Raw genomic sequence first — 57671 nt, forward strand, 5'->3', positions numbered from 1 at the left:
CTGGCGCGCTATTTCCCGCGTGCGGCGAGCAGCCTGTCGCTCAATCTGCTGGCGTCCACGCTAGCCATGAAGGAACCACCGACGCATACGCGTCTGCGCCGGCTGATTTCGCGCGATTTCACCGTGGGCCATATCGACAACCTGCGGCCGAGCATCGCGCGCATCGTCGCAGCCCGCCTGGATGGCATGGCGCCCGCACTGGAGCGAGGAGAGGCGGTGGACCTGCATCGGGAATTCGCACTGGCCTTGCCCATGCTTGTCTTCGCTGAATTGTTCGGCATGCCCCAAGACGACATTTTCGAGCTCTCAGCGATCGTCAGCGCCATTCTAGAAGGCCTGAGCCCGCACGCCAGCGATCCACAGCTCGCCGCGGCGGACGTGGCCAGCGCCAGGGTGAAGGCCTATTTCGGCGACCTCATATTGCGCAAGCGCGCCGATCCCTGCCGCGACATCGTGTCGACACTGGTCGGCGCACACAGCGACGATGCCGACACGCTTTCGGACGCGGAGTTGATCAGCATGCTGTGGGGCATGTTGCTGGGCGGCTTCGCCACCACTGCTGCGACTATCGACCATGCGGTGCTGGCGATGCTGGCCTACCCCGAGGAGCGGCACTGGCTGCAGGGAGACGCCGCAGGGGTGGAGGCATTCGTGGAAGAAGTACTGCGCTGCGAGGCGCCCGCCATGTTCAGCTCCATTCCGCGTATCGCCCAGCGCGACATCGAATTGCGTGGCGTGGTGATCCCGAAGGACGCGGACGTGCGCGTGCTGATCGCGGCCGGCAATCGCGACCCGGACGCTTTCGCTGATCCCGACCGATTCGATCCGGTGCGGTTCTACGGCACCAGGCCTGGCATGTCGAACGACGGAAAGATTATGCTGAGCTTCGGCCATGGCATCCACTTCTGCCTAGGTGCGCAACTCGCCAGGGTGCAGCTGGCCGAGAGCCTGCCGCAGATCCAGGCGCGCTTCCCCACGTTGGCCTTGGCCGAGCAGCCGACCCGGGAGCCCTCAGCGTTCCTTAGGACGTTCCGCGCGCTGCCGGTGCGGCTGCACGCGCAGGCGGCGGCTGAGGTTCGCGTCGTGGTCGACCAGGACCTGTGCGGAACCACTGGTCAGTGCGTGTTGACGCTGCCGGGCGCCTTTCGTCAGCGCGAACCGGACGGCGTGGCCGAAGTGTGCATGGCGACGGTCCCGCAGGCGCTGCACGCCGCCGTGCGGCAAGCAGAAAGCCAGTGCCCGGTCGCGGCCATTCGGGTGATCGAAAGCGAAGCCGGCGATAACCACTGCACCAACCCCGGCCCTACGCCCTCTCAGGCAGACGCTGAGCGACATGCAGCGAAGACCTACGCAATCCAGGAGAACATGATGGAACGATTTAAAGGCAAGGTGGCCGTGGTGACCGGCGCCGGCGCCGGGATCGGCAAGGCATGCGCCCTCGCCATCGCACGCGAGGGCGGAAGAGTGGTGGTGGCCGACATTGATGGCCCCGCTGCCATCGCCTGCACCGCACAGATCGCAGCCGAAGCGGGCCAAGCGCTGGCCGTGGCCATGGACATCGCAGATGCGCAGGCGGTGGCAGAGCTTTTCCAAACGGCGAAGCGGCGCTTCGGTGGGGTAGACGTGCTTGTGAACAATGCGAGCGCCATGCATTTGACCCCGCACGACCGCGCGATCCTCGACCTGGACGTGGCGGTCTGGGACAAGACCATGGCGACCAATTTGCGCGGCACGCTCCTCTGCTGCCGGCAGGCCATCCCACAAATGATCACCCGCGGTGGTGGCGCGATCGTGAACATGTCATCGTGCCAAGGGCTCAGCGGCGACACCGCACTGACGTCCTACGCCGCGTCGAAGGCCGCAATGAACATGCTGTCGGCCTCGCTTGCCACGCAGTATGGACACGCGAAGATCCGCTGCAACGCGGTTGCGCCAGGTCTTATCATGACGGAACGCCTCTTCGCCAAGCTGGACGAGTGCATGCAACGGCATCTACACCGGCACCAGCTCCTGCCGCACGTCGGCCGCCCCGAGGACGTAGCCGCGCTGGTCGCATTCCTGCTCTCCGACGAGGCTGCGTTCATCACCGGCCAGGTGTTGTGTATCGACGGCGGCATGTTGTCGCATGTTCCAACCTACGCCGACGGTGGCAACAGCGCGGCTCTGCCGGCCGGTGACGCCGCCGAAGCAGCCGCAACGTCGCACTGGTGATGGACATGCTGCTCAACCCGCTGAACCGCTGGCACCGGCTACGGGACGACATCCCGGTCATGCCTGGCGCTTTCCCCCTGGTCGGGCATCTTCCCGCCATCGTCTGCGATCTGCCGCGCCTGCTGCGGCGCGCCGAAAGGACGCTAGGCAGCCACTTCTGGCTGGATTTCGGCCCGGCCGGACACCTGATGACATGCCTGGATCCGGATGCGCTCGCATTGCTCCGGCACAAGGAAGTGTCCTCGGCACTGATCGAAGAGATGGCGCCCGACATCCTTGGCGGAACGTTGGTCACTTTGGACGGTAGCGCGCACCGGCAGGCGCGCGATGGGATAAATGCGGCGTTTCTGCCCAGGGGTCTGACCGAGGCCGGCATTGGCGAGCTGTTCGAACCAATTATTCGGGCTCAGGTCAGGGCGTGGCGCGACCGCGGTGAAGTCGCTATCCTGCCAGACACCCGCAACCTGATGCTTAAACTCACCTTCAGTCTCATGGGCATCCCCGCCCAAGACCTGTCGGAGTGGCATCGCAAGTACCGGCAACTGCTACAATTGATGGTCGCGCCCCCGATCGACCTGCCGGGGATGCCATTGCGGCGCGGCCGCGCCGCCCGCGATTGGATCGACGCGCAGTCGCGCCAGTTCATCCGGGACGCGCGCGCGCGCGCCGCGCGCACCGGGTTGATCAACGACATGGTGAGCGCCTTCGATCGCAGCGACGGCGCACTCTCCGATGACGTCCTGGTCGCCAATATCCGCTTGCTGCTGCTTGCCGGCCACGAGACCTCCGCCTCAACGATGGCCTGGATGGTGATTGAGCTGGCGCAGCAGCCAGAGCTGTGGGACGCCCTGGTCGAAGAGGCGCAACGCGTGGGCGCGGTGCCGACCGGGCACGAGGACCTGGCGCAATGTCCGGTCGCAGAGGCACTGTTTCGGGAGACGCTACGAATGCATCCGGCTTCCTCGCTCGTACCGCGTCGCGCGATGCAGGAATTACAACTCGGCCAGCGGCACATTCCTGCGGGCACTCATTTGTGCATCCCACTGCTGCATTTCTCGACCTCGGCGCTGCTGCACGAAGCGCCTGATCAGTTCCGTCTGGGACGATGGCTGCAACGCACGGAGCCGATCCGGCCGGTGGACATGCTGCAGTTCGGTGCCGGCCCACACGTCTGCATGGGCTATCATCTAGTATGGCTGGAGCTGGTGCAGTTCAGCATCGCCTTGGCATTGACCATGCAGGAGGCCGGGGTGCGGCCGCGGTTGATGAGCGGCGTCGAAAATGGCCGGCGCTATTACCCGACCGCACATCCGTCCATGACAATCCGCATCGGATTCTCATGAGCTGGGATCGTCTGCCCCGTGTCAGGAGGCAGCGGCGCCGGCGATGGGCGGCATTGCTGCACTCGGCGCGCGCGCCCGGTGCGACGCCGGCAACACCGCGGCTCGCCGCTCGCCGCGGCATTCTCTGTCACGTACAAGGAGATGAACAACATGCAGACGGGTTCCATGCTAAACGACGACCGAACTGGCGTTTCCCCGTTCGGCGGATTGGGCGCGCAGGCGTGCGGCGGAGTGCCGGTGCGCGCGTCCGTACGCATGGTCGCGCTATGCGCCGTCGCGGAGGATGCCGCGCGTTACGCTGTTCCGCGCGCTGGATCGCTATCGCGCCTGTTTCGGATCGTAGGTGGTCGAGGATGACACGCCAGCGGATGACACGACGCTGGGCAAGCCCCCGGCAAGCATGTGGCGGAGAAGAATGCAACCGGCGTGCCGATCACGGAGCTGCATGCAGCGCGCCAGTCAATGCCGGGCCTATGGCCCGAGGCCGAGGAAGCCATCACCCCACTGCGGCCGCGTGCGGAGCGGTTGGCGCAGGCCGTGCAGCGGGCCAAAAGGGTATCTGTTCAAGCACGCGCCGTGCGCATGGGCGCCGGTCGGCACGGAGGCGCCGCCGTACCGCTGCGATCCGCCGGCGGCAGCGCTAGATGCTACATTGTGTCCGATTCCACGGCGCAGATCGCAGCGGTTGCCCACCGCGGTCCGCCGCGCTGTCCGGCGGACCGCCGCCAGCATAGGTGCGCTTCGCCGCGACGGGCCCGCGGCGGTGCCCGGCGTCCGCCCCATCCTGCTTCTCGTCAACTGCCTGCAGAGGGAACATCCCGCATGAATGCGCTGTCCGAACAGATCCTTTCTGAATTGCGCCACCTGCTGAACGAGACGCGCGATGGCGGCAGCGTCAGTCCCTCCGTTTACGACACGGCGCGCGTTTTGCACTTCCGCGGCAACGTCACCGGTCGGCAGAACGCATACGCGTGGCTCATGGCGCAGCAACAGGCTGATGGCGGGTGGGGAAGTGCTGACTTCCCACTGTTCCGCCATGCACCCACGTGGGCGGCGTTGCTTGCATTGCAGCGTGCCGATCCTCTTCCCGGCGCTGCGGACGCAGTTCAGGCTGCAACGCGGTTCCTCGAGCGCCAGCCGGATCCCTACGCAGATGCGGTGCCGGAAGACGCGCCGGTAGGCGCGGAGCTGATCCTGCCGCAGATCTCCGGCGAGGCCGCATCCTTGGTGGACGACGTGGTGTTTCCGCGCTACCCGGCGCTGTTGCCGTTGCGGCAGGCGTGCCTGGCCAAGTTGGGGACGGTGGGACCGCTGCCGAGCGGCCATCCGTTGTTGCACTCCTGGGAAGCCTGGGGCACGTCGCCGACCACGGCATGCCTGGACGACGACGGCAGCATCGGCATCAGCCCGGCGGCAACCGCCGCCTGGCGTGCGCACGCCCTCACACAGGCGAGCGCGCCACAGGTCGGGCGTGCCGACAGGTATCTTCAGGCCGCATCGCGCGCGGCGCGTAGCGGCATCGAAGGTGTCGTTCCTAGCGTCTGGCCGATCAACGTATTCGAGCCATGCTGGTCGCTGTACACCCTGCATCTGGCCGGGTTGTTTTCGCATCCCGCGCTCGCCGAGGCGGTAGGCGTGATCGTCGCGCAGCTCGATGCCTGTCTGGGCGTGCGCGGTCTGGGTCCGGCCTTGCACTTCGCGGCCGATGCGGACGACACCGCCGTTGCGTTGTGCATCCTGCGCCTAGCAGGACGCAACCCGGCTGCCGACGCGTTGCGCCATTTCGAAATCGGCGGGCTGTTCGTTACCTTCCCCGGCGAGCGCAATGCCTCGGTGTCGACCAACATCCACGCCCTGCATGCGTTCAGACTGTTGGGAAAGCCCACCGCCGGCACCAGCGCTTACCTTGAGGCCAATCGCAACCCGGACGGTCTATGGGACAATGAAAAATGGCACGTTTCGTGGCTGTATCCCACCGCGCATGCAATTGCTGCGCTCGCGCAAGGCGTGCCCCAGTGGCGCGACGAGCGCGCGCTGGCGGCGCTGTTGCAGGCGCAGTGCGACGACGGCGGCTGGGGCGCCGGTCGCGCGTCAACATTTGAGGAAACCGCCTATGCGCTGTTCGCCTTGCACGTGATGGATGGGCGCGAAGAGCCGACAGGGCGCGCCCGCATCGCGCTGGCGGTCGCGCACGCGTTGGAGTGGATGCTCGCTCGCCATGAGGCGCATGAATTGCCGCAGACGCCGCTGTGGATCGGCAAGGAATTGTATTGCCCGACCCGGGTCGTGCGCGTGATCGAACTCGCCGGCTTGTGGCTGGCTCTTCGTTGGGGGCGGCGCATCCCGGCCGAGGGAGCAGGAGGAATAGCGCAATGATCCCGACCGAAAGCGCGCTGCAGCAAGTACTGGAGTGGGGGCGTTCTCTAACCGGATTCGCCGACGAGCATGCCGTGGAAGCAGTTAGGGGCGGACAGTACATCCTGCAGCGTATCCAACCGAGCCTGCACGATACCAGCGCCCGCACCGGCCGGGATCCGCAGGACGAAAAGCTGATCGTGGCGTTTTATCGCGAGTTGGCGCTACTGTTTTGGCTCGACGATTGCAACGACCTTGGCCTGATCGCGCCAGAGCAGCTGGCCGCGGTGGAGCAGGCGCTGGGGCAGGGCGGCCCATGCGCGATCCCCGGGTTCGAGGGCTGCGCTGTGCTGCGCGCTTCCCTGGCCGCGCTCGCCTACGATAGGCGCGACTATACTCAGCTTCTTAACGATACCCAGTGCTACTGCGCGGCGCTTCGCGCCGGACACGCGCAGGCGGCGGGGGCGCAACGCTGGTCTTACGCCGAATACTTGCACAATTCCATCGATTCGATCGCCTACGCGAACGTGTTCTGTTGCCTGTCGTTGCTTTGGGGGCTGGACATGGCGACCCTGCGCGCGCGTCCGGCGTTTCGCCAGGTACTGCGGCTCATCTCCACGATAGGGCGCCTGCAGAACGATCTGCATGGACGCGCCAAGGATAGGTCGGCGGGAGAGGCCGACAACGCTGCCATCCTGCTCCTGCAGCGTTATCCGGCTATGCCTGTGGAGGATTTCCTCAACGACGAGCTGGCCGGCCATGAGCGCATGCTGCACCGAGTGATGGTGGAGGAACGCTTTCCTGCGCCATGGGGACCGTTAATCGAGGCCATGGCGGCCATTCGCGCGAAGTACTACGAGACCTCGATCAGCCGCTACGGCAACGATGCTGCGGGGAGAGGCCAGCGTGCGCCGGCGTGAACGCGCGGGAGGCGGCGGCGTGCGCGCAGCGCCCTCGGTCCGATCCGACGCAACGCCAACGCCCAATACGGCGGATCGAGCGAGCATGTGCGACGACGCCCTGACCCGGCGCAAGGACGACCATCTGGACCTCGTGCTTAATCGGCGAACGGCGCCAGCCACGGTCGCCGCCGGCTGGGAGCAAATCCGGTTCGAACACTGCGCACTACCCGAGCTGGACCTGACGCAGATCGGACTGCGCACCTCGCTGTTAGGCAAGCCCATGCGTGCGCCGCTGCTGATCAGTTCCATGACCGGCGGAATGCCACGCGCCGAGGCCATCAATCGGCATCTGAGCGAGGCGGCGCAAGCCTTGGGGATCGCCATGTGCGTCGGTTCGCAGCGCGTGAGCCTGCAATCGCGCAATTCCCAGGGACTGACGCGCGCGCTTCGCCGCCTGGCGCCTGACATTCCCTTGCTGGCCAATATCGGCGCCGCGCAACTGCGTGAGGCCGACGGCCTTGATCTGGCGCGCCGGGCTGTCGATGCGCTGGAGGCTGATGGGCTGATCGTCCATCTCAATCCGCTGCAGGAAGCGCTACAGCCGGATGGCGACCGCGACTGGCGCGGCGTCCTGGAGCAGATGGCTCGCGCCGCGCGTAGCGTGGGCGTGCCGATCGTGGCCAAAGAAGTGGGGTCGGGCCTGTCCGCCTCGGTGGCCTGCGCGCTCGTCGAGGCGGGTGTTGCGGTGATTGATGTCGCCGGAGCCGGCGGCACCAGTTGGGCCGCGGTGGAGGGCGAGCGCGCCCGCGATGCCGCCGGCCGTGCAGTGGCGATGGCGTTCGCCGATTGGGGGATCCCGACACCGGCCAGTTTGCAGGCGGTACGTCGGGCGCTGCCAACGGTGAAGCTTATCGCTTCCGGCGGGATCCGCGATGGCGTCGACGTGGCCAAGGCCATTCGCCTGGGCGCGGACATCGCCGGGCAGGCAGCCGGCGTGCTGCCAGCGGCTACGGTATCGACCGAAGCGGTCGTCGCGCATTTCGAGGTCGTCATCCGCCAGTTGGCCGTCGCCTGCTTTTGCACCGGCTCACCTAATCTGGCGACGTTGCGCCAGGCGCGCTTGTTGCCCTCCGCGCATCCGCCAGCTGGATGATGCCGGCGTCGCTCGCTCGTGTCGGCCGGCGCCTAGCTGGTTGCAAAAACCGTTAACGCTAAAGCTAGACCTCTAATCCACCTGGCCCACGGGTTCGATACAGGGAACGAAGTGTTCATGAGGCAGCTGTTGACGATGAAGCGGTAATGATGCCGCCGGTTAGCTAGGTTATGCGTAACGGAATTCGGAGCTCATAAAGGTGCGCAATCCAGCGCCGCTTGTTGAATTAGCCCGGCTTTTCCCGGTCCCGCCACGCCTTTGCAAAGTGCATGATTCAGCCAGTTAACGAAGGACCGTTTGTGAGGGCTGGCAGGAACGGTGTCACCTATCTGTTCGAGATACGCGTAAAATCTGGCGGCTGCGCTGTCCAATCCTTCGCCGCGAACGATACTGGGCCGCTTCAGCTGCGTGTCCACGGCAGGCAATTTGCCAAGCACTTCGGCGCGACCGACTGTATCTGCGATGTCGTCGGCGATCTGATACGCATGCCCGAGCAATTCCCCCACCTTAGACCATGGGGCCGGATCAACATCACTTGCCAGGGCACCGCACGTGGCCGCTGCGACAAAGAGGGAGCCGGTCTTGTAATGGTGATAGCGGTCGATTGGGACGTGCGTCATTGCCTCCATCGACTGTCCGGCGATCAGTCCGTGACTGGGGCCGACCGCCTCCGCAACCACCTCGATCATGCGCGCGCCCAACTCAGGTGTTAGCGCAGCCTGCAGGCTGAGGTATTTGAAAGCCATCACAATCAAGGCATCGCCAGCCAAAACGGCGATAGGCTCTCCGAAAAGCCGGTGCACCGTCGGTCTGCCGCGGCGTAGCGCGGCGTTATCGAAGCAAGGCAAGTCGTCATGCACCAACGAGGCACAGTGTAGCAATTCAATTGCTGCCGCGGCTCTTGTCGCCAGCTCAGGATGTCTTTCGCCGCACACATAGGAGACTTTCAAGCAGAGCTTGGGGCGCATCCGGGAGCCACCTGGAAACACTGCCGCGTCTAGCGCTCCACGCAGGTGAGCCGGCGCAGCCGGACTTAGAGCACTATCCATGGCAGCTCGCAGCGCATGCTCGATGAGCTTGTCGCTATCGCCAACGACGTCGGCTTGGTGATTCGAAATCATATCGCATCTCCACTTTTGAGACGAAAACGAACATCGGGCCTAGTCCAACCGGTGCCAAACAAAAGGCCAATTTCGCTGTGTCTCTTCAGGTTCCAGGGCGCCGTTAAGTTTAGCGGGGTGCGGCGGCCAACATGCGGCACCGGCGTCACCAATGAACCCGCGTGCCAGTGGGAGCCCTAACTCGGCAAGGCGATCTCCCGCTGGAATCCCTCGAAGCAGTCCCATTCGCGGCGACATGACATCTGGACGAATTCGGTTATTTCGATCGCGTGCGAAAAACATTGGCTCTGGCGGCGCTGTCGGCCAGAATGGCATTGCTCTCGACGTCTTGATCCAAAGCCGAAGAGGCTCCCGCGCTGAGCAGTGGCTCGTGACAAAGCTCTTTGGATCGGCTGCACGCCGCCGCGCGTGATGATCGCTGACGAGCTCCGTTCGTAGGGTACGACATGGGCGAAGATGGGCCTTACATCTAAAAGTGTTGGTCATCGTCGATAGTAACCACTGGAGCTTGGACCGGAACCATTGCCGGCAGAGATCTGGGCTCTTACAAGCAATTGATGTGCCACCAGAGCATTGTTAGTGAATGGTTCAATGGCGGCAGAAGGCGCCTTCCGGTGCTCACCGTGTGTCGGGAGTCGTAGATTGTGCCACTCCGCCTAGTATGTGAACGCCGTCAACCTTGCGAGCGATCCGTCCGAAGGCCGACCCAGCATTGGGAGTGAATTGGGTCGAGCTCACAATGCACGTCGGCACTTGCATCATGCCAACCTGTCAATGTGCGCGATCGCACGCGACTGTTATCTTTGCGTCAATTGCGATCGAACCAATGCTTTTGACGCTTCACGAGGTTACGCTGCCGATAGACCCAGCGGAGAAGAGGACTGAGCCCTTCCTGTTGCTCTTCGGCGCGATGTTGCCGAAGCCTTAGACTCGACCGGCTTGGCGAGGATTTCGGCGCTGCCGTAGCCCTAGTCGGCCGGCAGGAAACCGCTTCGAGAAGTCGGTCCCCGACCGCCTTTTGCTAGCGGACTAAAAGGTCGGAGCAGGTGGATATGCAGCGCTCTCCTTCGATAGCTTGGTTGAAGGAGGCGGAATTTCGAACCTACACGCTTGCGGGAGCGGTAACCGATATGGGTTCTTGGCTGGGTGATCTCCAGCACGGCGGAGCTTTCCCAGCTAGCCAAATGGGATATCCTGGGACGGGGAAATGGATCGGTTTTCGAGATTATTTTTTATCGTCCTCAACGATGACGGCTTAGAAGATGTTGAGCATTGAATGTGAATTTTCGCTCAAATTCGACGCTAACCTAGATGATTCAGTGGCGGGTGCGGCCATAGCAACAGATCTTTCACGGAACTGGGCGACCGGTCTCAGCGCCTGTTTTGCATGCATTCCTGAAGCAATTTGGCTAAACCCTCAAATATTTGCTATAACGCAAAAAATGCCCAAAATGGGTATTTAAAACGGTTGTAGTGTGGCGATGACAAGTGGTTCAAATCCGCTCAGTTGGCGCACGCCTACAACGAGTGGCAGGAAAACAGGGACGTGCGGTGACGGAAGATCTAACAAGCTACAGAAGTTCGAGAGGCCTCGTCAGCACCGCCGATCCGGAGGTTGACAAGCCGATCTGTCGAAAGCCAGGTTTCGACGGCAAAATTACATCCCTGGGACACATGGAGGAATTGATCAGCGCGTTCCTGAAAAAGACACGCGAAGCGCAAGGCCTGTCTCGTGCGGACGTTGCTCCAATGCTTGGTCTGTCCATCCCTGTATACGGACGCTACGAGCGGGCATTTTCCAAAATGACTGTTACCCGGATGATCCATCTGTGTGAGATTCTTGGCTTTATGCCTATCGATATGATCTTTGAAGCTGCGCCACATCTTTGGGGCCGTACATCGGAGGAGGCCGAGGATTGTCTCACACTGGCTCGGGTTCTCAGGAGACTTCCGAACGGCACGACGCGCGATCTTATTCGGCTCCTGCAGCGAATGATCCCCGATGACGACGATAGCGACAGGGGTCAGTGATGTAGCGGAGACCGTGAAGTGAGCTGGGTTTGTCTATGACGCCCCCGACCAGTTGCAGTATTGGTGATAGCCGGGTGTCGCAGCCGACGCGCTGTCGTCGGTGTGCAGACACCCACAATCTCACAACTTAGCTTTTCACTCGCATTTCCGTCTGAACACAATACGTGCCGATTGCGCAATATTCGATCGTTGGTTGGCGTCGATCTTGCTCGATGCTCGAGCGGTTCGTCGACGAGCGACGCCAAGTCTATTTGCATGCGCTTTGCTTGTATCCATTCGGTGGAGACCCCGCCGGATGGATACCTTTGCTTCGACAGTAGGGTCTGTGATTAACTCCCACATTGGGTTCTCCTGCTCAATGCCATGTGGGTATTCGAGCTGCCGGCGCGCATGCTTTTTTCAATTACTAAATCGAAGCCTGTCCTCTCCGCGCCTCTGTTTCATCGCGCGATCCCTTTGTGCCATTCGGCTCGGAAATAGCCTTTCGACATCACGGATCAGGTTCCGCGAAAAGGGGTCGAGTCGCCGAGACGGGAAACGCAGCTAGACAAACCTCGCTGTTCATGGCTGCCGCCCTTCAGAGGTACTATGAGGGCATCGCCTAGGGCAGCCAACACGCGCAGCCGTGATTGGTTGGCCGTGAGCCGAGAGTCTCCACGTGCAGGACAAAAGACCACCATGCCCGCACACGACGTCCCGGAAGGTGTTCATAGCCAATTTGGCGCAATTGTATAATCCTTGCGTGAAGCGATTTCGGTGTTGGCTAGATCTATGTACTTGCGCTCACTGATATATTTGAGTGAACGATAGCAAGCGGGTGAGGTTCGCGTGGACAAAATTGCGCCAAATGAGACCGAAATTCAAACATTGGTGGTTCCAAGCACATCACTTTCCGGGTAAAGAGCTCTGGCGCATTTACCTCAGTCGGAGCAATGTCAGGACCATCATTGAAGCAATGGATTAATGAACTCGGTTTGCAACAAGTCGATGATCCAGGCATAGACAAGCCGGTCTATCGAAAACCTTTTGACGGACGGATTGCACTTAGCGCCGAACTCGAAAACTTGATCAGCATCAGCCTTCGCGAAGCCCGCGATAAGCGAAAACTCCCGCGCTCGAAACTGGCGCCCTTGCTTGGCATCACTAAGCAGGTCTACGGCCGGTACGAAAATGGAGTATCCCGCTTGACCGTGAGCCGACTGATTCATCTGTGTGAGGTTTTGGATGCGACTCCGGAAGAGATTATCGCCCCGGCGGCACCTTATCTTTGGGGCGAAACTGAAACCAAAGCGGTTCTGCTGTTGGCTACTATCGTGAAGTTGCGGACTTTCGATGAAGAGATTTTGCAAGATATTTACAGCTTACTAAGCCGCATAGACGAGACCGGTAGCGATAGCGGCGATGGTGCTGTGAAAGTCGCGTCTACCAGCGCCACTGCAGACGATCGCGAATAAGGTGTAGATCGCTCGCGTCAAGAAACAGAACGTGCGTCCGTCCCTGATGAAGTTCTATCAGAAGCCGCGACCAAACGCTCGCGCCGTTGCTGGTTGCCGAAGCGAGCTTTGCGCAGGCGGTTAGGACTAGCTGCCGACCAATTATCGCCACAGCTCTGCGGGGCATAGGTGGGTAAACGGGGAGGCGCATGTTGGGTCAACTGGTCCAACTCATCCCTGCTCTCGGCCGCTGAAGGGGTTGCGCGGTCGTCTTACGCGGCAAGGAGGAAGGTCACGTCAAAGCCTAAGAAACCCGTATATTCATCATCCAAAGCATCGATGATTTCATTGACACAATTAATTTTACCAATCTCCCATGATGATGCATTAGGAATCTTGATCTCAGACGCGAGTGACGGCGAAACCTTCGACGGTCCGGACTGGCTATAGCGCGAAGAGCCGACATGCAGCGGGGTGACCGCTGCTTCAATCAAACAATGCGTGCTTCAAAATAGCAGCAAGAAATACCAAAGGAGGTCTTTGCATGCGTTCTGAGCTGCGGTGGAAGCTGTGCTGGGAAAACGAGCTGGACATCATCGACCATGTCGATCCTCCCGAGTTCTTTCGCAAAGCTTATGGGCCGACCGGGGTCTTCAATACAAAGCTTTTCAGCGGTAGCCAAAGCTGGGCAAGGCGCGCCGACAACGTGCATTGGCAGGCGACGGGCGTTGACAAAGGCGCACGCGCGGCGATGAAGAGCCAGCGGCCAGCCGTCCTGTGGTTCACCGGACTTTCCGGCTCCGGCAAGTCCACAATCGCCAATGCGCTCGACCGGTTGCTGCATGCCCGCGGTAAGCACACCTACATCCTCGACGGCGACAACGTGCGCCACGGGCTCAATCGCGACCTAGGCTTCAACCAGTCTGATCGCGTCGAGAACATCCGCCGCGTCGCCGAGGTCGCTAAGCTGATGGCCGATGCCGGGCTGATCGTGCTCGTATCCTTGATCTCGCCGTTCCGCGGCGAACGCCGGATGGCTCGCGAACTGATGGAGGAGGGGGAGTTCATCGAAATCTTCGTCGACACGCCGCTCGAAGAATGCGCGCGGCGCGATCCGAAGGGGCTTTATCGGAAGGCGTTCGCTGGCAAGATAGCCAATTTCACCGGCGTTTCCTCACCGTACGAGATCCCTGAGAGCCCTGAGAGCCCTGAGTTGCATCTCGAAACGGTTGGCCACGACCCTGCGGCGTTGGCGTTTGAGATCGAACAGTTCCTCGAAAGGCGAATGGAGCAAAGTGACGCATGATTGTGAGAGTGCGGAGGCTTAAGCATTGGCGGCTTGAGGCGGCCGCGGCGGTCCTTGGCTATTAACTACGCGGTGGTCGTTGCAGCCCCAGGCGGGCCGCGCCAACGTCCGATGCTATTGTTGGCTTCAGCATGAGACAGCCGATCACGCGCTCACGGCCGGCTTACTGAAACGGAGAAAAGATATGTCTGATGCAAAGCTGCAGGGCGTGCTTTCGGCTCTTTCGCCGGTGGCGAGACAGCTAAATGCGCTACCCTCCAATCAACCGGGGCGAGATGCAAACTGCGTTAAACTAAACACGAATGAGAATCCATTTCCGTTGCCGATGATGGTGATGCAAAGTGCGCTGGCGGCCCTCGAACGGCATTATCTGTATCCCGAAGATGACAATCTGAGTTTGCGCGACGCAGCCGCCAATGCGTATGGCCTCTCCCAGGATCAGGTGATCGCCGGGAATGGCTCGTCTGAGCTGCTCGGGCTCATCTACAGAGCATTCCTAGACCCGGGAGATAGCGTGGCGATGATATCGCCAGGTTTTTCCTTTAACCGCAAACTTGCCATGTTGCAGGGTGCTCGACTTCTCGAAATCGAATGGGGCGAGTCTTATTCTCTGCCGATCGAGCAGCTGCTTCTTGGTCCAGCAAGAGATGCAAAATTCATACTGCTGGCCAATCCGAACAATCCGACCGGAACATTCGTTCCCGTGGACGAAATCGACCGCCTCGTCGCGCAATCTGACCAATTGATAGTGGTGGACGAAGCGTATGTCGACTTTGCGCCCGATGATGCCCTGCGCCTCGTCGATCGCCATTCAAACCTTCTGATATTGAGAACATTTTCGAAAGGCTTTGCAGCCGCTGGAATACGTGTTGGTTTTGGCTTTGGTCATCCTGAGCTTATTGAGAGGCTCCGCAACCTCCAAAATGTCTTCAATATGAACGTAATCGGCCATGCGGTGGGCATTAGTATCCTTTCGCACCGCGCCGACTACCACGAGAACCACAAATATATTAAACATGAAAGACACAGAACGACGACTGCCTTGTCTCAATTGGGCTTTTCTGTGATCCCGTCCCACACAAACTTTTTGCTTGCTCGGGTGCCCCCCGCACAAGATGGCAAATGGTGGCAAGCGTCTTTGGCTAGGCAGAACGTACTTGTAGCCGTCTTTCCCGATTCCGGATTGGAAAATTATATTCGCGTCAGCATCGGCACCAGAACCCAAATGGATGCGTTCCTTTCAGCTGCCAGGGACATCATTTCTGGAAGCATGAAGACGCAGAGCTAGCCGGTTCGAACTATTGCTCACTGCTTGTCACGTGGCAATAAGATCACAAATAGGCGCAACACAGTAAGGCATGCGCAGTCTCGATTCCCTTGATTACGCGTGTTGTTAGCGCACGAGTGGAGCACCCGGTCACAGACGACATGGCCAATTGGACGGCTCTATGTAGATAAGACCACGGCTCCATTGTTTGGATGGGGCGCGGCAGGACGAAAATAGCTATCTCTGGGGCTGCGACCGCGGCTGGAACGGATCTTTGCCGTCCGGCGGGGTGCTCGGCCTGGGCGTAACGGCGAATATGCTGCAGAAATTAAGACGGATTCAACGGCGCGATCCAAGTCGATGCCTACGGGGGCTACTCTCACCTGGTTACGCCAGACCGCATGCGCGGTAATCCGCTGAGGCTCGCTTTCTGGTGGGTTCATGGCGCCAGAAAGCTGATCAAGGCAAAGCCGAAGAAGGGCTCGCCTATCGTCGACGAGGCGTTGCTGCGTATCGCGGCTCTTTACAGGATCGAAGATGGCATCCGCGGTTCTGATCCCAAAATCGTAAGCGTACTCGGAAATGAGCACGTGGGGATACGCCACCACCATCCCCTTGCGTGGATGACTGGAGAGGCGATGGGTCAAACATGGTTGTTAGTGATGGGCCGCTCAATGGCTATTTTTGTCGGGTTTCATCGACTTACGACAAAACTTGGTATGTCCAGCCGTGCACCCAAGCGGTCGAATCGTTGATTAACATCGGCAATTGCTCCGGGATCTAAATTGGCACAGCTCTTGATACTCCTCGAATCAAGTCCAAGAGCAACACACGTGGTCAGAGCAAGTTGTGTAGCCCTTCCGGCAGTAACGCCGGAGTTTCTGCATCGAAAACTCTGTAACGACGGTGACGATGTTTGGAGGCAAAGGATGCGGCGGCAGAGCTACAGAACTTGGGTGAATGCATTCTGTCGAGGCCGCGGAGCCGACAGGTACCTATCCTTTCAGCTTTCTTTTGGTTCCGCTCATGCAATTCCCTAAATCAATCGAAGAAGCGCATGCAGCTGAATTTTACCAATTCCTCGAAAAAACTCAGGGCTTAATTCGATCCCCGAAGCTTTTCGAATTGTTGTGTTCATTTGCTCGGATTCTCGAATTCCCATGGGTCGCCTATCATCGTCAATCGGGCGATGAAATCCTAAAGATGGTCCGCTGCAATCCGCCTGCCGTCAGCTATCCTGATGAGTGGCAGGATCATTATGCCAAGATGGGCTATGACAGAATTGATCCCATCATCAAAAAGAGCCGAAAGCAGGCGGACGCTTTCCGTTGGAGTGAAGCGCACAATGACATGATCAAAACGGAACTGGAACGGCGATTTTTCGAGGAGGCTGCAGCGTTCGGTTTGAGGTCAGGGGTCAGTGTTCCATTGCACGGTCCCGGAGGTAGTTTTGCGATTATGAGCTTTGCTCGGCCCTCGTCCTGCGAGCCCGAGAATAAAATGGTTACATATCTGAAATTTGCGGCTGTGCACTTCCATCTGAGTGTCGCGGATTTTGCGAAGCGGGTTGCGGGAAAATGCCCCGAACTTACTCCAAGAGAAAGAGAGTGTATTCTCTGGGTAGCAAGGGGGAAGTCTTCATGGGATATAGGGCGGATACTTGATATTTCTGAGAATACTGTAAATTTTCACATAAAAAATATAACGCGGAAGTTGGATGTCAGTAGCCGAACGGTCGCGGCTTTGAAAGCAGCAAGCCTTGGAATTATCGAATTGTAGGACCAACTCGGGGTGTGGTCCTGCGTCCGGCCGTTGCGGGGCGGCCATCGGAACCTGTCTTCGGTCATATCGCAACTGCTGATGTTGGACTGGGCACAACGCTGCCGTCCGGCAGTAACGGCAGCCAAACGTGTATCCGGCACGCGCTGAGCCTGTAACCAAGAAACGGTCTATGACGATACTCCCTTTGCAGGTAGGTGCAATGGGTCGCCGTTGTCGGCTAGGATGCCAGCCTACAATTGTAAAGGGTTAGTGAAGGCAGACCGGGAGCGGTTCGACTAGTTCACGACCAGATGAGACTCTGCAAGTTTCTTATGGAGGAAGATCATGCCTCAAGAGAGTAGTTCTAACTCGCTACTGGAATTTGAAACCCTCGAGTCAAATGTGAGGTCATATTCACGATCCTTCCCTGTGGTGTTCAGAAAGGCGGCAGGAGCCATCCTCGAAGACGAGAATGGTTTTGAGTTCATTGATTTTCTTTCCGGCGCGAGTGCCCTTAACTACGGTCACAACGACCCCTACATCCGAAATGCTGCAGTGGAATACCTGCAATCGAATCGGATCGTCCACGCGTTAGACATGGCAACATCAGCGAAACGAGAATTTATCAAAAATTTTGACCATATAATTTTGCGCCCGCGCGGGCTGGCGTACAAATTTCAGTTTACCGGCCCCACGGGTGCCAACGCTGTTGAAGCTGCTTTGAAACTCGCACGTAAGGCAACCGGCCGGCACAACGTAATCTCGTTCACAAACGGCTATCACGGAGGGAGTTTGGGGGCCCTTGCCGTAACCGGCAATCGCTATTTCCGAAATGCAGCAGGTCTTACCCCTGCCGGCGCAGTTTTCATGCCCTACGACGGCTACTGGGGAGCCGACAACGATACGTCCGACTACTTGGATAAGGTGCTTGCTGATAGTAGTAGCGGAGTCGACTTGCCGGCAGCTATTATTCTGGAAACTGTTCAAGGCGAGGGAGGTATCAACCCTGCAAGCACAGACTGGCTGCAGTCAGTTGAGCGGCTCTGCAGAAAGAACGACGTCCTACTGATTGTTGACGACATTCAGGCTGGCTGCGGCCGAACTGGCGAATTTTTCAGTTTTGAGTCTGCGGGTATATCCCCAGACATCGTGCTTTTATCCAAATCCCTCAGCGGTTATGGGTTACCTCTATCGCTTCTGCTGCTCAAATCCGAATTGGACGTTTGGCAGCCAGGTGAACACACTGGGACTTTCAGAGGCAATAACCTTGCACTCGTGACGGCAAGTGCTGCTTTGCAAAAATACTGGACAAATGAAAACTTATCTAAGGGCGTTATCGAAACAGGACGCCAGCTCATGGAGCGCCTTCGGGAAGTTGCTCAAAGCAACCAACGTTCTGAACTTGCCGTGCGGGGAAGAGGCATGATGTTGGGGCTCGACTGCCGTACGGGGAAACTAGCGGAGAAAATCGTCCGCCAAGCCTTCGAACAAGGACTGGTGGTAGAGCGATGCGGCGCGGAAGACCAGGTAATCAAGCTTCTTCCTCCCTTGACTATCGACAGTCAAACTGCCCAACGCGGTTTGGACATCCTGGAGAAGTCGGTGCGGGTGAGCGTTTAAAGACAAACCTTGGTCTCTCGTTTCGGCCGATCAGCGTACAACTTGATTATGGTGGCCGATGCGAGGGCTTATCTTTGGCGATTCCGGCCGCGGTTCTGCCGCGTAGTGGGAATTGTTTAGGTTTTTTTTTGATAACCATCGGTCCTCCGCATGGCATTGAGCGAACAGTAAATCTGCGGTCGTCCCCGATCTTGCCGTCGATCACCTGCGACAGAGCCTCGATCCGCTGCAGAGATCACGCGCGCTCATCGCCACCACGTCAGCAAACCTGGGCAGTATGACATTCGAACTTAGCAGAAACAGAGCACTTTCTATTTGCGGCTACACCCTAGCCGCTACGGAAATTCGAACCGGAAGCCGTGTGGCCTTCCTCACCATCCGTCTTAATGCCAAATGGGACAAGCAGAGCCGCGGCTTCGCCGGTCGGCAGGTCGACAACCGTGATTGCGCTCGCTGCAAGGAAACGCCGCTCGTTTTTGGTAAGGCCTTCCGCATCAAGTACTGCAAAGTGGGGGCCGTGGGAGCGCTTGATGATCTGTCGAGCGTAGATCCGGAGCATTTGATCGTTGAAGCGGCAGCCAATGAAAAGAAAACCGCGATCTGTACGCCGTTCTTTCACCATTTCAGGAATTGGCGTCTGGATATCAATTTCGGTTAGGACTTCCACGTAATCGGAATCGGACACTAGAAAGTTCGAGGCTGGCATAACACTGCCGTGCGGCGCATAGAGGACCGTCTTTGGCGCTGAGACGCGTTCGACGTCTCTCCCGGAGAGATCGTAAGTTTTTGTCCAAATGTCGCCGCCGCCGTTCGCACGCGTGACGCCTTGCATCTCGACGACATCCGTTCGACCGGTCTTCGCGAAAGCCGCACGCATTGTCCCGTCGTACCAGCCGTCGACGATAAGGGAGATCGGCAACGTCGCGAGCCAGTCGTGGAGGGCCGTCGGCGCCACGGGTGCTCCAAATATTTCTGCCATCCAGGTCTGAAGCGTCCGGCGATGCCGTCGCTGTTCAATGAACTGCGCGACTGACCACATATTGCTGCGTATCCTGGAGGGAGCAAGTGTGCGTTTGTTGAGTGCCGCGGAGACGGCTTCCGGGGTGTCCGGTACAGGTGGTTCCGTGGATTGCAGCCGAAGGAGATCCGGACCGAGATAGGGAATGATCCGATCCGCAGCGAGCGCTTCCTGAAGCAGCTTAAGTCTTTTTTCCGCGTCACCGTTGCGAACGATTAGGAGACGGTCCGAGGTCAAGATTGTGTTCATGCTGGTTTCTCTTGTCTGTCGTTGCAGCATCAGTCCTCGTCAGGAATCTTCCTTGCTTGGACGGTGATCGGCAGAGGCGTATCCCGCGATAGCTTGGGCAGGACGAGCCTCCAGCCGTTCCTGAGTGTGACCGTGCCGCCCCACAAGTCATCAGTCTCGACGTCTACGATCGGCTCTTCGAGATCTTTCTTTGGTACGTAAGCCGACAAGCCGGCGCTCGTTCTGCGAATCATTATCTTCATGTCGCTATTCCTTCGTTGGGGGCCCCGCGATTTCAGCAGCGCCGCAAGCAGCGGCGTTGTCTAGGCTCGTCAGTTCACGCGCACGCATGCCGACGATAGTGCCATGTTCGACCCATTCGACGGCATAGATGTAAAACTGCTGGAGAAAGGTGCCGATGTCGCGCACATAGCCTTCGTCGCCCTTCCGCACCAAATTTTCGCCGATGTTTTTGCCAGCATAGGTGCCGTCATTCTTTACGTGAAGTCTGGCCCTCACCCGCTCGCCGGGTATAAATCGTGGAGGCTTGTGGATTTCGACCTCCTGTTCACGTCCAAGGCCCATCGGCGTTCCTCCTTCTGGGAGCTGCAGGATGTCATTGCAGGCGGCTTCTCCGCAGGAGCCCCGACCCATGCTGAAGGTCAAATCGCAGGTGCGGCGGCGACGCAGGTCTTCGGCACGGGACAAACCTCCGCGCATTGCTGCGTTTCAAAGGTGCCCTTGCATTCGGTGCATTTTTCCGCGTCGATAACGTAGATCTCTCCTTTAAACCTGATCGCGCCGGAGGGGCATTCGAACTCGCAGGCACCGCACTGGGTGCATTGGGACGCTATGATCCTGAAGGCCATTTTAAAACTCCTGAAGATGTTGGATTAAGAGCGCTCACGCCGTCGCTGCTTGTGGTTCGACGCCAAACTTGGCGGCGTAGAGGGTGCCGATGGCGGTCTCGATGTAGTCATAGCAATAAGCATCCGTTGCCCGAACCCCGGCCTCCGTGAGCCGATTCTTAGGGCACTCCCCGATCTTGGCGCATAGCACGACGTCAATGCCCTCCAGCGCAGTTATGATGGCGTCGAGGGTGGCTTCCTCGCCCATGCCTCCGAGGCAATACTGTTCAATCCTGCGATGCCCGACGTAGGTGATGCCTCTCGACGAAGCTTCGTATACTTGGAATTCCTTCGCATGGCCGAAGTGCTCGTTGATGCGACCGCCACCCTTTGTCGCGACCGCGACGTGGAGGGACCCGTCGCCGGCTGCTTTGACTGTCTCGATTGCCTCGCTCTTGGCGGTCGCGTGATCGCCGCGTTCGCGCGCGACCACTTCCCGATAGGCCTCGCGCTTATGGGCGTCATAGGTGATCTCTTCTGGAATCGGGTCGAGTGCGAACTCCTGGCCGCGATCATCCCCAAGCAGGCCGACGGCGTCGGCCCTGCACTGCCGACAATGGCGCATCAGCTTTGCGCCGCCTTCGAGACGATCCTGGAGCGCCTTCAATTCGAGCGCCCGCGGGCCGCGCTGTCCGGTCAAGCCGTAGTAGGTGCCATGGGCCGGATCGGAAATAAGCGGCATGACGTTGTGCAGGAACGCCCCCCGCTCCTTGACCCATTTGTTTACCTCGACCAGGTGTTCGTCGTTGACGCCAGGGATCATCACCGAATTGACCTTAGTGAGGATGCCGCGCGCGGTCAGCATCTCCAGGCCCAACATCTGCCGCTCGTGCAGGATTCTGGCGCCTTCGATGCCGGTGTAACGACGGTTGTGGTAAAAGATCCAGGGATAGATCTTTGCGCCGATTTCAGGGTCAACCATGTTGATCGTGATTGTCACATGATCGACATTCATGTCGACAAGTTCGACGACGTGATCCGGCAGCGCAAGCCCGTTGGTGGAGATGCACAGCTTGATGTCGTGGATCTCGCCCGCGACTCGTTCGAACGTTTCCTTTGTCTTCTTCCAGTCGTAACAGGCATCGCCCGGTCCGGCGACACCCAGCACGGAAAGCTGCGGCACTTCGTTGGCGACGGCAATGACCTTGCGCCGCGCTTGGTCTGGCGTCAACTTTTCCGAGACTACCCCAGGCCGGCTTTCGTTGGCGCAGTCATATTTACGGTTGCAATAGTTGCACTGGATATTGCAGGCTGGTGCGACCGCGACATGCATGCGCGCGAAATAATGGTGAGCTTCTTCTGAATAGCAGGGGTGGTTTTTGATCTTCGCCCAGATAGCCTGGTCCATGTCGGCCGGCTTTGTGGACACGCCACATGACGAGGATGTGCAGCCACTCGGTTTCGCGGTCACCAGCAATTGATCCGAGGATGTCGTGCTGGTCACACTCTCAAGCGAAATCATCGGTGCGGACATTGAATGCTCCGTTGCTAGTTGACGTCGCGTTTCAAAACGCAAAAGCCATGCCATCCCAAGCATTGGATTTCGCTTCAATAATTTGCTTATTGTTGTTCGATTCCGACCGTGTTCTGACACAGATTTGTCGAGCTTTCGACAGTCGACAAAGGAGTTGGCCGAAGCCATAAAACCAGGCATTGAAAATGCGAGAAGGTCCAAACGTCACTTGGACGCTTAAAGCTTTTTCACCTCGATGCGATGCTGGCGTAAAGCATAGCCGACCTGACGTGGCGTAAGGCCGAGGATACGAGCCGCCTTGGCCTGAACCCACCCGGCCTTTTCCATCGCCTCGATCAGCCGGTCCCGTTGCGTGAGGCGCGAGTCCATTGCGGGACAACCGGAACCGTTCGGATCACAGGCCTTGACGGAAGACACCTCGTCCGACGCACCGACGTTCCCGCTCGAGCGCGGCGATGCAGCCGGCATCACATTGCTCCGGGCACGCCCATCGATGGTATTGCCGCTGGGCGACCCGTCGGTTCCTTTCCAGAGGAGCGACGAAAGGCACTGACTGTTCTTGCAGGCAAAATCAGACGAAACGATCGAGCTTGAACGTGCAAGGGTAGCAGTCCTTCGCACGCAGTTTTCGAGTTCCCGGACGTTGCCTGGGAAATAGCATTGCGACATCACCTCGATCGCCGACGGCGAAAACGTAAGCTCGCTTTCGTTCTCCTTGTTGAATCGGTCAAGAAGAGCTTTCGCAAGGCGTGGAATATCGCCGGGTCGCTCTCGAAGCGGCGGCAGGACAATTGGAACTACGCTGATGCGGTAATACAGGTCGGCCCTGAATTCCGCGTTTGCAACAGCCATTTCGAGGTTTTTATTCGTGGCGCATATGAGCCGGACGTCGACCGCAAGCGTCTTGGTCCCGCCCACTCGCTCCAGCTCGCCTTCCTGCAGGACGCGCAGCAGCTTGGCTTGAAAGGCGGGCGAAATCTCGCCAATCTCGTCAAGCAGAAGCGTTCCGCCATTTGCCAGTTCGAAGCGTCCGGCACGCTGCGCGATGGCCCCGGTGAAAGCGCCCTTTTCATGCCCAAACAACTCCGATTCCAGGACGCCTTCAGGCAGCGCGGCGCAGTTCAATTTGACGAACGGCTTGTTTCTACGAGGGGAAAGCTCATGGATCGCCTGAGCAAAAAATTCCTTGCCGGTGCCGCTTTCGCCCCGCAGAAGCACGGTGGAATTCGTCCTTGCCACCACCGAGACTGTTTCAACCACCTGCTGGAGAGCCGGGCTATCCCCGACAATCCCGTCGATTTTGACGGGTGGATGTCGGCCCGGGGCGCCCCTTTGCGTGTTGATCGGCTTCTCCGGTCTCTCTTGTTCGCCGATAAGTCGCCGACTCTCCAGGTTCAGGAAGCGATGAAGCCGGATCGTCCGGCTGACCAGATTGGCGACCATGGTCAGAAAGCGAACGTCCTCGTCGGCGGGGAAGGGGGCGGCGTCGTTCCTGACGCGATCGACCGATATTGTGCCAATTATTTTGTTATCGGCTTTTACCGGAACGCCAACAAAAGAAATCGGGACGGTGCCGCTGCTCCAAGGCGGTTGCGGATCAGCCTGAAACAATTCGGACTTGCCAACATCCTTTACAATAAAGGGCATACCGGTTGTCACGATATGGTCGATTACGGCCTTCGGTATAACGCCTCGAGCGGCTGATTGAGAGGGTGGGGGGATGTCGCCAGTTGCGGCAATCTCGGGATGACCTCCAGCGTCCAGAACAACGATTGCTCCCTGTCGAATCTGCAGAAAGGAAGAGAGGACGTTCACGACGTTGGCAAGCGTGATCTCTAGCCGGGCGGGGGCAGTTAGGACCTTTGATATCTCGTAGATTCCGCTGCCCGCTTGGCGCATGGGTCCAGCAGGTAGCGCAGATAGGGGCTCCACTCCATCGACCGATCGCGCGGGCATGTGGGTCATTATATAGCCTCGGGTTGTCTAATTTTCTTATAACCCTTGCTTGCATGTATTTATAGTAATTTCTAATGCCAATCCGCAACGCGCACCTCTGCAAGTTTCCGATGCGCCTGTCTGCAAACCCAGTTGGTTCTGAGTCGTTGAGTTGCAAACCTTTATCCGAACTTGAAGAGAACGCCGAAACCGCCTCTCGGATAGTTCCACTCGATATCTCCACTTGCCTCACAGAGTACGCGGCACGTGCCGCACTCCATGCACCCGTCGGCGATAACCTCCACTTGGCCCTGGTCATTCAATTCGTAGCACTTGGCCGGACAGACACCTGTCAGGGCATACAGATTTACGCTCGGCCACTCGTGTGGACGCACCCTAATATGCGGACGTCCGGCATCGACCACATATCGATTTTGGTAAAGCTTGTCCTCTACGCGTATGTTCGTCACTGCAACCGTCATCTCATCTTTCCTTTATCGCCACGCGCGCGCCAAGCGGACCGCATCACCAAACAGCCCCCAGCGCGAGCGTGCCTTGATGAAGGTGGCCGTGGTCGCCCGTTCCTTGTCGATCTTCGGGGTGCCGTCCACTCGCACAAAGTTCTGTGCGGCCTGCGACAGCAATTTTGGATAAGTCGTGAAGAAATTGCGGGAATTGGTGTGCAGCAGGGCAGGCATGTCCTTGTACTTCCGCAAGTCTTTGATGACGAATGAATTTTCAAGCATCGACTTGTAAAGGGAGAGGTGCTCCTTGACCATCGGCTTCTTGCGGTTCTTGATCTGGACGATTGCTTCGCCGGCGATGCGCCCCGACGTCATGGCGAGGTTGGACCCCTCGCGGTGCACCGCATTATTAAGCTGTGCCGCGTCGCCGACGACGACCCAGCCGTCACCAAAAAGCTGCGGAATTGCCTTGTAACCACCTTCTGGAATGAGATGAGCCGCATATTCCTTGACTTCCGATCCTGCGATCAGCGGCTTGACCGAGGGATGGGTTTTGAATTTTTCGAGCAGGTCATAAGGACTTTCCATTGTTGCCGCGAATTCGGAGACAAGGCAGCCAATCCCGATCGAGATCGATTCTTTGTTGGTGTAGAGGAAGGCAAGCCCGGCCATGTTGCGAGAGATCGTGCCAACTGCCTCGATGACGCAGCCTTCATTGGCCTTGAGGCCGAACCGCTGGTCAATCACCTCTTCGGCCAGGAAATGCATTTCCTTGACGGCGAGCGCGACAGTTTCCGGCTTTGGCGTGTCACGCAATCCAGCCCGCGTGCCGAGCAGTCCATTGACGCCCTCTGCGAGAACGACCACGTCAGCAAGGATCACGTCGCCGGCGCGGTCGGTGCGAACGCCAATCACCCTGCCCTTTGGATCTCGAACGAGTTCCGTCACGGTCGTCTCGCATAGAAGAGTAGCTCCGGCCTCGCGCACCTTGCGTGAAAACCATTTGTCGAATTGGGCGCGAATGACCGTGTAGCGATTGGGTCTTGACTCGTTGAAGTCGTCCGACCGGTATTGCATACCGATGTGGGATGAGTCGTCCATCATCCAGAAGCGCTGCTCGACCAAGTGCCGCTCCAGTGGCGCATCATCCCGGAAGTCCGGCAGGATTTTCTCCAGCATGTCCGCGTACATGATGGCGCCCTGCACATTCTTGGAGCCCGGATACTCGCCGCGCTCCAATTGCAGCACCTTCATGCCGCGGCTCGACATCGTGTAAGCAGCTGCGTTTCCGGCCATGCCGGCCCCGATAACTATGGCGTCGAAGTTTTCCTCGGTCATGGGGCGCCCTCAGTTTGCAAGCTTATCGCGACTGTGCGGCGACAGTCGATGGGTGAATAGTTCCGTCAATGACGGCAGTAAACGGATCGCATCGGTGACCACGCCAAGGTGAGCGAAATCAAAAATCGGCGCGTTAGGATCGGTGTTAATGGCTAAAATAAGATCAGCTCCCTCGACGCCAACGCGATGCTGGATGGCGCCGGAAATGCCGGCCGCTATGTAGAGCTTCGGCCGGATAGTTTTGCCAGTTTGGCCGATCTGCCGATCAGCAGGCATCCAGCCCTTTTGGACGAGGGGGCGCGAACAGCCATAATCGGCCCCGATCGTCCGCGCGAGTTTCTTCATAAGCTTCACGTTCTCCATCGCGCCGAGACCGAGGCCTCCAGCAACCACGACATCCGCATAGGCGAGATTCGCCGTCTCCGACTGACCATCAGACAAGAAACCGAGGACCTTAGTGACGATCTCTTCCTCGATCATCGACACTTTGTGTCGAATGACGCGTCCGATCTTATTATTTCCGCGCGGCGGCATGGCCATGACCCTCGGACGAACCGTTGCCATCTGCGGCCGGCAGTTGAGCGTGTAGATCGTGCACAGCAAGGAGCCGCCGAAAGTTGGCCGGGTCGCCGCAAGCGAGCCGTCCGCATCCACATCAAGTTCGGTGCAATCCGCCGTGAGCCCTGTCAACAAGGTCGTCGCCACGGAACCGGCAAGGTCGCGCCCGAGCGTCGTTGCCCCTAAAAGAAGGATTTCCGGTTTGTAGTTAGTAACCAGATCCGTCAATGCTTTGGTGAAGGGCTCGTTTCGATAGTCGGCGAGCAGTGGGGCCTCGATGAGGTAGGCAAGGTCGGCGCCATATGCAAAAGCCTCGGCGACGGCAAACCACGTGGCCTCTTCCGGCGGTCCGAGAACGACGCCGGCAAGCTGGACGCCCAGCTTGTCGGCGAGTTTGCGGCCTTCGCCGAGCAGCTCGAAGGAGACGGGATGGACCTGGTCGCGCTCCAGCTCGATGAAGACCCAAACGTGCCGATGGTCCTTAAACTGATCGGGCAGCTCTTTTTTCATGGCGGCACGGCCAACGGCTGGAGGAGGGCTCTCTCGATTCGTGCTCAACATCGTCGCTCCTTGCCTTTACGCTTCGCCGTCAAAGGCGAGTTCGCTTTCGAGCGCCGGCTGGCGCAAAAAGATCCCAGCGATCAACTCCTCCGCGAGATCGCGCGGCGTTTTTTCCGCGGTATCGATCTGCTCCGCCTTTTCCGGCCGCTCAGGAGGGGCAAAGACCCTCTTAACGACGGTTGGCGAGCCACGCAGGCCGCACTTGGTGAGGTCCTCTATGCCAGCGTCGGCCGCATTCCACTTCACGATCTGGCTGCGCGCGGCCCGTAGCGCGTCATCGAACGAGCCGCGGCGGATTTCGTTTGTGCCTTCGAGCATTGTAATCAGGCAAGGGAGCTTGCTCAACAGCGTCTGCGTGCCCCCTTCCGAGCGGCGCTCCACCGTAATCTCGCGCCCATTGATGTCGACAGAGACGATTTTCGCCACGTAGGTGAGCTGCAGGAGGTCCAGGCGCTTGGCGATGCCAGGCCCAACCTGGGCGGTATCGCCGTCGATGGTCTGTTTGCCCGTAAAGACGATATCGGGCGTACCGAAGGCCTCTCCGATCTTCGCGATGGCTTGCGAAAGAGCAAACGAGGTTGCCAGAGTGTCGGAGCCGGCAAAATGACGGTCGGTCAAGAGTACGGCGCGGTCGGCGCCGTAAGTGAGCGCCTTGCGCAACGCGTCCTCTGCCATGGGCGGCCCCATGGTGAGCACGGTCACCTCGCCTCCATGGCGGTCGCGCAACTGGAGTGCCTCCTCAAGGGCGAACAGATCATAGGGGTTGATGATGGTTGGCACCCCCTGACGCATGATTGTGTTCGTCACCGGATGCACTCGTATTTGTGCGGAGTCCGGTACCTGTTTGATACAGATAACTATGTGCATGGCGGTTTCTTACTCCCTCCCTCTATGGGTGGCCGGCTTGTCAGTACATATGCTTGCGTGCATCATTCGTGCCAACCGTTTGGCATTCGCTATCCCCTTGAAACGGCTTTAATTCCGGCGTTGCTAGCATATGACTGAATTGTAGGCTTCCCGACATTGTCGTGTCGCAACCGTGCTCATTCCTTTTCGAACGGCTTCAGGAAGGAGTCCAACGGGATAATGGTGCGGCCGGGTGTGACAGGTCTGTCCGGATTGTGGTCCCTGAGCACCTTGAAGACCCGGTGCGTGAGCGGCGCGGAGGTGGCGAAATCACAGTAGGCCCTTTCCAGTATGGCACGGGCACGAGCAGCGATTACCTGGTCAGGGAGATGGGAGAAGTCCTCTGCCGCGAGGTATTGGCCCATACGCTTCATGATATGGAGTCGTGAGACATCGAGAACCTTCGGGTCATAGCGGACCCCGAGGGCTGCGAAGAACTCCTCCGCAGCTGAGAGACATTTCAGCCGATTGAGGATATCCTCGACATTGATGGGACTGCTGTCAGCGGAGCAACGGCACATAAGATTTCCCCTTGTCGTGAGCGGTGATCTCGAGACCGTTCTCCCGTAGCTTAAACTGCAACATACGGAATGCGCGGTTCGACGCGGTTTCCCGCAAGGCAGTCGCGTTGCTACTGGAATCGGCATAGGCTGGTGGTCGAAATCGATCCACCGATGGTGTCGAGAGATCCAATAAGATGATGTGGCGCGGGACGCCCTCATGAACACGCATTGGCGGTGAACCGGCGATCTGTGTGACTGAACGAGCCCCAGCTTTTCTCTGATCATTCATACGATGCCGGTGAAGGTTCGCCGTAATGCAGGTCGTATCGGTGAGAAGGAATTGCCGTTTCATGAGCGTGCCTGCTACTACTCCCCTGAACGAACCCGGCTGCTCGTGTCGGCCACGTGGCCGGAACGGGATTGGCTCCGCAGCTTCTCAACGATGCCAGGTAAAACTTCGAGCACCCGGTCGACATCCTCCTCACAGTTATCGCGCGAGAACGAGAAGCGGATTGTTCCGTGCGCCACGGCATGAGGGATGTCCATTGCCCTCAAGACATGGCTCGGCTCCAGCGAACCGGAGGAGCAGGCAGACCCGGAAGAGCAGGCGATGCCATAGCGATTGAGAAGAAGGAGCATACTGTCGCCTTCGACACGTTGAAAGGCGATGTTCGCCGTGTTTGGCAACCTCTTAAGCCGATCGCCGGTTACGAAGGCGCCTGGAACACGCTGGACGATGCCGTTCTCCAATCGATCTCGGAGCGACCTTAATCGGGTCGTCTCGTCGTCCATTGATTTCAAGGCGAGTTCGGCAGCCTTGCCTAAACCTACAATCCCGGCCGTATTTTCTGTCCCTGCGCGTCGGTCGCGCTCCTGATGACCTCCCTTGACCAGTGAGGAGAAAGATACGCCCCGTCTAAGATAGAGTGCGCCGATTCCTTTTGGTCCATGGAATTTGTGTCCGGACAACGACAGCATGTCGATTGCAGTAGGTTGGAGGTTCATTGGAACCTTACCGACCGCCTGGACCGCGTCCGTGTGGAAAAGTGCACCGATCCTCTTGGCCATGTCGGCAAGCTTAGCGACCGGAAAAATGGTTCCCGTCTCGTTGTTCGCCCACATGATCGAAACAATCGCTACGCGATGAGTGAGGGCGTTCTCGTAGGCGTCAAGATCGAGACGTCCATGCCGATCCACTGGGATCCTGTGTACCTTCACGCCGCGCGTCTTCTCCAGATGGCCGCAGAGTGTCAGCACCGCTGAATGCTCGACTGCGGAGGTCACGATCTCTGTGCGCTCAGGCATCACCTCCAGCGCCGAAATGATCGCTGTATTGTCGCTTTCCGTCCCCCCCGAGGTGAACACGATCTCATAATCGAACTCGGCGCCGATCAGCGCTTGCAATTGCCGGCGCGCCTTCCTCACCGCCTCGCGGATGGAGGAGCCAAAAGCGTGTGCCGACGAAGGGTTTCCAAACTGATCCGCAAAGAACGGCAGCATGGCTTCAACCACTTCAGGATCGACCCTGGTCGTTGCATTATTGTCGAGATAGATCGCTCTCATGGGTCAATCTCGACTGAGGGGACGCGGTGATAATGCTTCAGCGTCTTGTACATGCTGTTGTTTTCTGGCCTCGGGCAGCCAGCGCGGGCTGGAAGGCGCGTCGCGCGATCTCGTTGGCGTCGATAATGTCGCATCGCCGCTATCAGCAGAAAGGGAGGAACGCTTTGCGCTCGCGCCGTTTCCAATGGCTGGATTCGCCGCGGCGGCTTAACTAGGTGGGTCGTCAGCCTAGCTTGTCGCTGAGAACTGAACTGTTGCAGGCGGCGGCGATTTTTTGCTCCTGCCCGACGCGATTGTCGGCTACAACATCGAGTTCGACCCTGCCAACTTCTCAAGGCCTCAGATTTCTGTTGTGGCGGTCTGATGGTCCTCTTCTGCCGGAACGAGGCTTTCGACGACCAGTACAGTATAAACCCCTGACACGTCTTCGACGGCTTGGACGAGTGTCGTCCGGCTACAGCCAAACCTAGCGAAGTGAGCGACTTGGTCATGAAATCGAGCTTCTTGACACGCACGCTTCTTCGCTCACCCTTCATCGGCACGGAACTGTTTGAAGATGGGGCGTCACCTTCGTAATCCTTGCCCGGATGTCCGCCACGAAATTTTGCTGCCTCAGGATAATCCGTGGATGAGCAGACGTTTTTCTCCGGCAGCAAACAGTCTAAAAAGCCTGCTGTCTCCTGACGGACGGTCCGAGGCGCTCTATCAGCGGGCTTTCGGGTTATGAGTTCGGCCAGCGCTGACGAGGAGGCGGTCGCTGGGTTGCCACGCAAGGACGACGGTGTCACCGAAAACGCTTCCACCTTTGGGTCGACTCCGATGATCAATTCAGGCCCTCTACGATCGGCTGCCCCGGTCTCAATGACGGGATTTTCCTGCATGCCGTCGTTCTTCTGATTGAACAAGGAAATCATGACCGTTTCGCTATAATTCCACATGGGCTCTCTCCCTTTCCCGGTGATCAGCCGAAAGATTTGCCGCATGTGCACTTTTGTTGCGCATTGGGATTGTCGAAGACAAAACCGGAGGATTCAGGCCCCGTCACAAAGTCGATCGTCATGCCCTTGATGTGTGCTTGGGAGCCGGCGTCAACGAACACCTTGACCCCATCTGTTTCGATCACCGCGTCGCCCTGGCCCTGGACGCTCTCCAGCCCCACCAGGTATTTGTAGCCGGCGCACCCACCTGCCTCGACCGCGATGCGAAAGCCTTCCGCCTGCTCGGCTCGGGAAAGCGCGACGTTCATGATGGCAGCGGCATTCTCTGTGAGCTTGATCATGGGATGATTCCTTTCTGTTCGATGGCGCATTTCGGATTACCGTGCATGCACCGTGCCAAGCGGTGAGGAAGACCAAGAGCTCCACCGGCCCGTGTGTTGTATTCCTGCGTCGTCGAACATCGGACATCCCGAAAACGCGTCAACTCCAGAACGTCTGCCCGCGTCTCTCCGTTTGTCATTTCCGGTTGAGGCTCTCGTTGCCGCCGCACCGAAATTTTAGCGGTTCGGCGGAAAATGAATGGGAGCCGACAACTACTTTCAGATTTGTCGATTGCGCGACATCAAAATTCGACACGAGCTTCGTGATTAACCGCTTAGCCGCCAAAGCGCTTGAGCTATGGAACAGACATCTAGTCTTTTCTAGAATTTCTTAAGCAGCCGGCACAACTTTTGAAGCTCCCCGTGACGAGGCTGCGGTCGCCAGCCCATATCAAATCGATCTATGGAGAAGGACCAGAGCATGATGTCACATGTGCCTCAGGTTTGCGGATTGTGGGAAGGGCGTGACCCATGGTACGAAGGCCGTTATCCCTCCGCGGCCGCTAGTACAAACCGTTTCTCCCGCCGGCGTTGCGCGGACGAGGGGATGTTCATCGCCTCGCGATATTTGGCGACTGTGCGGCGAGCAATGTCGACGCCAGTTTCCTTGAGCCTCGCAACGATGCCATCGTCGGACAGCACATTATCGAGCGTTTCTGCGGCAATAATTGCCCTAATCTGATGGCGCACAGCTTCGGCCGAGTGCGCGTCACCGCCTTGTGAGGAGGGGATCGCAACTGTGAAAAAATATTTGAGTTCGAACACGCCGCGGGGCGTGAGAATATATTTGTTCGACGTCACCCGACTTACAGTGGACTCGTGCATGTCGATCGCGTCAGCGATGGTCTTAAGATTGAGAGGCCGAAGATGGGCAATGCCATCTTCCAGAAAGACATCCTGGTGGCGCACGATTTCGGTTGCCACCTTGAGGATTGTCGTGGCGCGCTGATCGAGACTCCGAACCAACCAGCTCGCGTTCTGGAAGCATTCGTTGAGGAACGACTGATCTTTCGAACTTTGGGCGGTTAGGCGAGTAACTTGCGCAAAATAGGTTTGGTTGATCAGTACCTTGGGCAGAACCTCCCGATTAAGTTCGACTTGCCATCCGCCTCCCGGCGAGGGCAGGACGAAGACGTCGGGTATGATGGATTCCGACCCTGCGGACTGGAACTGGTTCCCAGGCTTTGGGTCAAGGGCACGGATTTCGTTCAACATATCGAGAAGATCGTCTTCATCGACCCGGCAACGTCGCTTCAGTGCTCGAAAATCGCGTCGCGCAAGCAACTCGAGATTTGCGACCAGAGCTGCCATGGCCGGGTCGAACCGGTCTCGCTGGCGCAGCTGAATCTCGAGGCATTCGCTCAGACTTCGCGCAAAAATGCCCGGTGGGTCAAATAGCTGCAAAGCCTCAAGAACCAGTTTCACTCTAGCCTCAGGGCTATTTAGCCTCTCTGCTAGCTCCAGAAGGTTCACTTGCAGATACCCAGTGTCATTCAGATGATCGGCAAGCGCGCCAGCAATCAGCCGCTCCTGGGGTGTGAAGGCGGTGAGGGCGATCTGATGGGCGACATGTTCGTGCAATGTCTCAGTCGAGGCGGCGAACTCATCCAGAGAAGGCCTTTCCCCCGGCGAAAGGTTGCCTGTGTCGCGGATTGATTTCCAGGGACTCGACAGCTCAGGCATGTCCGTCCTGGCCGGCCCATCAACGTGGTCTTCGCGCGCGCTGATATTTTGATTATCCGCCACAGTCGGCGATACGTCGCCAGAAGCCCCGCTGTCATTCGACGCTAGGTCGAGAAATGGGTTCTTCTCGATTTCCTGTTCCACGAATTGATTCAGTTCGGTGTGCGCTAGCTGCAGCATGCGAATAGACTCGATGAGCTGGGGCGTAATAACCAGCGATTGCTGCTGACGCTGATGAAGGCTTGTAAAGGACTTCATGGTTCGAGCAAACTCCTATCGTTCGGCGCAGGTGTGCGCGACAAGTGGTAGCTGCTGGCCGTTGGCTTCTCTGCTCATGCGAAGGCTGGGGTCTTGAGGCATTTCAAAATGTTTTGCGGTGAAGAGACGCCATACGGATCGGTTGCGCAGTTGTCGCCAAAGCCTTCCTCCTCGAACCACTCCTCCACGACGCCATTATTGATCACGGCAGCGTAGCGCCAGGAGCGCAGACCGAATCCGAGATTGTCCTTGGCGACGAGCATACCCATTTTGCGAGTGAATTCTCCCGAGCCGTCCGGGATAAGCTTGACATTTTTCAGCCCCTGGGCCTTGCCCCAAGCATTCATGACGAAGGCATCGTTGACGGAGAGACAGTAGATTTCGTCAATGCCCTTCTTCTTAAACTCGACATAGAGACTTTCGAAATCGGGCAGTTGGAAAGTGGAGCAGGTGGGGGTGAAGGCGCCTGGCAGGGAAAAAAGGATTACCCGCTTACCGCTGAAATAGTCGTCGGTTGTCTTGTCTTCCCAGCGGTAGGGGTTGGGACCGGATATAGACTCGTCGCGAACCCGCGTGCGAAAGGTGACAATAGGGACCTGCTTTTCCATGGTCATCAATGAAGCTCCTCTAGGAAGATTTATGTGCGGCCTCTCGGTCACGGCTAACAAATCCGACCTCGGCCCACACGCCGGGGGAGCAAGCGTCATGCCATTTGACCTGAAGGAACTGGACTTGCGGTCAGCACAGAGCCTTCGTCGCCGTATTCGAGCGCTTGCCTATGCGGGCAAGGTGAATTGTGAAGCCTTTGTCCCGCGCTGACGGCAGGGCGCTGTGTTGGCTACTTCCGACCGCATCTCGATCAGGGTCTCTGCCGCCTACCAGAACTTTAGCATGCTGCCCGCCGATCCGGTCGCGGCGGGAAACGAAGCCGGCGCGGGTCACGGTGTTTGAGGTTCTGCTCGTGCGTGTGTCTACCCGCGCACCTTTTCTTGTCTGAAACTGGACAAGAATGTTTGAGGCCCGACAAAAAGGGGTCGCCAGGCTCGGACCGTGCATCGAAAATGGTGAAACGCAAACGGTGCATAGGCACGCGACTTGCTCCGATGATTTCGTCACGCAGACGGCGATGGCCAATATCGCAGGGCGCGGCGTGAAGAGCTCGCAGCCGCCAATATCGATCGGCTGATGCCGATCGGCACCCGGGTCGCCGTGGCGCGCGATGTAGTCTTTGGCCTACGAGCATATGTTGCTCGGCTGGCGGCGCCGCGGGGCTGAGATTTTGCTCCTCTCACCGCTCGCTGGCGACGCCGGCCGCCGATGGCGATGCCATCTACCTGCCCGGCGGCTATCCCGAGTTGCAAGCCGGCGGCTCCGGGACTAAAAGTTTTGTGCCGGAATGCTCGATGTGGCGGCGCGCGGCACGTCCGTCTGCATCCCGACAATGCGGCCCAGTTCTTTACACTGGCGCCAAGCCGGCCCTGCCAATATGCGGGTGGTAATTACCCGCTGATTTTCTTTGCGAGCGCATCCATGTCGGGCACGGTGATATGCCGGATGTTCTCGATGCGGATGACGCCGCTTTTGCGCAGCCGGGTCAGCTGGCGGCTGACGGTTTCGATCGTCAGCCCGAGGAAATCGGCGATTTCGGCGCGCGATAGCGACAGGTCGAAGGCGGTGCTCGTCGCCGTCGCCGTCTCGGCGTGGGCGGCAATGAGGTGGAGCAGGCTTGCGACCTTCTCCTCGGCGGTCCGCCGGCCGAGCGTCAGCATCCATTCGCGCGCGGCATCCAGCTCGATCAGCGCCTGAGCGTGCAGGCTACGCTGCAATTCCCTGGTCTCCAATATCATGCGTTCGAGCAAATTGCGGGGGAACACGCAGATCTCCGCGTCGGTCGCGGCCTCGGCCGACAGCGTGCTTTCACGCACGAAGGGCCGGCCGACGAAATCGGGGGCGAATTGCAGGCCAACGATCTGCTGGCGCCCGTCCGGCATCACCTTGCAGAGCTTCACCACGCCGCGCATGATGTTCGAATAGAAAGAGTTTTCCGACCCTTGTGCGATGATCTCGCAGCCCGCATCGACCTTGCGGCGCAGCGAGTGGCGGCCGAGTTCGCTAAGCTGGCCAGCCGACAAGGCGCCGCAAACGACGCCGTGCCGCGCCTGGCAGGAACGGCAAGCGACGGAAGTGCCAATCTCGAGAACCTCACTGCGTGCGACGTCCATGTCCTGATCCCTTCGAAAACCGCATATGCCGGGCATGCCGAGACGACTACGCGGTCGTTGCGACTTCGGCTATCCCGATTTCTTCCAGCGCGTCTTTGATGCCTATCAATTTCATTGGGATTGCGATTTGATCCAGATCAAGTCTTCATACCTACGCTCTTGCCGTGCGAGGCAGGGCCGCTTGTGCATTTTATTCGGACGGCATCTTCGCCCCGCCGGCTGGGCGGGCTTTCTGCGGCATCGCCTCCCGTTTCGGCTGACGGCAAAGGCCACCATTCCATTGCTGTTGGGCAACACCCAATCGGCAAATTGCCGCCGCGATGTCCTCTCAGGGTGGCGTCGTCGGGGCTGGTAGAACTGATATCCTAGGACAGAGGAGTTGCACGCGTCGAGCTGTTCCCCGGAATTCGGCCGCTTAGCTCGATGCCGCAATTCAAAGCTACCACACCCTCAAGCTATCCCACTGCATCGCTGTACATCAGCGCATCGTTATGCATCGCGCTGCAGGTCTCTGACTGCCGGCTGTGGTGGCCGGAAAATTAGTCGCGCTTGAATAAATGGTATCCGACACCTGATGTCGGATTTTGTTAGATACGCGACACGGGCCTGAGCAGCCAATCTTTGTTCTGGCTCAAGCTAAATAGCTGGGAAAGCAATCAAAAAAACTTTTTGCCGGCCAAATCAATCAAATTGGCACGAACCTTGGAAGTTCTTGCGGGGCGGCAAGAGCTGTCGGCCGGTACTCATTCTTTGGTGGCCGCCATGGAGCGAATGAAATCAAAATGTATGTTTTGCTCAGATCGCATTCCACCGAAAGAGAGGAACCTCGTGAAATTCGGATGTCGACCGGCAAGCCGGGCGAGACATCTAAGAATTTCGACTTCGGCCAAAACCCAGCGTGAGTTTCGAGCCGCACGACGATCTGATCGCTGCATCGCATGTTATCGGCGCGTCACGCTGCGGAAGTTGGTAGTCTGGCGCTCCACGATTTTTCTCGTTTCCTCTGCGAGGAAAATTCGTTTTCGGCGAAGGGTCTTTGACGGCAGGAGAAAAGCAGTGGTTACCATTCGGGTTCCAGAACATGTCCCTCCCGAAATGGTGAAGGACTTCAGCCTGTTCACGTCGCCCGGCATGGAGCGCATGCCAAACGGGGATCCGCACGCAGCTGTCGCTTGCCTCCATAATGGGCCGCGGATCTTTTATTCTCCCTGCAATACGCGCGATGGACGAGGTACTTGGGTCATTACGCGCGCCCAGGACCAACGCAAATTGCTGCAGGACACCGGAACCTTTTCCAGCCATCGGAGCCTTTTCGCGTCGGCCCTTGGCGAAAACTGGCCGTTGATCCCGCTTGAACTCGACCCACCGGCTCACAGCGTGTTTCGCTCGCTACTCAATCCGCTGCTTTCGCCCAAGCGGATAATGGAGCTTGAACCGGCTGTCCGTGATCGGGCGATTGCGCTGATTTCCAAGATTTCCGCGTCGAGCACAAGCTGCGACGTCTTGACCGACTTCGCCTTTCCTTTTGCGGTTAGTATCTCCCTCCGTTTGCTCGGCTTATCCGATGAGCGCCTCGATACATTTGTGGGCTGGGGGAGGGACCTGCTTCACGGCGACGGCATCAAACGAACCGCAGCCGCCCGGACGATTCTGGCGTTCATCGATGAACTCGCAGCCATGCGCCGCAAAGAACCGACCGACGATTTCATGACCTTGGTCGTGCAGGCAAAGGTCGATGGCCGCGCGTTGAGAGACGAGGAAATCCATGGTATTGGCGTGCTCCTATTCGTCGCCGGACTGGACACGGTCGCAACGGCGATAGGCTTTGACCTCGCCTATCTCGCGCGCAATCCCAAAGAACAGGAATTGCTGCGGAGTAAACCGGATCGAATCGTGCTCGCAGCCGAAGAATTGCTTCGCGCCTATTCGACCGTGCAGATGATCCGTGTGGCAACGAAAGATATCAATTTCGAAGGCGCGCCGATCCGTAAGGGGGACTTCGTTTCCTGCGCCACAATGATTGCCAATCGTGATCCGGCGGAATTCGAGCATCCGAACACGATCGATTTGGCACGAGAAGACAATCGCCACACCGCTTTTGCGTACGGTCCCCATCGTTGTCTTGGATCACACCTTGCCCGGCAGGAGATCGTCATCGCCCTGGAGGAGTGGCTGTCCCGCATTCCTGACTTCCGTATCAAGGATGGTACCGCGCCCATCACCTATGGTGGCCACGTGTTTGGAATGGAGAATCTGATCCTGGACTGGTCCTGATAATTGAGAGGAGGAAAGACATGGAGTACCGCATGCGCATCATAGTACACACTGCCAAATGCCAAGGTCATGCAAGATGTTGGGCCCAAGCGCCCGAAATATTCAATCTTGACGACGAGGGATACATACTCCCCGGTGCAATCGATGTTGAGGAGAAGGACGAATTGTTCGCATCGCGAGGCGCTCGATCCTGCCCCGAACGTGCGCTGGAGATAGATTGCACTTCCGATGCGTTGCTTGATCGCCTTTTGTTCAACCAACATTGTGGGGGTTGAAACGCAACGTAACTGGTGCATGACGGCGCCGTCGCTGTCCAAACACCTTACCCGCAGCTCTCCCAGTGGTGTCTACTTCTAGGGCAGTTGTTTACATGCATGCCCAAGCAGAGAGAGGGTTTTCCTTACGTCAGCCGAGCAGTTGAAAGCTGGCTGCGTCACCGGATTGGTAAGCGCCCCCGATATCAGATGTGCGATAAGCGATGAAACACAAAAAAAAAATTACCGAATTGCTCGACCGCGAGGCGATCCGCGACTGCCTCTATCGGTATTGCCGCGGGATAGACCGCGCCGATGAAGGGGCGCTGCGCAGTTCCTACTGGCCCGATGCACGTGACAATCACGGGGCCTATTCCGGTTCGGCCGAGGGCTTCATCGAGTTCGCCCTCGGTATCTTTAAGACGGGACCGCGCAACATCCATCAAATCACGAACATTCTGATTGAGTTCAGCAGCCCGGAAAAAGCCGCCGTCGAAAGTTACTTCGCCGCACTGCAACGCGCACCGGACAAGGCCGGGACGCTAAGTCAGGCCCTGATCTGCGGCCGCTATTGCGATCTGTTCCTGAAAAAGGGAGGGGATTGGAGAATTGCCGAACGGACGGTGGTCTATGATCTGGTCGAGGAGCAGATCTTGGCCGCGGCATCCGAGACTGAGCAGTTCGGCCGCCGGCAGCCGATCGGAGCATCATGTCCCGATGACCCCGTCTACGCATTTAGGAAGACTGCATTCCTTCAAGAAGATGAAAGTGAGGCTTGATCGATTAGGATTCATGCCTCGAGATCGTCAACGTTGGTCAGGGAACTTTTATCTCATGAAACAAGCCGGACGTATCGTCATCATCACAGGCGCTGCAGGCGGGATAGGCCATGCCCTGGTGGACACTCTTGCCGCAGGCGGGGATACTGTCGTCGCCGTGGACCTGCCTGGCAGCGGCGTGCTTGAACTGGCCCGTGGTCTCGGGCCCGCCCATCTTGGGCTAGAGTTCGATGTCTCGCGAGAGGAGGATATCCCTGCGCTTTATGATCGGATCGAACGACAATTCGGGCATATCGGTGTGCTCGTCAACAACGCGGCCATAGGCCCTACTATGGCTGCGACCGTTGATACGACTATCGACGGCTTCCGACGCATCTTGGCAGTAAATCTGATTGGGCCCATTGCAATGGCCCGCGAAGTAGCGGGACGGATAGGCTCAGGCGCTGTCATCGTCAATGTCGCCTCGCTGGCAGGCGTGCTCGGCAATCCCAAACGCAACGCCTACGCTGCCTCGAAGGCAGGCCTGATCTCGTTCACGAAATCGCTGTCATGGCAGTTTGCATCGTGCGGCATCCGCGTTGCGGCGGTAGCACCTGGGTACGTACGCACGCCGATGGTTTCGGAACTTGAACGCGCGGGCAAGATAGACCTCGCCGCGGTGCGCAGCCGGGTGCCAATGGGTCGCGTGGTGCGTCCAGACGAAATTGCCCGGGCGGTGCGCTTTCTCGCCAGCGCGCAAGCGAGTTACATCACCGGGTCGGTGCTGACCGTCGACGGTGGCTGGAGATCGTCTAATCAACCGGGCGAGGCGCACCCGCCAGTGCCCGGGACGCCACGAGCCGAACTCTTCCCTCCTGCCGAGCACTCCACCGCGCGAATTGCGCTTGTCATCGGCGGGGCGGACTGCATAGGCGCTGCCGTTGCGCGCCGCTTTGCGGAAAACGGCGACGCTTGTAATTGCCGACAAAGATGGCGCTGCAGCGGCAGAGCTTGCCGATTTCCTCGGTGGCAAGCATATCGCGAGGTCCGTGGACATCGCCGTCGAAACGTGGTGGCGCTGTTCGAGGAATTGCGAAGGCACTTCGGCCGGCTAGACGTCCTCGTCAATAATGCGGCCAACTATCATGTGTTAGAGGTCGAACAAATGCCGACAGAGATCGAGCCCGCACTCACCGGCGCCTTCACCTGCGCGCGCGAGGCGATCAAGGTAATGCGTCGGGGAAACCTTATCTTAAATCTGGGACCAAACAACACATTACTGCCCTTTGCACCGCGCCACGCCTACGATGCTTTCGGAGCGGGCATGGAAATCCTGACGCGACGCATGGCGGCCGAACTTGGTCCGGTTGGCATTCGCACAGCCACCGTCGCGCCTGGCTACATACACACGCCTGCCGTCGCGAAGATGGAAAAGCTCGGCCACGTCGATCCGAAAGCAATCAGGCGGCGCATCCCGATGGGAAGGATGGGACGGCCGGAAGACGTCGCTGACCAGCGTTCTTCCTTGCATCGTCTGACGCATCGTACGTGACCGGCTCTACCCTTTACGTTGACGGCGGGTGGACCTCGGCCGGGGATGCGGCATTTGCCGGCGAACTTCATCAAAACATTTAGCGGAGGCTGCACAATGATCGTCGACTATCCACCAAACGGCCGGCTGCGGCTCCATCGGAGCCGACAATGTCGTAGGAGAGCAGCTCCGGCGCACGATGCTCCCAAAGCGCTCCCGATCGAGGCACTACATTCATCGAGAAGCAAAACAGACGGCCGCGTTCGAGCTTTCTGAGTTTGCCGTGTCGGCGAGCGGGGTGAGGAGCGGATAACCGACACGCCACTTCTAGTTGGCGAACCCCGATCGCTAATTTGCCGCAAAGGAATCATCATGGAATTTGCAACGTTCCTCCTGGCCGCGCGGCGCGGTTATCATCAATCGTCCGACGAGATCATCCGCAACTCCATCGAACAGGTAGTTCTTTCAGAGCAAGCTGGCTTCCAGACTGCATGGTTTGCCGAGCATCACTTCAACAATTACAGCCTGGTTCCGTCGCCCTTGATGATGGTGGCGCACTGCGCCGCCCTGACGAGCATCATTCGCCTCGGCACCGCCGTCTGTGTGTTGCCGCTCTATCAACCGCTTCGCCTGCTCTCCGAGATTGGATTGGCCGATATCGTTTCCAACGGCCGGCTCGAGCTCGGCGTCGGCTCTGGATACCAGCAGTTTGAGTTCGAGCGCTTCGGCGTCAATGTCGAAGAGGCGCCGGCTGTTTTTTCGGAATGTTTGGACATTCTTGTCAAGGGTCTCAATCAGAGGATCTTTGAGCACGACGGACGGTTCGAAAAGATACCCCCGACAGCGATTTCCGTCCGCTCGGTCCAGAGGCCAATGCTGCCAATCTGGATCGCTACGGCGTCCGGAAACAGCATGGGGCGGGCCTATCGTGAGGGACACAATCTGTTGATCACAGCATTCCACGACGGCTTGGACAGTTTGAGCGTGTTGCGCGAACGCATCGAAGAAGCCGCAATTTCTAAAGGGAAGAATGTTTCGGACGCGAAGATATCACTGCTGCGCTGCTGCTATGCCAGCGATGAGGAGGCGGAGATCAACAGCTATCTCGATAATGCCCGCTTCCAACGGCGGCTTTCCGAAGTATTGCTTCTGCGCCGCCAGCAAAGCCTGGATGGCTATCTGCTGCATGAAACACCGACGCGCCAGGACCTCTCCTTCGAGACGATGCGCGAGAACCTGCCGGTTGGTAGCGTCAATCGCGTCATCGATCGGCTACTGGAAGAGATAGATATCTTGAAACCAACCCAGATCGCGATCCAGACCCAAATGGGAGATTTCGACCAGAAGACGATGCTGCGGCAGATCGAGCTCTGGGGAGACAAGATCATCCCGGAGGTGAACAAATCGCTTGGGCATCGGCCTGACGTGGCAGAATAACCGCTTTTCGGACGCTGTAATCTGCGATCAAATTACGAAGGTGATAACCGCAATAGATCCCTGCTCGAGGCCAGATGACCCTGAGATCCTTCTCTTCGACCCGAAGACATCGACCGCAAGGGCCCTTGCCCGGGCACCCACCGATCGAAGAGACCTCTGGTCGGTCTTCATGGGCCGGCCTTCCGCTGCAACCGTAACACGCTTGGCAGTCACTGGCAGGCTTCTCGATTACCCGCTGCGGTCGACACGTCCACCGTTTCCGGCGAGATTCGCCAAAACAGAATATGAATAGAAGAACGCTGCCTACGTGCATGGCGGCAGGGCCCAAAAGGTCGTTCTCGGCTTATTCCCGTTGCGGCACGCCGAGAAGACGAAATGATGGACATCGCGTCAATCGAATCGAGAAATGCGGAAGTGCCGACCTCCGCTCGCGTTTGGCGGCGGACCGCGGTCGCACATTGCAACACTGTGTCATTCGCAGGCCGGCCGGCGCTATGGTCCCGACCAAACTGCATTTAATCGATTTCCGACATTCGTCATGCGCGGCTGCTCATTGTGAATTTCTCCAATGTTATAGATCAATTGCAACAGCGAGGAGCCAGAACCGCCCGTCCTGCTTGGGCCTGCCTGAAGGTGCGCAAGTACCAGAACACCGCCGGAGCTGCTCGGAGTTTTCTCCCTCGTCTGCGGTTGATTGGCGCGCATGCGGCGCTGCCGATTTGTTGAAACGCGACGATATTGTTCGGGCGCTGTTGATGCAGTTGCATTTAAGCCCCGAGCAAATAGGAAAACTTTTCCTAGGCTCTTTTCGCAGCTGGCACGATTTTTGGATCTCCCACATGCCGAGGGATTGGAGTTTTGTTTGTCAGCAATTGGTCGCGGAGTCGACCGTAAGGTGAAGTGGGCTTCATACGACCGTATGGGCCTCCCGAAGCCGCCTTAAGGGATGAAAATCGCCAGCGATGGGTTGGGCCAATGAAAGGCTCGAAGAGGAGGAAAAGAGCATGAACGGCATTATGTTTCGGACCGTCCACCGCGTTCTGCCATTGGCGAAGAAGTCGCCAAACTGCAACAAGGGCGACGGTGTGTCTGTCCCGGCTGCAAATTCAGTTGCGATGTCGCCCCTCGTACCGAGTGAGGTCCCTCGTGCACTACTTTAAGCCGTTATTAAAGCGTTCTCATCAGGTGTTTGTAGCCGAGGACGGGAGTATCTGGATCGGGAAGGAATCCCAGAAATCAAGAAAGATCATCCAATCTCCTCCGCCTTGGGTCGCCGGTTTGGTTTCGAAACTGGACGGCGAGCATACACTACCAAGGATACTGAGCGAGCTTAAATCAGAACGGTATGACGTCACCAAATGCGACGTTCACGATTTCGTCTCTGCCCTTGCCAGCTGTGGGCTCATTGAAGAGAGCTGAGCCACTTAAGTTGGAGATGGGGTCAATCGGGCAATGGTTGCCCCATGTCCGGCCGCGGCGTTGGAACTGGCAAAAGGGTTTTTCATCAAGGGCGATCACGCAACGAGCGTTCGACGAAATGATACTCGTCCTCGAATGCGGCCGTCGTCGGTCAAGCTGGTGACTCGAGCAAGCGCCAGAGTGGGTGTCGCAGATTCCTCAATGCGAACAAAAGATTCAGCAGTTCGCAGTCAGTTGATCGAGTCCCTGTAGCCCGGGCGACCGGCTTTGTTTCTTTTGTCCACGCCGGCTGGGCAGCCGCGCAACACTTCCGCGCCATTCCTGAGCGGTTTGGGGCCGAGCAATATTGCGGAAGGTTTGTCGTTCCCTGGCGGGCTTACCGTTCGTGGGCGACCTGGAAGGGGCGGAAACTGCCCGATGATCAAGTCGCGAGGCGTCTTCCACTCAAGAAAGAAGCTCGGGCGAAAGACGGGCCTATTCAATACTGTTCGCGATTTGATCGCCCTCGACGTTTTGCGGGATCGAAAGCTTCACCATTTCTCTCTTGGCTACAGGGATGTGCGAATGTCTCCAGTTTTCGGAGCTTCGTTTGATCCTGCTGATAGTCGCGGTCTCCCTGCCGCGCGGTCGACCGAGCGGTGCAAGTGATGCCCTTACGACACCGTCTGTCGGCTTTGTCCGGTCGGCGACATTAGGGTTGGTTGGCCAGTTTCCTGTGCTGGCTCGGGCTAACTTCCTGAAACCCAACAAAAAGACCTTTGCTTCGGCTCGATCGGCCCACATGGCACGGGTTTTGAAGACTGCCCTGGGAGGCGGCGCGAGCTGCCGGCCTTTTACTCAGCGATGGATGGAACGAAAGAAGGAAGGCGATATGTCAGATTTGCGTCAAATCGCATTTTACGGCAAAGGGGGGATCGGCAAGTCCACCACCTCCCAAAATACGCTCGCAGCGCTTGTCGACCTCGGGCAGAAGATCCTGATCGTCGGATGCGACCCGAAAGCCGACTCCACCCGGCTGATCCTGAACGCCAAAGCACAGGACACGGTTCTGCATCTGGCAGCCCAGGAAGGTTCGGTGGAAGACCTTGAGCTCGAGGACGTGCTCAAGGCCGGCTACAAAGGCATCAAGTGCGTGGAGTCCGGCGGTCCGGAACCGGGCGTCGGCTGCGCCGGGCGCGGCGTCATCACCTCGATCAATTTCCTCGAGGAGAACGGCGCTTATGACGATGTCGACTACGTCTCCTATGACGTGCTTGGCGATGTGGTGTGCGGTGGCTTCGCGATGCCGATCCGTGAGAACAAGGCCCAGGAGATCTACATCGTGATGTCCGGCGAGATGATGGCGCTCTATGCCGCCAACAACATCGCCAAGGGCATCCTGAAATATGCCCATTCCGGCGGCGTGCGGCTCGGCGGCCTGATCTGTAACGAGCGCCAGACGGACCGCGAGCTCGACCTCTCCGAGGCGCTGGCTGCCAGGCTCAATTCCAAGCTCATCCACTTTGTGCCGCGTGACAACATCGTCCAGCACGCCGAGCTCAGGAAGATGACGGTGATCCAGTACGCGCCGGACTCCAAGCAGGCCGGGGAATATCGGGCGCTAGCCGAGAAGATCCATGCCAATTCGGGCCAAGGGACCATTCCGACCCCGATTACCATGGAAGAGCTCGAAGACATGCTGCTCGACTTCGGCATCATGAAGAGCGACGAGCAGATGCTGGCCGAACTACAGGCCAAGGAGTCAGCGGTGGCTGCGGCTCAATAACTGCCGCTGTCGACAGGACGCGCTGGCCCTTGAGCCAGCGCGTCCTTCCACGAAAGACGCTTCGTCGACGACGACCTAACCCGAACCTTGAAAGGGGCAGGGGCCCATGAGCCTTGATTACGAGAATGACAGCGTTTTGCATGAAAAGCTCATTGCGGAAGTGTTAGCGCAATATCCAGACAAGGCGGCAAAGCGCCGCAAGAAGCACCTCAGCGTCGCAACGAGCGGCGACGAGCCTGGCGATGAGCCGAAGGCGCTTTCCGAATGCGACGTCAAATCGAACATCAAGTCCATTCCGGGCGTGATGACGATCCGCGGCTGCGCCTATGCCGGCTCCAAAGGCGTGGTATGGGGGCCGGTCAAGGACATGGTCCACATCTCGCACGGGCCGGTCGGTTGCGGTCATTATTCCTGGTCGCAACGCCGCAACTACTACGTCGGCCTGACGGGCATCGACACGTTCGTGACGCTGCAGTTCACCTCAGACTTCCAGGAAAAGGACATCGTGTTCGGCGGCGACAAGAAGCTTGAACAGGTCATCGACGAGATCGAGGCGCTTTTCCCCCTCAACAACGGCATCAGCGTGCAGTCGGAATGCCCGATCGGGCTGATTGGCGACGACATTGAGGCGGTGTCGCGCAAGAAGGCCAAGGAGCACGAAAAGACGATCGTGCCGGTGCGCTGCGAGGGCTTCCGCGGCGTCTCGCAATCGCTCGGCCACCACATCGCCAACGACGCCATCCGTGACTGGGTTTTCGACAAGAACGACGTCGAGTTCGAGACCGGCCCTTATGACGTCAACGTCGTCGGCGACTACAATATCGGTGGCGACGCGTGGGCTACGCGCATTCTATTGGAGGAGGTGGGGCTGCGCGTGGTCGGCAACTGGTCGGGTGATGCCACGCTCGCTGAGGTCGAGCGCGCGCCAAAGGCGAAGCTCAACCTCATCCACTGCTACCGCTCGATGAACTACATCTGTCGGCACATGGAGGAAAAGTACGGCATCCCGTGGATGGAATACAATTTCTTTGGTCCGTCCCAGATCGAAACCTCCCTGCGCGAAATAGCCAAGCACTTCGGTCCGGAAATCGTCGACAAGACCGAGGCTGTCATCACCAAGTACCGGCCCCTGGTCGATGCTGTCGTCGACAAGTACCGGCCGCGCCTCGAAGGCAAGACGGTGATGCTCTATGTCGGCGGCCTGCGTCCTCGCCACGTCATCACGGCCTATGAGGACCTCGGCATGCGGATCGTCGGCACCGGCTACGAGTTCGCCCACAACGACGACTATCAGCGCACCGGCCATTATGTGAACAAGGGTACGTTGATCTATGACGACGTGACCGGTTACGAGCTGGAAAAGTTCATCGAAGGCATCCGCCCCGACCTTGTTGGGTCCGGCATCAAAGAGAAGTATCCGGTGCAGAAGATGGGCATCCCCTTCCGCCAGATGCACTCCTGGGATTATTCGGGCCCGTATCACGGCTATGACGGCTTTGCCATATTCGCCCGCGACATGGATCTGGCCATCAATAATCCGGTGTGGGATCTCTACGACGTCCCCTGGAAAAAAAAGGCCGCGCCAGCTGAGGCGGTTGCGGCCGAATGAGAGCTTGGCCTGTCTTGGGAGGGGGCAGGCCAGGCCCTTCCATCGGCCTTGATCCGCACTCGTGACAGATGACATCCCATTGCCGCCACCGGTGCGGCGCGATGAAAAGAAAGGTGCTTACTATGCCGCAGTCGGCGGAAAAAGTTCTCGATCATGCTCCCCTGTTCCGCGAGCCGGAATACAGGCAGATGCTCGCCGAGAAGAAAGCCAATTTCGAATGCCCCCACCCGGATCAGGTCGTTGCCGATCAAAACGACTTCACGAAGACCTGGGAGTATCGCGAAAAGAACCTGGGCCGCAAAGCCCTGGTCGTGAACCCGGCCAAAGCCTGCCAGCCGCTCGGTGCCGTCTTCGCAGCCGCAGGCTTTGAGCAAACGATGTCCTTCGTCCACGGCAGCCAGGGCTGCGTCGCCTATTACCGTTCGCATCTGTCGCGTCACTTCAAGGAGCCTTCATCGGCGGTCTCGTCCTCGATGACGGAGGACGCGGCGGTGTTCGGCGGGTTGAAGAACATGATCGACGGGCTCGCCAATACATACAAGCTCTACGATCCGAAGATGATCGCCGTCTCGACCACCTGCATGGCCGAAGTCATTGGAGACGATCTCCACAGCTTCATCGAAAACGCAAAGAACGAAGGGTCGGTCCCGCACGACTTCGATGTTCCTTTCGCTCACACGCCTGCCTTCGTCGGCAGCCACGTCGATGGCTATGACGGCATGATCAAGGGCATTCTGGAGAACTTCTGGAAAGGCAACGAGCGGAAGGAGGTTGCCCAAGCCATCAACATCATTCCCGGCTTCGACGGCTTCTGCGTCGGCAACAACCGCGAACTGAAGCGCCTGCTCGACATGATGGGCGTATCCTACATCTTCATCCAGGATGCCTCCGACCAGTTCGACACGCCGTCTGACGGCACGTACCGCATGTATGACGGCGGCACGAAGATCGAGGACGTGAAAACGACGTTGAACGCCGAAGCGACCCTGTCGCTGCAGCACTATAACACGCGCAAAACGCTGGAATATTGCAAGGAGGTCGGTCAGGCTACGGCCTCGTTCCATTATCCGCTGGGTGTCCAGGCGACCGATGAATTCCTGATGAAGGTCTCGGAGATTACCGGCAAGGAAATTCCTCCGGCACTCGGCCTGGAGCGCGGCCGTCTCGTCGACGCTATGGCAGATAGCCAGGCCTGGCTGCACGGGAAGAAATACGCGATCTACGGCGATCCTGACTTCGTCTACGCCGTTGCCCGCTTCGTCTTGGAAACCGGCGGTGAGCCGACCCACTGCCTTGCTACCAACGGCACGTCGGCCTGGGAAGCCGAGATGAAGGCGTTGCTCGCATCCTCGCCCTTCGGCAAGGATTCCCAGGTCTGGGCGGGCAAGGACCTCTGGGCGTTGCGCTCGCTGCTCTTTACCGAGCCGGTAGATCTTATGATCGGCAATTCCTATGGCAAGTATCTCGAGCGCGACACCGGCACCCCATTGATCCGGCTGAGCTTTCCGATATTCGACCGGCACCATCACCACCGTTTCCCGCTCATGGGCTACCAGGGCGGCCTGCGCGTCCTGACGACGATCCTCGACAAGATCTTCGACAAGCTCGATCGCGAGACGAGCGAGCCGGGTGTGACAGACTATTCTTACGACCTGACCCGCTAGGAGCGGCGGCGGTCGGCCTTGTGAGGCCGGCCGCCTTCATCTGAACTTGGAGACCGCAATGCCCTCGCTCAATGCTAAAGTCCAGGACGTCTTCGACGAGCCTGCCTGCGAGAAGAACCGCAGCAAGGATTCCAAGGCGCGTAAGAACGGCTGCTCGAAGTCGCTGATCCCCGGGGCGGCAGCCGGCGGATGCGCTTTCGATGGCGCCAAGATCGTGCTGCAGCCCGTCACCGACGTCGCGCACCTGATCCACGGGCCTCTCGGCTGTGAGGGCAATTCCTGGGACAACCGAGGATCGGCTTCCTCAGGTCCAACGCTCTGGCGCACGAGCTTCACGACCGACCTCACTGAAACCGAAGTGGTGATGGGACACGGCGAGCGGAAGCTTTTTAAAGCAATCCGCGAGATCAAGGAGGCCTATGCTCCACCGGCGGTCTTCGTCTATTCGACCTGTGTGACAGCATTGATTGGCGACGACATCGAGGCGGTCTGCGAGCGGGCCGCGGAAAAATTCGGCCTTCCGGTGGTGCCAGTCAACGCACCGGGCTTTGCCGGCTCCAAGAACCTTGGCAATAAGCTCGCCGGTGAAGCGTTGCTCGATCATGTGATCGGCAGCGTAGAGCCGAACGACGTGACCGCCTACGACATCAATATCATTGGTGAGTTCAACCTATCCGGCGAGTTTTGGCTGGTGAAGCCGCTTCTTGACCGGCTGGGGATCAGAGTGCGGGCCTGCATTCCAGGAGACGCTCGATATCTTGACATTGCTTCTGCGCATCGCGCCAAGGCGTCCATGTTGGTGTGCTCGACAGCACTCATCAACCTTGCCCGCAAAATGGAGGAGCTCTGGGATATCCCGTTCTTCGAAGGCTCCTTCTACGGCATTACCGACACCTCTGAAGCACTCAGGCAGATCGCCAAGCTGCTCGTGACGCAGGGGGCGGATCCCGAAATCCTCGAGCGCACCGAGGCATTGATCGCGGAGGAGGAGGCGATTGCCTGGAAGAAACTCGCAGCATATCGACCAAGGCTTGAAGGCAAGCGCGTGTTGCTCAACACCGGCGGCGTGAAGTCCTGGTCGATTGTCGATGCGCTGATGGAGGTGGGCATCGAGATCGTCGGCACCTCGGTTAAGAAATCCACGCCTGAAGACAAGGAACGGATCAAGCAACTCCTGAAAGACGAAAACCACCTGTTCGAGTCGATGGCGCCGCGCGAGCTTTATAACATGCTCGCCGACGGTAAAGCCGACATCATGTTGTCTGGCGGGCGCACGCAATTCATCGCGCTGAAGGCCAAGACACCTTGGCTCGATATCAACCAGGAACGCCACCAGCCCTATGCCGGCTATGACGGCATGGTGGAGCTCGTTCGCCAGATCGATCTTGCTATTCACAATCCGATCTGGATTGAGGTGCGGGAGCCGGCACCGTGGGAATGCCAGCATGCGGTGGAAGAAGAACTGACGAATACCAAGAGCGAGAACGAGACTGGGTACGCCTTGCAAAACTTTGTCGGCGCGGTCGCCGGCAGCTTCGGCAAGCGTTGAGGAAAGCCGATGGTTCAAGTCTTTCCCCAGACCAAATCAGCTGCGGTCAATCCGCTGAAATCATCACAGCCGCTCGGCGCCGCGCTCGCCTTTCTTGGCGTCGAGCGTGCAGTGCCGCTGTTCCACGGCAGCCAGGGCTGCACCAGCCTGGCTCTCGTACTTTTAGTCCGGCACTTCAAGGAAGCCATTCCCTTGCAGACAACGGCATTGGACGCAGTGGCGACGATCCTCGGCGGCGCAGGTAATCTGGAAGAGGCGATACTCAATCTCAAGAGGCGCGCAAAACCAAAGTTGATCGGAATCTGCACGACAGCCCTGGTGGAAACCCGCGGCGAAGATTTTGCAGGCGATCTCACCAACATCAAGCGGGATCGTGCCGATGAGCTTGCGGGTACGGAGATCGTGCTGGCGAGCACACCGGATTTCGAGGGAGCGATCGAAGAGGGATGGGCTAAGGCTGTCACCTCTATGATCGAGCGCATCACCACGCAAGGCGAGCAGAGCCGCGACCAAAAGAAGATTGCGATCCTACCAGGATGGCATGTGACAGTCGCCGACATCGAGCTTCTGCGCGAAACGGTCGAAAGCTTCGGTCTGAAGCCGGTAATCCTGCCGGACATTTCCGGCTCGCTCGACGGCACGGTGCCCGACGATCGTTGGGTGCCGACCACCTATGGCGGTACTCCCGTCGACGAGATCCAAGAGCTTGGCACGGCGGCACAATGTATCGCGATCGGCGAGCATATGCGCCGCCCCGCAGAGCTACTGCGGACCCGGACGGGAGTGCCTTACGCACTGTTCCAGTCGCTGACAGGATTGAAAAGAGCCGACCGGTTCGTCTCGTTGCTTTCAAGGATTTCAGGTGCGCCGGTGCCAGCAAACATTCGCCGTCGCCGAGCACAGCTGCAGGACGCCCTGCTCGACGGGCATTTCTATTTCGGCGGCAAGAAGATCGCAATTGCTGCGGAGCCGGACCAGCTCTACCAATTCGCTACCTTCTTCACCGGCATGGGCGCCAAGATTACGGCGGCAGTCACCACGACCGGCACTTCAAAAATAATCCAGGAAATGCCGGTCGAATCGCTCCAGGTGGGTGATCTTGGCGATCTCGAAGAACTTGCCGTCGACGCTGATCTTCTTGTTACGCATTCGCATGGACGACAAGCGGCGGAGCGCCTTGGCATTCCGCTTATGCGGGTGGGCTTCCCGATTTTCGACCGACTCGGCAGCCAGCATAAGATCACAAGTCTCTATCAGGGAACGCGCGACCTGATCTTCGATGTTTCCAACATCTTCCAGGCCAATCAGCGCGCGCCGTGTCCTGGATCGCTTGATCCCTCCCGCAAAGGAGAACTGGCTAGATGACCGCCGCCCGTCGCCTCTCCATCGTCCCTGACGGGGCTCACTCGGCAGCTCCGAAGCGGAAGGCTGGCGCCTTGCGCGTAGCAATCGCCACCCAAGATATGAAATGTCTGGACGCCCATTTCGGATCGGCCAAGCGCTTCGCGGTCTTTGACGTCAGTCCCGACGATTGGAAACTCGTGGAAGTCCTGTGTTTCGAAGACGTTTCCGATGAGAGCGGAATGCATCGAAACGAGGGCGACGATCGCATTGCCCCCAAGGTGAAGGCATTGGAAGGCTGTCACCTCTTGTTCTGTCTGGCGATTGGCGGGCCTTCGGCAGCAAGGGTCGTTTCGGCCAAAATCCACCCGATAAAAGTACCCGATGCTCAATTGATTGAAGACGTACTGTCCCAAACTAGGGCGATGCTCAGGACGACTCCACCGCCCTGGTTGCGCAAGGTGCTAGCCGAAGCAGGCGCCACCGAAAAGAAGCCTTTCGATGAGGAGGACTAGGACATGGGTACATTGGCAGGAAGTACGGATGGCCCTGCTATCAACGAGGATGGGGATCTCGCCACCCCTTTTCTCAGATGCCTCATAAGGCTCATCCGCGCTCAGGATGCCCATGGGGCGTGGGAAGGCAAATCGGACGCTGACCTGCTGGCCGACTTCATCCTCGCCAAGGAGCAGCGCCGTGAGATCCCGATCATCGGCGATCCCGATCCGGACGTGCTGTGGAGGCTCCAGAATTTTTACAGTTGCGTGGGACTTGTTATCGAAGAGCGATGCGGCCTGGTGGCATCGCCGATCATGACGATCGGCCATGAGGGCTTTGGCCGCGTGGTTCTCACGACCGGACGGTTGGTCGTTCTGTCGAAGACCCTACGCGATGTCCACCGGTTCGGCTTTGAGATGCTTGGGAAACTCGCCGAGGTGGGCACAAAATTGGTCGACGATGCGATCGCAGTCCCAATGTGGCGCGGGCGTGATGAGCCGGTTTTTGAGGAAGGAGATCATGTCAGACCTTGAGAAACTACAGAAGAAGGTCCGCAAGCTGCAGTCGCGGGCGGGCAATGCGAAGATGGAATTGCACGACCTAGCCGAGGACCTCCCGGTCAACTGGACCGAGATCAAGGCGGTCGCCGAGAAGACGTTCGGGGTTTTTGCCGAGTTGGAGGCTGCGAAACGAGAGCTCGGCGCATTGGAGAACTCACGATGATGGGCCCAATTTTCGTTACCCGCGATGGCTCCAGATGGATGCCGGAATATCTGACCGCTATCGATGGCACGACCTGCATCGGTTGCGGCCGCTGCTTTAAGGTCTGCTCGCGCGAGGTCATGCACCTTCACGGAATCGATGACACCGGTGAAATCCTCGGCATCTGCGACGGCCAGGACGACGACTTCGATGGCGAGCTCAATCGCATTGATGGTCGTCGACCATGCCGGCTGTTGCATTGGCTGCGGAGCCTGTGGCCGCGTCTGCCCGAAGAACTGCCAGACTCATGTTGCCGCAGACAAGGTTGCTGCGTGATCTTGCGAACAAATCAGGAGAACAGTGTTGCCCTTCAGAATCTTTTGTCTCCTCCTGCTGCTCGTCGTCGGCGCCAGCGCCCCAACGAGCTACTTCGTCTCGCATTCCATCCGCATCGTAATGGTCAAAACGATGGGTGCTTGGCTCCTTCTTCAAGTGGCTTATTTCGCAAGCATGCTCTTTCTCATCTGGCGGTCTAGCCGCGCTCAGAGCGGTCGCCAAAGGGCTAAGCGGTCGATCATTGCCAGGAAGGACGCTATCAGTCGCAAGCGTATCATGAGGGCGACAAATGAAGGCTCCGACGCGCTCCAACCGGGTCAAACCCTCCGAGTATCGGCGCTCCCTTGGGTGGCCTTTCACTATTACCTCTCGGCTCAGGATAAGACGCCGTTACCGTGTTTGCGATTGCCTAGAGGGACTCCAGGATGAATGAGACTATTCGCGATTTGCTGGCCAAGTGTGATGCGCTCCCCGTCACAATGGATCAGATTGCCGACGACGCCGATCTCTATGCGGCGGGGCTGTCTTCCTTTGCGTCGGTGCAACTCATGCTCCGCATCGAAGAGGCTTTCGATATCGAGTTTCCCGACAATCTGCTGAACCGTAAATCCTTTGCCAGCATCGTCGCCATCGAAAAGACGGTTGGCATGATCCTGGATAGCCGAAAGGTCGTCTGATGAACGTCGCGGGCGCTCTGATTGAAGCCAGGGCCGGAGACGCGGCGGCGGTGCGCGCCGCACGCGTCGCGGCGATCGCCGGCAAATATGCTGACGCAGTCGATGCCGAAGGCCGTTTCCCGCGCGAAGCTGTAGATGCGATGCGCGCCGAAAGGCTGCTCGGCATTCAGGTGCCGCACCATCTCGGCGGTGAATCGGCCTCGATCACCGAGATCGCCGAATTGTGCTCGATGCTCGGCCAGGCTTGCGCGGCGAGCGCCATGGTCTTCGCCATGCACCACATTAAGCTGTCGAGCCTTGTCGAACACGGCGCCGACAGCCAATGGCATTGCCATTTCATGCGCCGCATTGCTGCCGAGCAACTGCTGATCGCCTCCGCCACCACCGAGGGTGGGATCGGCGGAAACCTGCGCAACAGTATTTGTGCGGTTGAGGTCGATGGCGATAGCTGCCGCCTCGAAAAGGATGCCACCGTCATTTCCTACGGCTCGCATGCCGACGCCATTCTCATCACCTCGCGTGCGCATGCCCAGGCGGCTTCCTCCGATCAGGTGCTTACGGCCTTCCTCAAGGACCAGTACACGCTCGAGAAAACGCACGTCTGGAACACGCTCGGCATGCGCGGCACCTGCTCCGACGGCTTCCTGTTCAAGGGACAAGCGCCGGCAGAGCAGATCCTGCCGAAGCCTTTTGCCGAAATCGCGGCGCAGTCCATGCTCGCCTCCTCGCATCTGCTTTGGAGCGGTGTCTGGTACGGCATTGCGGTCGACGCCGTCGCTCGCGCCCAGGCCTTCGTGCGCGCCGCTGCCCGCAAGGCGCCGGATGCCCAGCCGCCGGGTGCGCTGCGCCTGGCGGAGGTGTCGAACCTGCTCCAGATGGTGAAATCCAACGTGGTTGCCGGCCTCAAGGCCTATGAACATGCCAAGGCCGATCCCGACAGGCTGTCGTCGATGGGCTTTGCCGTGGCGATGAACAACGTCAAGATCGCCTCATCCGAGACGATCCTGGAGATCGTCAACCACGCCATGCTGATCTGCGGCATCATGGGCTACAAGAACGGCACGCCCTTCAGCCTGGGACGCCATCTGCGCGACGCCCATTCCGCGCAGCTGATGATTTCGAACGACCGCATCCTCGGCAATACGTCGAGCATGCTTCTTGTCCACAAGCAGGACACTAGCCTACTGGGGTAACAGTCATGGATATGCAGACCTCGTTTCTCGACCGGCTTTTCGAATCCGGCCTGCTGATCGATACGGGTATCGACGGGCTCTATGGCCGCAGCGGCCAGTTCGAAGAGGCGGCGGCGACGGTGCGGAGGCCATGCGTTTTCCGCCCGGCATGAACCGCGCCTTTTTCGAAAAGAGCGGCTACATGAAGAGCTTCCCGCAGCTGGCCGGCACAGTGCACAGCTTCTGCGGCAGCGAACTCGACCATGTCAGCCTGTTGCAATGCATGGAAGTCGGCGAGGACTGGACCAAGGGGCAGGAAGCGACCGATATCGTGTTGACGCCGGCTGCCTGCTATCCGCTCTATCCGACGGTCGCCAAGCGCGGCAATCTGCCGAAGACGGGCGGCCTCTTCGACCTGCAATCCTATTGCTTCCGCCACGAGCCGTCGAAAGACCCGGCCCGCCAGCAGCTGTTCCGGATGCGCGAATATGTCTGCATGGGCACCGAAGAGCATGTCACCGATTTCCGCCAACGCTGGATGGATCGCGGCGTCGAGATGATGAAAGCCGTCGGCCTCGAGGTGACGATCGACATCGCCAACGATCCGTTCTTCGGCCGCGCCGGCAAGATGCTCGCCAACAATCAGCGCGACCAGAACCTGAAGTTCGAACTGCTGATCCCGATCACCTCGTCCGCCAATCCCACCGCCTGCATGAGCTTCAACTATCATCAGGACGCCTTCGGCACGAAATGGGGTCTCAACCTCGAAGACGGCAGCGTCGCGCACACGGCCTGTGTCGGCTTCGGGCTGGAGCGCATCGCGCTTGCGCTTCTCCATCATCATGGGCTCGATACCGTGGAATGGCCCGAGAGCGTGCGCAAGGCACTGTGGGGTTGATCATGGCTTCCGTCTTCAGGGACCTCGATCCCGTTACCCATAAGTCACACGCGCTGCACGCCAGCGAGCGTATGTGGCCGGAAACCAACTGCTATATCGACCTCTGGATCGAAGTGCTGAACACGCTTAGGCTGCCTCCGGAAGCGATGCTCGGCTTCACTGTGACCCTGGATTTCGAGGGCGACCAGTTCCCCTTCTTCAAGGTGCCGCTCGAAGATCTCGAAGCGATCTACGGCATCCGCTGCACGGAGCTGGCGATCTACAACGAGGTCCAGCATCACGTTGCCGAACAGATCGGTCGTGGCCGGCTTTGCCTGGTGGAGATGGATCCCTTCTTTATGCCGGATACGCAGGGCGTCGGCTATCGCTGCGAGCACGGCAAGACGACGATGGCGATCAATCGGCTTGATATCGCGGGCCGTTCGCTCGACTATTTTCACAATGGCGGCTTCTTCAGCCTTTCGGGCGAGGATTTCGACGGACTGTTGCAGTTGCAGCTTACGGAAGAGGATCCCCCGTTCCTGCCCTATACCGAATTTGCTAAATTCCCGGAAAAGGCGCCGGGAGAATCCGCCATTCGGCAAACATCGCGGCAGCTCCTGGATTTCCATTTCTGCCGCCGCCCCACGGCCAACCCCATACGTGCCTTCGCAGCGGTTTTCCCGGCCCAGGCGGAAGCGGTGGCCGAGCGGTCCTTCGGCTTTTTCCATAAATATGCCTTCAATACGCTGCGCCAGCTCGGGGCCAATTTCGAGCTGGCGGGCAGTCATCTCGATTGGCTGTCGGCGGATTTCGCTGAGGCGGCTGGTGAGGCACGGCGGATTTCGGAAGTGGCGAAATCGGTGCAGTTCCAGCTTGCCCGAGCTGTGACGCGCAAGAAATTCGAGCCGTTGCAGATGGCGCTTGAGCCGGCCGTGGATGCATGGGATTCCATGATGGGCCTGCTTCAACAAAAGCTGTAGTTGAACATGATCTCCTCCAAGAGTCGCTTTTCACTTATCGGGATCATGTTTTGAGTTGGGGGATCCAATGCAAGGGCGTTTGGCTGATATCAGCGGCGACGCGCTGCAGAGCGATGGCTGGAATCTGGTTCTGACGGATGCGGGCGCCTGCGCTTCGTCTTCGGATCTATCGCCTTCGGCTGGTCTCATCCCGGCACCTGTGCCGGGCACTGTGGCGGAAGCGCTGGAAAAGGCCGGGCTTTTCGACCGAGAACAACCGCATCCGTTGAACGACCGTGACGCTTGGTATCTCTGCCGGTTGGTCGATGTTAATGCCGGCGATGCCGTATTGCGGCTGGAAGGTCTGGCAACGCTCTGCGAAGTCTTCCTGAACGGCCAGAAAATTCTCGTCTCCGAGAGCATGTTCGAAACCCATGATCTTGCCGTTCACCTTCATGGCGGCGACGAACTGGCATTGTGCTTCCGTGCGCTGGAGCCGGGCCTTGGCGAACCCGGCCCGCGCGCCCGCTGGCGGCCGCAAATGATCACGCCGCAGGGATTGCGGCTGGTGCGCACGACCCTGCTCGGCCATATGCCTGGCTGGTGCCCGGAAAGACAGGCCGTCGGACCCTGGCGGCCGGTATCGCTGCTGCATCCGCATAAGCCCATCGTTCGCGACCTTTCGCTGCGGTCTGATCTGCTCGAGGATGGCGAGGGACTGCTCTATGCCTCGCTTTCGATCGAAGGGTATGTCAGCGAGGTCACCCTTCGCTGCGGCGAGATCAAGCAGGCCTTCGAGCGGGATAGCCACGGCCGCTGCACGACGATCCTGAAGATCCCTAGTGTGACGCCATGGTGGCCACGCACGCATGGAAGACCGCACCTCCATGAGGTCACGCTGATCATCGATGATGTCGAGCATCCGCTCGGACGCGCCGGCTTTCGTCGGCTGGCGATCGATCGCGGCCCCGATGGCAGGATTTCGGCCTGATGGTAAACGGCGAACGCATCTTCTGCCGTGGCGCGGTCTGGATCACAGCCGATATCGTGCGCCTACCTGGCGGTAGCGCCGATTCCGAACCGTGGCTGCGGCTGGCGGCGGAGGCCAGTATGAACCTGATCCGCATTGGCGGCACTATGGCCTAGGAGACGCCGGAGTTCTTCCGCCTCTGCGATGAGTTCGGCCTGCTGGTCTGGCGGGATTTCATGTTCGCCAATTTCGACTATCCGAAAGACGATAAGGCTTTGAACGCCCATGTCGAGGCGGAAGTGGCGCAGTTCCTTTCCGCCACGCGACTGTCGCCATCACTCGCCGTCGTTTGCGGCGGCAGCGAAACCAGCAGGCGGCGATGCTCGGCCTGCCGGAGCGACTCTGGCCGAGCCCCATCGTCGAGGAGATCATACCG

Annotated in this window: 47 protein-coding genes and 9 pseudogenes (2 of these 56 only partly in view); 38 read left to right on the top strand and 18 right to left on the bottom strand. The window is 58.7% G+C overall.

Annotated features, from left to right (window positions below; genetic code table 11):
• The 7 genes and pseudogenes from AB8B31_RS32605 to fni form a co-directional block, all read left to right on the top strand.
• Nucleotides 1-1062: pseudogene (locus tag AB8B31_RS32605) on the top strand (cytochrome P450) (its annotated part extends 219 nt beyond the left edge of the window); the annotation flags it as partial.
• A 60-nt stretch (nucleotides 1063-1122) separates the two neighbouring features.
• Nucleotides 1123-1200: pseudogene (locus AB8B31_RS32610) on the top strand (ferredoxin); the annotation flags it as partial.
• A gap of 168 nt (nucleotides 1201-1368) precedes the next feature.
• Nucleotides 1369-2211, top strand: a complete 843-nt coding sequence (locus AB8B31_RS32615; RefSeq protein ID WP_054186146.1) for an SDR family oxidoreductase — start codon at nucleotides 1369-1371, stop codon at nucleotides 2209-2211.
• Nucleotides 2211-3554 carry a cytochrome P450 gene (locus AB8B31_RS32620; RefSeq protein WP_097622046.1) on the top strand — a complete coding sequence of 448 codons (1344 nt, stop codon included), beginning with the start codon at nucleotides 2211-2213 and terminating at the stop codon, nucleotides 3552-3554. Before AB8B31_RS32615 ends, AB8B31_RS32620 begins: the two co-directional genes overlap by 1 nt.
• Before the next feature lie 822 nt (nucleotides 3555-4376).
• A complete protein-coding gene (locus tag AB8B31_RS32625) occupies nucleotides 4377-5930 on the top strand; it encodes a hypothetical protein (RefSeq protein ID WP_054186143.1) in 1554 nt (517 codons plus the stop codon).
• Nucleotides 5927-6829, top strand: a complete 903-nt coding sequence (locus AB8B31_RS32630; RefSeq protein WP_097622045.1) for a terpene synthase family protein — start codon at nucleotides 5927-5929, stop codon at nucleotides 6827-6829. The genes AB8B31_RS32625 and AB8B31_RS32630 overlap by 4 nt, the downstream gene beginning before the upstream one ends.
• A gap of 85 nt (nucleotides 6830-6914) precedes the next feature.
• Nucleotides 6915-7964: a type 2 isopentenyl-diphosphate Delta-isomerase gene (gene fni / locus AB8B31_RS32635; RefSeq protein WP_097622044.1), complete on the top strand. Its 1050-nt coding sequence runs from the start codon at nucleotides 6915-6917 to the stop codon at nucleotides 7962-7964.
• Between the two features lie 191 nt (nucleotides 7965-8155).
• Here fni and AB8B31_RS32640 read toward each other — a convergent pair whose 3' ends face one another.
• Nucleotides 8156-9085 carry a polyprenyl synthetase family protein gene (locus tag AB8B31_RS32640; RefSeq protein ID WP_097622043.1) on the bottom strand — a complete coding sequence of 310 codons (930 nt, stop codon included), beginning with the start codon at nucleotides 9083-9085 and terminating at the stop codon, nucleotides 8156-8158.
• 1551 nt (nucleotides 9086-10636) lie between these two features.
• Here AB8B31_RS32640 and AB8B31_RS32645 point away from each other — a divergent pair.
• Both AB8B31_RS32645 and AB8B31_RS32650 read left to right on the top strand, forming a co-directional pair.
• Nucleotides 10637-11116 (top strand): helix-turn-helix transcriptional regulator, encoded by a 480-nt coding sequence (locus AB8B31_RS32645; RefSeq protein ID WP_097622041.1) that lies wholly within the window; start codon nucleotides 10637-10639, stop codon nucleotides 11114-11116.
• Between the two features lie 947 nt (nucleotides 11117-12063).
• Nucleotides 12064-12570, top strand: a complete 507-nt coding sequence (locus AB8B31_RS32650) for a helix-turn-helix domain-containing protein (protein ID WP_063856477.1) — start codon at nucleotides 12064-12066, stop codon at nucleotides 12568-12570.
• Between the two features lie 251 nt (nucleotides 12571-12821).
• Here AB8B31_RS32650 and AB8B31_RS32655 read toward each other — a convergent pair whose 3' ends face one another.
• Complete coding sequence (locus tag AB8B31_RS32655; RefSeq protein WP_143540776.1) at nucleotides 12822-13043, bottom strand: hypothetical protein; 222 nt, start codon at nucleotides 13041-13043, stop codon at nucleotides 12822-12824.
• A 50-nt stretch (nucleotides 13044-13093) separates the two neighbouring features.
• Here AB8B31_RS32655 and AB8B31_RS32660 point away from each other — a divergent pair.
• From AB8B31_RS32660 to ectB, 6 genes and pseudogenes are all read left to right on the top strand, one after another.
• Nucleotides 13094-13234: pseudogene (locus tag AB8B31_RS32660) on the top strand (adenylyl-sulfate kinase); the annotation flags it as partial.
• Nucleotides 13235-13240: 6 nt separating this feature from the next.
• Nucleotides 13241-13855: pseudogene (gene cysC, locus AB8B31_RS32665) on the top strand (adenylyl-sulfate kinase); the annotation flags it as partial.
• 184 nt (nucleotides 13856-14039) lie between these two features.
• Nucleotides 14040-15143 (top strand): histidinol-phosphate transaminase, encoded by a 1104-nt coding sequence (hisC, locus tag AB8B31_RS32670; RefSeq protein ID WP_088396963.1) that lies wholly within the window; start codon nucleotides 14040-14042, stop codon nucleotides 15141-15143.
• A 153-nt stretch (nucleotides 15144-15296) separates the two neighbouring features.
• Nucleotides 15297-15682 (top strand): annotated as a pseudogene (locus tag AB8B31_RS32675) (IS66 family transposase); the annotation flags it as partial.
• Between the two features lie 400 nt (nucleotides 15683-16082).
• The gene (locus AB8B31_RS32680) at nucleotides 16083-16901 is read left to right on the top strand and encodes a LuxR family transcriptional regulator (RefSeq protein ID WP_097622039.1); all 819 of its coding nucleotides are present in this window, start codon (nucleotides 16083-16085) and stop codon (nucleotides 16899-16901) included.
• A gap of 327 nt (nucleotides 16902-17228) precedes the next feature.
• Entirely contained in the window at nucleotides 17229-18503 is a 1275-nt protein-coding gene (gene ectB, locus AB8B31_RS32685) for a diaminobutyrate--2-oxoglutarate transaminase (RefSeq protein WP_097622038.1), read from the top strand.
• Nucleotides 18504-18831: 328 nt separating this feature from the next.
• Here the strand turns inward: ectB and AB8B31_RS32690 are convergent, their stop codons facing one another.
• The 15 genes from AB8B31_RS32690 to AB8B31_RS32760 all read right to left on the bottom strand — a co-directional run bounded on the left by AB8B31_RS32690 (nucleotide 18832) and on the right by AB8B31_RS32760 (nucleotide 33832).
• Nucleotides 18832-19770, bottom strand: coding sequence for an SIR2 family NAD-dependent protein deacylase (locus tag AB8B31_RS32690; protein WP_088396960.1), 939 nt, complete (start codon nucleotides 19768-19770; stop codon nucleotides 18832-18834).
• A gap of 29 nt (nucleotides 19771-19799) precedes the next feature.
• A complete protein-coding gene (gene nifT, locus AB8B31_RS32695) occupies nucleotides 19800-20012 on the bottom strand; it encodes a putative nitrogen fixation protein NifT (protein WP_007636888.1) in 213 nt (70 codons plus the stop codon).
• 4 nt (nucleotides 20013-20016) lie between these two features.
• Nucleotides 20017-20334: a nitrogen fixation protein NifZ gene (locus AB8B31_RS32700; RefSeq protein ID WP_007636887.1), complete on the bottom strand. Its 318-nt coding sequence runs from the start codon at nucleotides 20332-20334 to the stop codon at nucleotides 20017-20019.
• A 77-nt stretch (nucleotides 20335-20411) separates the two neighbouring features.
• Nucleotides 20412-20618 carry a 4Fe-4S binding protein gene (locus tag AB8B31_RS32705; protein ID WP_082366400.1) on the bottom strand — a complete coding sequence of 69 codons (207 nt, stop codon included), beginning with the start codon at nucleotides 20616-20618 and terminating at the stop codon, nucleotides 20412-20414.
• A gap of 34 nt (nucleotides 20619-20652) precedes the next feature.
• Nucleotides 20653-22131 (bottom strand): nitrogenase cofactor biosynthesis protein NifB, encoded by a 1479-nt coding sequence (nifB, locus tag AB8B31_RS32710; RefSeq protein WP_097622037.1) that lies wholly within the window; start codon nucleotides 22129-22131, stop codon nucleotides 20653-20655.
• Nucleotides 22132-22347: 216 nt separating this feature from the next.
• On the bottom strand, nucleotides 22348-24030 hold the full coding sequence (nifA, locus tag AB8B31_RS32715; RefSeq protein WP_097622036.1) for a nif-specific transcriptional activator NifA: 1683 nt from the start codon (nucleotides 24028-24030) through the stop codon (nucleotides 22348-22350).
• Nucleotides 24031-24248: 218 nt separating this feature from the next.
• The gene (locus AB8B31_RS32720) at nucleotides 24249-24548 is read right to left on the bottom strand and encodes a ferredoxin family protein (protein WP_007636883.1); all 300 of its coding nucleotides are present in this window, start codon (nucleotides 24546-24548) and stop codon (nucleotides 24249-24251) included.
• Nucleotides 24549-24560: 12 nt separating this feature from the next.
• A complete protein-coding gene (locus AB8B31_RS32725) occupies nucleotides 24561-25868 on the bottom strand; it encodes an FAD-binding protein (RefSeq protein ID WP_097622035.1) in 1308 nt (435 codons plus the stop codon).
• 9 nt (nucleotides 25869-25877) lie between these two features.
• Nucleotides 25878-26987 carry an electron transfer flavoprotein subunit alpha/FixB family protein gene (locus AB8B31_RS32730; protein ID WP_097622034.1) on the bottom strand — a complete coding sequence of 370 codons (1110 nt, stop codon included), beginning with the start codon at nucleotides 26985-26987 and terminating at the stop codon, nucleotides 25878-25880.
• 15 nt (nucleotides 26988-27002) lie between these two features.
• Nucleotides 27003-27854, bottom strand: a complete 852-nt coding sequence (locus AB8B31_RS32735) for an electron transfer flavoprotein subunit beta/FixA family protein (protein ID WP_097622033.1) — start codon at nucleotides 27852-27854, stop codon at nucleotides 27003-27005.
• Between the two features lie 176 nt (nucleotides 27855-28030).
• On the bottom strand, nucleotides 28031-28414 hold the full coding sequence (gene nifW, locus AB8B31_RS32740; RefSeq protein ID WP_007636875.1) for a nitrogenase stabilizing/protective protein NifW: 384 nt from the start codon (nucleotides 28412-28414) through the stop codon (nucleotides 28031-28033).
• Nucleotides 28415-28762: 348 nt separating this feature from the next.
• Nucleotides 28763-29959 (bottom strand): cysteine desulfurase NifS, encoded by a 1197-nt coding sequence (gene nifS, locus AB8B31_RS32745; protein ID WP_097622032.1) that lies wholly within the window; start codon nucleotides 29957-29959, stop codon nucleotides 28763-28765.
• Between the two features lie 961 nt (nucleotides 29960-30920).
• Entirely contained in the window at nucleotides 30921-31238 is a 318-nt protein-coding gene (locus AB8B31_RS32750; RefSeq protein WP_097622030.1) for a HesB/IscA family protein, read from the bottom strand.
• A 525-nt stretch (nucleotides 31239-31763) separates the two neighbouring features.
• Nucleotides 31764-33218, bottom strand: coding sequence for an RNA polymerase factor sigma-54 (gene rpoN / locus AB8B31_RS32755; protein ID WP_097622029.1), 1455 nt, complete (start codon nucleotides 33216-33218; stop codon nucleotides 31764-31766).
• A gap of 74 nt (nucleotides 33219-33292) precedes the next feature.
• Nucleotides 33293-33832: a peroxiredoxin gene (locus tag AB8B31_RS32760; RefSeq protein ID WP_037080445.1), complete on the bottom strand. Its 540-nt coding sequence runs from the start codon at nucleotides 33830-33832 to the stop codon at nucleotides 33293-33295.
• Between the two features lie 547 nt (nucleotides 33833-34379).
• On the opposite strand from AB8B31_RS32760, the pseudogene AB8B31_RS32765 reads away from it, so the two are divergent.
• A pseudogene (locus AB8B31_RS32765) lies at nucleotides 34380-34647 on the top strand (cobyrinate a,c-diamide synthase); the annotation flags it as partial.
• Nucleotides 34648-34717: 70 nt separating this feature from the next.
• On the opposite strand, the gene AB8B31_RS32770 reads toward AB8B31_RS32765, so the two are convergent.
• Entirely contained in the window at nucleotides 34718-35440 is a 723-nt protein-coding gene (locus AB8B31_RS32770; RefSeq protein ID WP_097622028.1) for a Crp/Fnr family transcriptional regulator, read from the bottom strand.
• Nucleotides 35441-36535: 1095 nt separating this feature from the next.
• Between AB8B31_RS32770 and AB8B31_RS32775 the strand changes: the two genes are divergently transcribed.
• The 22 genes and pseudogenes from AB8B31_RS32775 to AB8B31_RS32880 all read left to right on the top strand — a co-directional run.
• Complete coding sequence (locus AB8B31_RS32775; RefSeq protein ID WP_179874258.1) at nucleotides 36536-37714, top strand: cytochrome P450; 1179 nt, start codon at nucleotides 36536-36538, stop codon at nucleotides 37712-37714.
• 20 nt (nucleotides 37715-37734) lie between these two features.
• Nucleotides 37735-37989, top strand: a complete 255-nt coding sequence (locus tag AB8B31_RS32780; RefSeq protein WP_007636857.1) for a ferredoxin — start codon at nucleotides 37735-37737, stop codon at nucleotides 37987-37989.
• Nucleotides 37990-38192: 203 nt separating this feature from the next.
• Nucleotides 38193-38747: a nuclear transport factor 2 family protein gene (locus AB8B31_RS32785; protein ID WP_097622026.1), complete on the top strand. Its 555-nt coding sequence runs from the start codon at nucleotides 38193-38195 to the stop codon at nucleotides 38745-38747.
• Complete coding sequence (locus AB8B31_RS32790) at nucleotides 38686-40278, top strand: SDR family oxidoreductase (protein ID WP_245433383.1); 1593 nt, start codon at nucleotides 38686-38688, stop codon at nucleotides 40276-40278. The genes AB8B31_RS32785 and AB8B31_RS32790 overlap by 62 nt, the downstream gene beginning before the upstream one ends.
• On the top strand, nucleotides 40275-40361 hold the full coding sequence (locus AB8B31_RS32795; protein ID WP_275593060.1) for a hypothetical protein: 87 nt from the start codon (nucleotides 40275-40277) through the stop codon (nucleotides 40359-40361). The genes AB8B31_RS32790 and AB8B31_RS32795 overlap by 4 nt, the downstream gene beginning before the upstream one ends.
• A 268-nt stretch (nucleotides 40362-40629) precedes the next feature.
• On the top strand, nucleotides 40630-41694 hold the full coding sequence (locus AB8B31_RS32800) for an LLM class flavin-dependent oxidoreductase (RefSeq protein WP_097622025.1): 1065 nt from the start codon (nucleotides 40630-40632) through the stop codon (nucleotides 41692-41694).
• 1185 nt (nucleotides 41695-42879) lie between these two features.
• The gene (locus AB8B31_RS32805) at nucleotides 42880-43113 is read left to right on the top strand and encodes a hypothetical protein (RefSeq protein ID WP_345774745.1); all 234 of its coding nucleotides are present in this window, start codon (nucleotides 42880-42882) and stop codon (nucleotides 43111-43113) included.
• Nucleotides 43114-43984: 871 nt separating this feature from the next.
• Entirely contained in the window at nucleotides 43985-44878 is an 894-nt protein-coding gene (nifH, locus tag AB8B31_RS32810) for a nitrogenase iron protein (RefSeq protein WP_054186393.1), read from the top strand.
• Nucleotides 44879-44984: 106 nt separating this feature from the next.
• Nucleotides 44985-46487, top strand: coding sequence for a nitrogenase molybdenum-iron protein alpha chain (gene nifD / locus AB8B31_RS32815; protein WP_096772154.1), 1503 nt, complete (start codon nucleotides 44985-44987; stop codon nucleotides 46485-46487).
• A gap of 122 nt (nucleotides 46488-46609) precedes the next feature.
• Nucleotides 46610-48151, top strand: a complete 1542-nt coding sequence (gene nifK, locus AB8B31_RS32820) for a nitrogenase molybdenum-iron protein subunit beta (protein WP_439007667.1) — start codon at nucleotides 46610-46612, stop codon at nucleotides 48149-48151.
• A gap of 58 nt (nucleotides 48152-48209) precedes the next feature.
• Complete coding sequence (gene nifE / locus AB8B31_RS32825) at nucleotides 48210-49700, top strand: nitrogenase iron-molybdenum cofactor biosynthesis protein NifE (RefSeq protein ID WP_141399572.1); 1491 nt, start codon at nucleotides 48210-48212, stop codon at nucleotides 49698-49700.
• A gap of 9 nt (nucleotides 49701-49709) precedes the next feature.
• The gene (gene nifN, locus AB8B31_RS32830; protein ID WP_096772152.1) at nucleotides 49710-51065 is read left to right on the top strand and encodes a nitrogenase iron-molybdenum cofactor biosynthesis protein NifN; all 1356 of its coding nucleotides are present in this window, start codon (nucleotides 49710-49712) and stop codon (nucleotides 51063-51065) included.
• Nucleotides 51062-51556, top strand: coding sequence for a nitrogen fixation protein NifX (gene nifX, locus AB8B31_RS32835; protein WP_054186335.1), 495 nt, complete (start codon nucleotides 51062-51064; stop codon nucleotides 51554-51556). The genes nifN and nifX overlap by 4 nt, the downstream gene beginning before the upstream one ends.
• Nucleotides 51557-51559: 3 nt before the next feature.
• A complete protein-coding gene (locus AB8B31_RS32840) occupies nucleotides 51560-52072 on the top strand; it encodes a NifX-associated nitrogen fixation protein (RefSeq protein ID WP_096772151.1) in 513 nt (170 codons plus the stop codon).
• Nucleotides 52059-52262 carry a CCE_0567 family metalloprotein gene (locus AB8B31_RS32845; RefSeq protein ID WP_096772150.1) on the top strand — a complete coding sequence of 68 codons (204 nt, stop codon included), beginning with the start codon at nucleotides 52059-52061 and terminating at the stop codon, nucleotides 52260-52262. Before AB8B31_RS32840 ends, AB8B31_RS32845 begins: the two co-directional genes overlap by 14 nt.
• Nucleotides 52259-52577 (top strand): annotated as a pseudogene (gene fdxB, locus AB8B31_RS32850) (ferredoxin III, nif-specific). The gene AB8B31_RS32845 and the pseudogene fdxB overlap by 4 nt, the downstream one beginning before the upstream one ends.
• A gap of 132 nt (nucleotides 52578-52709) precedes the next feature.
• Nucleotides 52710-53006: an exopolysaccharide production repressor protein gene (locus AB8B31_RS32855; RefSeq protein ID WP_239621163.1), complete on the top strand. Its 297-nt coding sequence runs from the start codon at nucleotides 52710-52712 to the stop codon at nucleotides 53004-53006.
• Nucleotides 53003-53254, top strand: a complete 252-nt coding sequence (locus tag AB8B31_RS32860; RefSeq protein WP_096772148.1) for an acyl carrier protein — start codon at nucleotides 53003-53005, stop codon at nucleotides 53252-53254. The genes AB8B31_RS32855 and AB8B31_RS32860 overlap by 4 nt, the downstream gene beginning before the upstream one ends.
• Complete coding sequence (locus tag AB8B31_RS32865; protein ID WP_096772147.1) at nucleotides 53254-54447, top strand: acyl-CoA dehydrogenase family protein; 1194 nt, start codon at nucleotides 53254-53256, stop codon at nucleotides 54445-54447. Before AB8B31_RS32860 ends, AB8B31_RS32865 begins: the two co-directional genes overlap by 1 nt.
• 5 nt (nucleotides 54448-54452) lie before the next feature.
• Nucleotides 54453-55324 (top strand): annotated as a pseudogene (locus AB8B31_RS32870) (amino acid--[acyl-carrier-protein] ligase).
• Nucleotides 55325-55326: 2 nt separating this feature from the next.
• Nucleotides 55327-56286 (top strand): DUF1839 family protein, encoded by a 960-nt coding sequence (locus AB8B31_RS32875; protein WP_096772146.1) that lies wholly within the window; start codon nucleotides 55327-55329, stop codon nucleotides 56284-56286.
• 67 nt (nucleotides 56287-56353) lie between these two features.
• Nucleotides 56354-57671 (top strand): annotated as a pseudogene (locus AB8B31_RS32880) (glycosyl hydrolase 2 galactose-binding domain-containing protein); it runs 1111 nt beyond the window's last position.

Source organism: Rhizobium sp. 62_C5_N11_2 (assembly GCF_051811185.1).
GTDB lineage: Bacteria > Pseudomonadota > Alphaproteobacteria > Rhizobiales > Rhizobiaceae > Rhizobium > Rhizobium leguminosarum.

Excerpts from the sequence above, each read along its gene's own strand:
- AB8B31_RS32615 (WP_054186146.1), top strand. The coding sequence starts at position 1,369 with ATGGAACGATTTAAAGGCAAGGTGGCCGTGGTGACCGGCGCCGGCGCC.
- AB8B31_RS32620 (WP_097622046.1), top strand. The coding sequence starts at position 2,211 with ATGGACATGCTGCTCAACCCGCTGAACCGCTGGCACCGGCTACGGGAC.
- AB8B31_RS32625 (WP_054186143.1), top strand. The coding sequence starts at position 4,377 with ATGAATGCGCTGTCCGAACAGATCCTTTCTGAATTGCGCCACCTGCTG.
- AB8B31_RS32630 (WP_097622045.1), top strand. The coding sequence starts at position 5,927 with ATGATCCCGACCGAAAGCGCGCTGCAGCAAGTACTGGAGTGGGGGCGT.
- fni (WP_097622044.1), top strand. The coding sequence starts at position 6,915 with ATGTGCGACGACGCCCTGACCCGGCGCAAGGACGACCATCTGGACCTC.
- AB8B31_RS32640 (WP_097622043.1), bottom strand. The coding sequence starts at position 9,085 with ATGATTTCGAATCACCAAGCCGACGTCGTTGGCGATAGCGACAAGCTC.
- hisC (WP_088396963.1), top strand. The coding sequence starts at position 14,040 with ATGTCTGATGCAAAGCTGCAGGGCGTGCTTTCGGCTCTTTCGCCGGTG.
- AB8B31_RS32680 (WP_097622039.1), top strand. The coding sequence starts at position 16,083 with ATGCATTCTGTCGAGGCCGCGGAGCCGACAGGTACCTATCCTTTCAGC.
- ectB (WP_097622038.1), top strand. The coding sequence starts at position 17,229 with ATGCCTCAAGAGAGTAGTTCTAACTCGCTACTGGAATTTGAAACCCTC.
- AB8B31_RS32690 (WP_088396960.1), bottom strand. The coding sequence starts at position 19,770 with ATGAACACAATCTTGACCTCGGACCGTCTCCTAATCGTTCGCAACGGT.
- nifT (WP_007636888.1), bottom strand. The coding sequence starts at position 20,012 with ATGAAGATAATGATTCGCAGAACGAGCGCCGGCTTGTCGGCTTACGTA.
- AB8B31_RS32700 (WP_007636887.1), bottom strand. The coding sequence starts at position 20,334 with ATGGGCCTTGGACGTGAACAGGAGGTCGAAATCCACAAGCCTCCACGA.
- AB8B31_RS32705 (WP_082366400.1), bottom strand. The coding sequence starts at position 20,618 with ATGGCCTTCAGGATCATAGCGTCCCAATGCACCCAGTGCGGTGCCTGC.
- nifB (WP_097622037.1), bottom strand. The coding sequence starts at position 22,131 with ATGTCCGCACCGATGATTTCGCTTGAGAGTGTGACCAGCACGACATCC.
- nifA (WP_097622036.1), bottom strand. The coding sequence starts at position 24,030 with ATGCGCCAAGCGGGCAGCGGAATCTACGAGATATCAAAGGTCCTAACT.
- AB8B31_RS32720 (WP_007636883.1), bottom strand. The coding sequence starts at position 24,548 with ATGACGGTTGCAGTGACGAACATACGCGTAGAGGACAAGCTTTACCAA.
- AB8B31_RS32725 (WP_097622035.1), bottom strand. The coding sequence starts at position 25,868 with ATGACCGAGGAAAACTTCGACGCCATAGTTATCGGGGCCGGCATGGCC.
- AB8B31_RS32730 (WP_097622034.1), bottom strand. The coding sequence starts at position 26,987 with ATGTTGAGCACGAATCGAGAGAGCCCTCCTCCAGCCGTTGGCCGTGCC.
- AB8B31_RS32735 (WP_097622033.1), bottom strand. The coding sequence starts at position 27,854 with ATGCACATAGTTATCTGTATCAAACAGGTACCGGACTCCGCACAAATA.
- nifW (WP_007636875.1), bottom strand. The coding sequence starts at position 28,414 with ATGTGCCGTTGCTCCGCTGACAGCAGTCCCATCAATGTCGAGGATATC.
- nifS (WP_097622032.1), bottom strand. The coding sequence starts at position 29,959 with ATGAGAGCGATCTATCTCGACAATAATGCAACGACCAGGGTCGATCCT.
- AB8B31_RS32750 (WP_097622030.1), bottom strand. The coding sequence starts at position 31,238 with ATGATCAAGCTCACAGAGAATGCCGCTGCCATCATGAACGTCGCGCTT.
- rpoN (WP_097622029.1), bottom strand. The coding sequence starts at position 33,218 with ATGAAGTCCTTTACAAGCCTTCATCAGCGTCAGCAGCAATCGCTGGTT.
- AB8B31_RS32760 (WP_037080445.1), bottom strand. The coding sequence starts at position 33,832 with ATGACCATGGAAAAGCAGGTCCCTATTGTCACCTTTCGCACGCGGGTT.
- AB8B31_RS32770 (WP_097622028.1), bottom strand. The coding sequence starts at position 35,440 with ATGGACGTCGCACGCAGTGAGGTTCTCGAGATTGGCACTTCCGTCGCT.
- AB8B31_RS32775 (WP_179874258.1), top strand. The coding sequence starts at position 36,536 with ATGGTGAAGGACTTCAGCCTGTTCACGTCGCCCGGCATGGAGCGCATG.
- AB8B31_RS32780 (WP_007636857.1), top strand. The coding sequence starts at position 37,735 with ATGGAGTACCGCATGCGCATCATAGTACACACTGCCAAATGCCAAGGT.
- AB8B31_RS32785 (WP_097622026.1), top strand. The coding sequence starts at position 38,193 with ATGAAACACAAAAAAAAAATTACCGAATTGCTCGACCGCGAGGCGATC.
- AB8B31_RS32790 (WP_245433383.1), top strand. The coding sequence starts at position 38,686 with ATGACCCCGTCTACGCATTTAGGAAGACTGCATTCCTTCAAGAAGATG.
- AB8B31_RS32800 (WP_097622025.1), top strand. The coding sequence starts at position 40,630 with ATGGAATTTGCAACGTTCCTCCTGGCCGCGCGGCGCGGTTATCATCAA.
- nifH (WP_054186393.1), top strand. The coding sequence starts at position 43,985 with ATGTCAGATTTGCGTCAAATCGCATTTTACGGCAAAGGGGGGATCGGC.
- nifD (WP_096772154.1), top strand. The coding sequence starts at position 44,985 with ATGAGCCTTGATTACGAGAATGACAGCGTTTTGCATGAAAAGCTCATT.
- nifK (WP_439007667.1), top strand. The coding sequence starts at position 46,610 with ATGCCGCAGTCGGCGGAAAAAGTTCTCGATCATGCTCCCCTGTTCCGC.
- nifE (WP_141399572.1), top strand. The coding sequence starts at position 48,210 with ATGCCCTCGCTCAATGCTAAAGTCCAGGACGTCTTCGACGAGCCTGCC.
- nifN (WP_096772152.1), top strand. The coding sequence starts at position 49,710 with ATGGTTCAAGTCTTTCCCCAGACCAAATCAGCTGCGGTCAATCCGCTG.
- nifX (WP_054186335.1), top strand. The coding sequence starts at position 51,062 with ATGACCGCCGCCCGTCGCCTCTCCATCGTCCCTGACGGGGCTCACTCG.
- AB8B31_RS32840 (WP_096772151.1), top strand. The coding sequence starts at position 51,560 with ATGGGTACATTGGCAGGAAGTACGGATGGCCCTGCTATCAACGAGGAT.
- AB8B31_RS32845 (WP_096772150.1), top strand. The coding sequence starts at position 52,059 with ATGTCAGACCTTGAGAAACTACAGAAGAAGGTCCGCAAGCTGCAGTCG.
- AB8B31_RS32855 (WP_239621163.1), top strand. The coding sequence starts at position 52,710 with ATGGGTGCTTGGCTCCTTCTTCAAGTGGCTTATTTCGCAAGCATGCTC.
- AB8B31_RS32860 (WP_096772148.1), top strand. The coding sequence starts at position 53,003 with ATGAATGAGACTATTCGCGATTTGCTGGCCAAGTGTGATGCGCTCCCC.
- AB8B31_RS32865 (WP_096772147.1), top strand. The coding sequence starts at position 53,254 with ATGAACGTCGCGGGCGCTCTGATTGAAGCCAGGGCCGGAGACGCGGCG.
- AB8B31_RS32875 (WP_096772146.1), top strand. The coding sequence starts at position 55,327 with ATGGCTTCCGTCTTCAGGGACCTCGATCCCGTTACCCATAAGTCACAC.